Consider the following 55997-nt stretch of genomic DNA (forward strand, 5'->3'; position numbering starts at 1 on the left):
CGGACCATACCACGGCGGGCGGGTCACCGGCGACCGCCTGCGCATTGAAGATCGTGCCGTCGCCGACATCTTCCCAGCCGACGAGCTGGGGAACCGGGGTCCACGGCGCATGGCTGGAAATCAAGGCTATCTCGGCCATGACGGGTTTTCCTGCTGCGCGGCTTGGCGATCGCGCAACGCGCTCGAAGGTCGAGAGCGTGTACTGATCCGGCATGGTTATCCAATTGAAAGGCTGTCCGCGATAGCCAAGATCCGCGGCGGCAAAAACACGGTCATAGCCGTAATACGCCGCCTCTGGCCATGCCATGGTGATGGCCGGCATAATGGCGATACTTTCCCAGCCCGCCGCCGAGAACAGGCGATTGAGGCTCGGCCGCTTGCTTCGCATCAGGAGATCGTAGCGGGCCTGGTTTTCGATCCATAGGCCGGACAGGAAGGTGCCATGCGCCAGCCAACTCAACCCGCCCACGGTTGGAGCTCCCAGCCAGCCGCTTGCCGCATGCAGCCTGGTTTCCGACAAACGCTGCTCGATGGAGTGAAGACGCGGAAGGGTGGTCTTGGCATAGCGGGGGTCCTCGACCGCGCTTCTGCCATAAGATTCGATGAAGATCAGGACGACATCGCGGCCGGCGACTGCGCCGAACAAGCCCTGGCCGTTTGCCGGCCCCGTCTCTTTCACAAGCTCTTCCTCGAAAGCCCGGATGTCGGCTATGGATCGGGAAATGAGATCGAGCCGCGTCGACAAATAGTTCACCGACCGCGCGTTAACCCGATCTGCAAACGAAAAACCTGCAATAAGGATGACGCTACCAGCTGTAGCGACCAGTCCGAACAACACCCGCAGTTTTCGCCGTGCAGGTCGTGGTGTCAACGCGAGGCTGCGCAGCGACCAGAACAACCCCGCCGTCACCATCGCGACGAGGAACAGAGCTCCGCCGAATGCCAGTCCCGCCTGAACGGCGCCCATGCTGCCGGAGAGAACGTTCCACCCGTCAGATGCCATTTTGGCGTCGAGATAAGGATTGAATGGCCTTTGAAAAGCTGCCTGGGTGGCGATATCGGCGATCTTGAGGATGAGGGTCAGCAGAAAGGCAGCGGTCAGAACGGCCGCCGCCGCCGGGGCCAGCCGCTGCGGCATCAAAAGCAGGACGAAGATGATCAGTGGAAGCTCGAGCGGCAATCGGAGGAAGGCGCGGGGCGTTATGGCATCGGGATGATCCGGCAGGGCCAGTGCCAGAAGACCGAGCATCAGGAAGAGGATAAGTGCCAGCCATGTCTGCCGAGAGGCTGTTGGGGCGGTCTTATCAGGCATATGGTTTCACGGCACGGAATCGAACTCTGCTACGGCATGCCTTACGGCTTACGCACACTCTCAGTTGAAAGTTTCGATATTGCCTGGGCTTAGGATCGTCACCGCCGTTGCTTCCATCGCTGTGGTGATCGGCCTGGTGCTCTTCATCGAGCCGGCCGGGGTGTTCGAAGCCTTCCAAAGCGTGTCGGCCGGCCATGTCGTTCTTGGCCTCGGGTTGGTCCAAGCGCAGATCGTGCTGTCGGCGGTTCGCTGGCGTTTCACCGCAGCGCGGCTTGGCCAGACGATGTCGCTCTCCCTGGCGATCCGCGAATATTATATTGCGAGCCTGCTCAACCAGACGCTGCCCGGCGGCATGGCGGGCGATGCGCTGCGCGCCTATCGCGGCCGGACCGAAACGGAAGGGGGATGGAAGCGGCCTGCGCAAGCAGTCGTTTTCGAGCGACTGTCCGGCCAATTCGCTTTTTTCGCGCTGACCGCTCTCAGCCTGCTCGCCTGGCCCTTGCTGCTCTCTCCGCAAATGCCCGAAGGCTTCGGCGCCGCTATGGGCGTGGCTGCCATGGTCGTTGCAGCGCTTCTGCTGGCCTGGTTGTGGCGCGGCTCGCTGCCGGCTCGTTTCGCCGCGCTGAAACCCGATTTTGCTGTTGTCTTCTGGCAAGATGGCGCCGCCTTTGTGCAGATCGGCCTCAGTGCGGTGGTCGTTGCCAGCTATGTCACGACGTTTTTCATCGCTTCCGGTGCTGTCGGCGCGCCCTTGCCGTGGGTAGCCGCCGTAACGGTGGTGCCGCTGTGCCTGCTGGCAATGCTCGTGCCATCCGCGATCGGCGGCTGGGGCACGCGAGAAGCGGCGGCGGCGGCGCTGTGGCCCATCCTCGGTTTTACGGCCGGGCAGGGGCTCTCGGCGAGCCTGCTCTACGGCGTCATCTCGCTTGCCGGCGCATTGCCAGGACTTGGTGTGTTGGCATTCGCTGCCTGGCGAGGCGGTATCGGCAGAGCCTGAATGGTTCATCGCTTTTTGCCCGGGAGGTGCATCAGAAAACGCACGTCCATTGCAAAAGAATACGTCAACGCAGCCAGTGCGAAGCCCGCCAGCAAGCTCGAAAACGGCTGGTCTATCCATGGCGCGAGGATTAGGCAGAGAACCCCCATCTGGATGACGCAGACCAGCTTCCTTCTGAAAGAAGGCAACAACTCGCGGCGCAGCTTTGGAAAAAAATGCTGCGCGGCAACGAACATGTATCGCATCAACCCGATCAGCAGCACCCACCAGCCGGCCTTTTGCAGGATAAGCGCGGCCGCGGATAGGATCAGGATGAGGAGCGCGTCGATTTCCATATCGAAACGTGCGCCAAACCCGGTTTCCTCAGCAAATCTGCGCGCGAGATAGCCGTCTATGCCATCGAGAGCGACAGCGACGGAAGCTACGAGAACCAGCAACCATGCAAGCTGATCACTGCCGCCAAAGGCATCAGCGATAAAAACGACAGCTCCGACGAAGCAGACCATCGCGGTGCGCAAAGCCGTGATCGTATTGGCGTATCCGAAGCCCCCCTGCACATCGCCCGGTAGGGCCTTTAAAACCACTGCATAGATGAATGCCAACGATATTGCAGCAGCGCTGCCGACACCGAACTCCAGCGGAAAGGAAATTCCGGCGAGAAGGAACGCTGAGAGAGCAATGAGATAGAGAACCAACAACGTCCGTGCCGCAGTGCCGCGGAGCATCGACCTGGGTCGCATTCGCGACGTGCCCCATCTATCCGGTTCGACGACCATTCCGATTCCCCCTTGCAGCCACTGAACTTATTGCGCCGACTTGGCTTTTTCGAGTTCGTTCACGGAGTTGTGCGCAGGATTTCGTGGCAAAAGGTGACGCAGGCGCGGGGGGCGCCAGGCCCACGCAACGACCATATTTGAGCACTGGAAATCATCAGCCATTCCAATTCCTTGGCTTGCGCCTAGATTGATGGCAACGGGAGAAACGTGTTGGAAATACCTTTACCGACAGAGGCACGGAGCAGGGACGGGATATCCGCACTGGCGCTGTGGTTTCCCGCGGCAGGCTCGTGCCAGTTACGCACCGAACTTCTACCGAAGCCCTCGGCGAATGAGGTCGTCGTACGAACGCTGTTCAGCGGCATCAGCCGTGGCACCGAGAAGCTCGTTTTCGCCGGAAAAGTCCCCGACAGCGAGGCCGAACGGATGCGCGGCCCCAATATGGGCGGGAATTTCTCCTTTCCGGTCAAATACGGCTATTCCGCAGTCGGTATCGTTGAGGCAGGGCCTGCCGAGTTCACCGGCAAGACAGTCTTTTGCCTGCATCCGCATCAGGACGTCTTCGTGGTAGCGGCAGAGATGGTGACGCCGTTGCCACCTGACGTTCCACCGGCTCGCGCCGTTCTCGCCGCGAATATGGAAACGGCTCTGAACATCGTGTGGGACGCCGGCGTCCTGCCGGGCGACAGGGTCGCCGTTTTCGGCGCTGGCGTCGTCGGTGCTCTCGTTGCCTATATTGCCGCCCGCATCCCGGGAACCGATACAATCCTGGTGGATACGCAAAAAAAACGGCAGGACTTGGCGACCAGCCTGGACATTGCTTTCGCTCAACCAGACGCGCTCGAAGGCGAATTCGACGTCATGATCAACGCTACCGCTTCAGCCGACGCGCTCGCCGCGGCGCTGTCCCACGCTGGTCAGGAAGCACGCATCGTCGAGGCGAGTTGGTACGGCGACAGTTCGGTCCCCATTCCCCTGGGAGGGGCGTTCCACTCGCGCAGACTGTCGATCGTCGGTTCGCAGGTGGGCTCCATCCCGCCCGCACGGCGAGCCCGCTGGGACTTTGCTCGCCGGCTGGCCAAAGCGCTCGACCTGCTGGCCGATCCGGGCCTTGATGCACTGATCTCCGGCGAGACGCCTTTCGCCGATCTTGAGACCGATTATCCCGACATTCTCGCCCGCGCGGATACATTGTGCCACCGCATCCGTTATTGAAGGCACCAAAGGAGATTGCATGTTTGCCGTTGAAGTCCGTGATCACATTATGATCGCCCACAGTCTGCCGCGCCCTGTCTTCGGTCCCGCCCAAGGCATGCACGGTGCGACATTCGTCGTCGACGCTGCCTTTTTCACGAAAGATTTGGACGATGACGGTCTTGCCGTCGATATCGGTCTTGCCACGTCAGTGCTATCCAGCGTTTTAAAGCCGCTCAACTACAAGAACCTGGACGAGGTGGCTGTTTTTGCCGGCAAAGTCACGACGACCGAAGTTGTTGCAAAGCATATTTTCGACGAGCTCGCTCGCGCCGTTGAGGAAAAGAAGCTTGGCTCGGGAAGCGATCGTATCTGCAGGATCAAGGTGATGCTGCATGAATCCCACGCCGCGCGTGGCTGGTACGAGGCCGATCTTTGAAGCGCGGCCTCACCTTTGCCTATCCTGGGAAGCTTGAGCTGAACACAGGCGGTTATGCCTATGACCGCAAGGTGATCGACGGTCTCAGGAACCTGGGGTGGGCGGTAACGCCGCTTGGCCTCGGTGACGGCTTTCCGGCGCCTCCACAGACTATACGCGCCGAGGCGGAAGCGCGGCTTTCGGCACTCGATGACGGCAGTCTCGTCGTCATCGACGGGTTGGCCTTCGGTGTTCTGGATAACTGGGCAGTCGAAGAGGCTGACAGGCTGAAGATCGTTGCTCTTGTCCATCACCCGCTGGCTTTGGAAACAGGACTGTCTCAGGCGGAACAGGCCGATCTGAGGGAGCGGGAGAAGCGGGCCTTGCAGGCTGCGCGACTGGTGATCGTGACATCTCCGATGACGGCGCGCGAACTCTCCGCGCATTACGCCGTCCCATCCGAAGCCATAACGGTGGCAATCCCAGGCACCGAGCCAGCACCCCGCGCATCCCTTAATGGCAATCCGCCGCTGATTCTCTCTATCGGCACGCTGATTCCCCGCAAGGGCCACGACGTGTTGCTGGACGCGCTCAAGCTGATCCAGGATATCGAATGGAACGCCCGGATCATCGGCAGTCGCGATCTCGACCCGGCGACCGCGAAAGCGCTGGAAGCAAGGGTGAGGGCGCACGGCCTTCAGCATCGGATCACGCTGACGGGAGAATCCATCGACACGCGCGCGGCCCTGGCATCCGCGGATGTCTTTGCGCTGGCATCCCGTTACGAAGGGTTCGGCATGGTCTTTGCGGAAGCGCTGTCGCAAGGTGTTCCGATTGTCGCCTGCGCCGCAGGCGCGGTGCCGGAGGTAGTGCCTGCTGAAGCCGGTTTTTTGGTGCCTATCGATGATGTCGAAGCGTTCGCCGGCGCACTCAGACGCCTGCTGACCGACCCTGCCGAACACAGCCGCCGCGCCGCCGCGGCACTCGAGGCCGGTACACGTCTGCCGCGCTGGCACGACACGGCCCAGATTATAGCCTCAAGGCTGGCGGATATCGCATGAGCGGTTTCGACAAGGACTGGCTGGGGCTGCGCGAACCGATAGACCAGGCGGCACGCAGCCCAATGCTCATCTCGAAGCTTTCGCGTCATCTCACTGCCGTCAAAGGCCCGCCTGCGCTTCTCGATATCGGCTGCGGCACCGGGTCCACCTGGCGGAGTCTTCACGAAGCTTTGCCTGAGGATATCGACTGGCGACTTCTCGACTACGATCCCGAACTGCTTGCCGAGGCCGAGCGTCAGATCGGCGCCCAGCAGCGTGTGAAGTTTCATCGACACGATCTCAACGATATCGACGGCCTGCCGCTCCAAGGTGTTGCTGTCGTGACTGCCTCAGCCTTCTTCGATCTCTGCTCGGAGAGCTTCTGCAGACGGTTCGTCGCGCGGCTGCGGGATGTGCGGTGCGGGCTCTATGCCGCCCTTACCTATGACGGACACATGCAGTGGTCCGAGCCGCACCCGCTCGATCGGACTGTGGTGGAGGATTTCAATCTGCATCAGCGCTCGGACAAAGGGCTTGGCGCAGCCCTCGGACCTGATGCGACTGCAATGCTCCGCAGCCTGTTCGGAGAAACTGGCTTTCGTGTCGAAGTTGCTGAAAGCCCGTGGCTGATGGGGCAGGGGCATGCACCAATGCAGGAGGCCTTTCTGCGTGGCTTCGTGCGGCCTCTTACGGAGATAGGATGGTTGTCGACCGCAGAAATCGAAGAGTGGCTGAGCTATCGCATCGACGCTATCGCCAAGCCCGGAAGCTCATGCGTGGTCGGCCATCTCGACTTGATCGCTCTGCCTGATTGAGCGCTTTTGCGGATCGAACCGGCAATCGAACAAAACATCCCCGCCAAGCATGTAGACATCGGTTTTCGGCCGGTAGGCCGAGGACAGACTTTCAATGGGCGAAAGCGAGATGCCCTGTGGGCCGGAGCCGATGATAAGAGGCGCTATCGACACGTGAAGTCTGTCCAGTAAGCCGAAATCGACAAATCGGGCGATCGTGCGGGCACCGCCCTCCACCAGAATTCTGGATAGTCCACGCTCCTCAAGAGCGTCCAGCATATCTCTCGGATCGAGGCCGCAATCATGTCGGGGCAGGCGGATGACCTCGGATTCCGGATAATTTTTGCGCGGCGCTTCGCGGCTCTGCAAGAGAATGACCGGCGCACCCCCGTCTCGAAACAAGCCTTCATCGCCGGAAAGCTCGGCGTCGCAGTCGACCACGACCCTTACCGGGTCTGGTCCAACTGCCTTTCTGACGGAAAGCCTGGGATCGTCCGCCTTGACGGTGCCAACACCGACGATGACGGCCTCGACCAGCGCTCGGCATCGATGCAGATGAGCAAGGCCCTCGGGGCCTGAAATATCCCGAGCGTCGCCTTCCGGTGTCGCCACCCGTCCATCGAGAGATTGCCCGACCTGCGCAAGCACGAAGCGGCCTCGCGCAGATGCAATGGGGCCATAGAGAGACAAGGCGGCATCGTCGGTATCGGCATCGATAGAGCGGCCATTGCGCAGCCTCATCAGCCGGTCCCAGGTCGCATCGGTCATCTCGATTGTGCGCATCGCGGCCCTAAAGGATTCGATAAAGCGTATCGTCGCGCCGTACGACGTGGTGCATCACGGCCGCTCCGACATGCAACGCGACGAGGGCCAGAATGATCCATGCGCTCCACTCGTGAATCGCCGAAAGTGTCCAGGCGATGTCCGGGCTTTTGCCGATAGGGCTCCAAACCTCCGCCAGACCGAACCAGACGAGGGGAAAACCATGCGCGTTGGTGGCGAGGAAACCAGTGACCGGCATCACGATCAGAAAAACATAGAGCAAGCCATGGACGGTATGTGCCGCAATGCGCTCTATCGGCGGTCCATCGATGAGAGGCGCCTTGCTTGTCAGCCGAACGCCAACGCGCAAGAGCATCAGCCAAAGGACAAGAAAGCCGAGCGATTCATGGACGAGATAAAAATCAAGCTTCACATCGTCCTTGACGAAACCGATCATCAGGCCGAGCGGCCAGATCGCCAGAACCAAAGCGGCAATCAGCCAATGAAAAAGCTTGAGCAGCGGCGAATAACCCCGTTTTGCATCTCCGGCATCCATGCATCACCTCCAGGTCGACAGTTCAGGACAAACCGTGCCGACTGCGAATGGATTCTAGAGCACAAAAGGGCGGGCCATTCCATCCTTCCGAAACTGTGGCCAATCATGTCTCTGTTGCATTTGAAAATAGAATCCATCCGGCTACAACACATTGTGGCGTGGGAGTTGGAATGTCCGCCTGTTTGCAAAGTAGAAATGTCCGCCTGCCCCGATCTGAGCGGCTGATCCCGCTTGCAAGATCAGATCGGGGCGGGTGATTGACACCCTCTTCGGCTTTAGCTTTGAGACGCCTCACTCCGCAGCCTGCTGTCGCGACAGTGCTTGCTGCCGCCGCGCAATCACAACCGGATCGTTCGTGAAGTCTTTCCGACGACCGGGTCCACGAGCGCGTTTGATGTATCCATTCTTATCGCTGTTGGTCTTCACCTCAGGCGCCGGGCGCTCGTCCTGGCGCTCCCTGATATACGCCAGGACATCACCCAACCGCTTGTTCTCGGTGATCGCCGCATGCGTCACCCGCTGGTCCTTGTCGAATACCTGATAGGGCAGGGAATGTCCCTTCCATCGCACATCCAGCCGACCGTCCGCATAGGCATAGGTCTCGACATAGCGGCCAACCAGACCACGCGTCACCTCGGTCTCCTCCAGCATGATCCGCTTGCGTTCGAACGAAAACGTCAGCTGCGCTCCGACATAGCGCTGCTCGCGCTTGCACAGGATCTCAGTCAACCGATCCGGCGCCAAATTCAGCGGCCGGTGCAGATCGACGGGACGGGCAGGGACGATCGCAAAGCGCGCGTTGTAGTCCTCCACGAAGCCTGACAAGAACGCATTGCCCGCCTCCATGCTGTCGATGCCAGAAAGCCTGAGCTCCTTGACCAGGCGATCCTGCAACGTCCGGTTCATGCGCTCGACCCGACCCTTGGCCTGGCTCGAATTTGCACAGAGAATCTCGATGTTTAGCTCGCAAAGCGCACGCCCGAACTGGGTCACGCTCTGACCGCCTTTGGCATCCTTCTTCGCCACCCGAAACACCGAATGCCTGTCGGAATAAAAAGCGACGGGAGCACCATGCGCCTGCAGATAGAGCTTGAGCGCCTCAAAGTAGGTGAAGGCACTTTCCGAGCGCACAAAGCGCAACTGCATCAACCTGCCGGTCGCATCGTCGACAAACACCAGCAGCGAGCAAGACGGTCCGCGATCCTCGAACCAGCGATGCTCCGAGCCGTCGATCTGCACCAGTTCGCCATAGGCTTCTCGCCGCAACCGCGGCTGATGAAACGTCCGCCGCTGCTTGCGCGACAGCCAGAGGCCGGCATCAGCCATCCAACTGCGCACCGTCTCACGCGATACACGCAGTCCATCGCGCTCGGCCAGCTTCTCCGTCGCCAATGTCGGCCCGAAATCCGCATAGCGTTCGCGAACCAGAGTCATTGCATAATCGCGAACCCCGTCGCCGATCCGGTTGTTCGACGGCCGGCCAATCGACCTATGACGGATCGAGGCTGCGCCGCCGGTTTGTATCCTGTTCAACAACCGGCGGACTTGCCGTGTGCTGAGATCCAGCACATATGCCGCCGAGACTATTGTCATCCGACCGGCAATCACCCTCGACAAAACCTCGATCCGCTGAAGATCGCGTTCGCTCATCGCTATCAGTCCCATCTGCAATCTCCCAGGCATCGTTCAGGCCCGGGGAGTGTGACATTCCAACTTTGCAGAAACAGGACACTTTAACTTTGCGACTACACACATCAGTTGCATAAGATATGTTATGGAACTTTTAATATTTTAATCTATTCAATTAGATAGCGGCATAAGCAGAGAAACTACTGCTGCTTCGGTATGTGGCTAACGCGCCAAGAGTTCGGCGATGAATCGGCGTGCGGCCGCGACAGTCTCCAGCGTATGCTGCGCAGCGGTCGGGCCTTCCGGACGTACGCGGATCGAGACACCGCCAAGTTCGTTGACGAACTCGAAGCCGGTTTCATCCGCAGTATCGTCACCAAAGAAAACCGGCCGCCGGCCGGCAAATGTCGGCAACTCCATGAAGCGCCGAATGGCAGCGCTCTTGAGTGCATCGAGAGGAAGGAATTCGACGCCCGCGTGACCGGCCAGCAGCCGGTATTTTTCGCCGAGCTTCTTAAGCGCGCGTTCCGACGACGCCTTGACTTGCGGCAGCGAATGCGGCGCTGCACGCGTGTGGATGGCCAGAACCGCGCCCTTGCGTTCGAAATAGATGCCACGCGTGGTGTGGAATTCCTCCTGCAGTTGATCGGCGACCGCCGTCAGGTCTTCAGGCTCGCCTGCTGTCGTCACCGGGCCATGCTTCGCCAACCGGTGTTCCAGCCCGTAAAGACCGGCGGTTGGCAACTCCATGTCGCCGAACAACCGGTCGACCATGGCAATGGACCTCCCCGTGACCAGAGCGACGGCGCCATTGAGACGTTTGTCAGCCTTGAGCATCAAGGCGCGCAGTTCATCGTCCATGACCACGCCCTCGGGGTGTGGTTGGTGTTCGAGAAGCGTGCCGTCGATATCGAGGAAAAGAGCGATTTCGGCGGGTTTCAGATCAAGCAATTCCATGGGTCCTTCCAGATAGAGAGTGCGAGCGACACCGCCTTGTCGGCAGTGTCGCTCGATTTCATGACGCGGGTATGCTCAAGCCATAACGCTGAAGCGGTTGTTCTGCTTGTGCTTGTCGCTGGCCGACGTCAGAGCCGCCCGTTTGCGCAGGCGTGCTGCATCGACCAGCATCGAGCCGGCCCAGCGGAACACGTTGTTGCTGCGCACCACCTCGCGCATCCGCTGCATCCGCTCGCGCATCTCGCCTTCCGGCATGGTCAGCGCGTGGAAGAACGCCTCGCCCATCGACGATGGGTCAAACGGATTGACGATCAGTGCCTCAAGCAGTTCGCGCGAGGCACCAGCGAAGGTCGAGAGGATCAGAACGCCGCGCTCGTCGTCGCGCGATGCGACGAACTCCTTGGCGACCAGGTTCATGCCGTCATGCAGGCTGGACACGACACAGATATCGGCGGCGCGATAAAGCTCGGCCAGTTCTTCCTGCGTGTGGTGTTCGTCCAGCAGGATGATGGGCTGATAGCCATCGGTGCCATAGCGGTCGTTGATCTCTGCCACCAACGCCAGGCACTCCTCGTGCAACAGCTTGTAGGCTGGCAAATCCGACCGGCTGGGCGCAGCGATCTGCAGGAAGACCAGACGGCCGATCCAGTCGGAATGCTGCGTGAAGAACTCGTCCAACGCGTGGAACCGGTCGAGCACGCCCTTGGTGTAGTCGAGCCGCTCTACGCCAATGGCAATCTTGACGTCGTCGGGAATTCCATGCCGGTCACGTAATGTCCGACTTGGATCGGTCGTGATAAATTTCGGCTTCTTCGGCCACTCGATCGAGATCGGATAGGCGTGAACCAGCGTTGTTCCGCCCTTGTAGGAGATGGCGGCCCCTTCCCTGTCGATACGAGATTCTAAAAAGCGATCAACGCTTTCTGTGAAATTGTTGCAGTGAAGCTGGATGTGGAATCCAAGGATCGAACTTCCCAGCAAACCGTCCAGGATCTGCTCGCGCCACGGGCAGATGCTGAACACCTCGGCATTCGGCCACGGTATATGCCAGAAGGTGATGATGATCGCGTTCGGTAGCCGTTCGCGGATCAGCCGCGGCAAAAGCGCGAAGTGATAGTCCTGCACCAGCACGATGGGCCGGTCGCTCTTGGCTTCTGCAATGACGGCATCTGCAAATTTACGGTTCACAGCCTGATAGGCGTCCCAGTCGGCCGCACGGAAGATCGGCCGCGTAAACGCGATATGGCAAAGCGGCCACATGCCTTCATTGGCAAAGCCGAGATAATAGCCCTTCAGCTCCTCTTCGCTGAGCCAGACCCGGCGCAGCGTGTAGGTCGGATCTTCGGGTGGCACTGCCACATGGTCCTGCTGGTCGACGGTTTCGCGGTCAGCAGAACCGCCACCATGGGCAATCCAGGTGCCGCCGCAGGTGCGCGTGATCGGCTCGAGCGCTGACACAAGCCCGCTCGCCGGCTTGCGCAGCACGACCCCATCGGGCGTCTTTTCGTGGATGTAAGGTTCGCGATTGGACACGACGATGACTTCCGTGTCGGGCAGTTCGTCGGCAAGAATTTTCTGAAGTGTCTCCGGTCCCCAATCGACCAACGTATCGTTGACGTCGCGTCCGTTCTTTTCACTTTCACGCATCACGGGCTGATAGTCCATGACTTGCATGGGTTGCGGGCCGACGCGCTTTCGCCACATTAAGATGGTGCTGCCGACGGCTAAAGTTGAGAGAAGAATGCTGACGGTCAAGACCGTCCACACAAGCGTGTAGTCACTCAGTTGCGTATTCATACTCCGTCCGGTCCCTCGGTTGCGGCGCCGTAAAACGGCATGGCCACCGCCGCGAAATCCCGCGAGGGAATTGTGGCCATAAAGTGCAAACCCCTCAGGCCGGAAACAGTTCCGAATTTTTTTGCTGCACTGCGGAACTTTTCTCGCAGTCGCGTTGCGCCTACTCCGCCGCGCCTGCTCGCATCAGCGGAGCGCGCAGGATGGACGCGCCCCCCGCCGCCTGCACGGCGGCGCTGCCGAAGCTTATGCCGGCAGACAGACAGATATCGTCGCTCTCGCCGCGCATCCAGGCATCGATGAAGCCCGCATTGAAGGCGTCGCCCGCCCCGGTCGTGTCGACCACCGGGACTTCGGGCGCGGAGCGCTGAGATATCTTCCCCGACGCCGCCAGCCATGCGCCGTCCGGCCCTGCCTTGAGCGCCACCAATGGAAAGGCTTCGGCGAGTGCTGCAATCGCAGTGTCGGGGCCAGTCTTGCCGGTAATGGCAAGGGCCTCTTCAAGATTGGGCAGAAACAGATCGACGCCGTTGCAGCGATCGAGAAATGCTGGGTCGTAGATCAGCGTCTCGTCCCAGCTCGGGTCCAGCGACACGGTCAGGCCATGCGCCTTTGCCTGTCCCACGAGGTCAGGAATTTCGTTCAGCGTCGCATATTCGGCGATGTGCAGGTGGCCAGCTTCCGGCCACGTCAGAGCTGCATCCAGGGTGGCAGGCAACGCTGTACCGGCGCGGCGGGACAGGAAGGCGCGGTCGTGGCCGATCACCGAAGCGACGGTGACCTGCGGTCCAGCGTCTGCCGCATGTTCGAGAAAGCGCAGATCGACACCGCTGGCTTCTAGCTCGGATCGGAGACCGAGAGACAACGGGTCCGTGCCCAGGCGCGCAAGCAATGCTACGGGCCGTCCCGCATGCGCGATATGCGCTGCGGCGATGAAAGCCCCGCCGCCCGCCGCCATGTCCATATCGCGCGCAAACACCTCCCTGCCCGGCTGCGGCAAGGCGCCGAGGCCGGTGAAAATCAGGTCGCAGTAAATCCGGCCGATGCTGAGCACGGCCGGATGCTTGGCACTTCCGGAACTCATGAACGACCCAGTGACTGCTCGCTTTTGGCGTCGAAAAGATACAGGTTCCCGGCGGCCGCGCGGCAGGACAATGTGCTTCCCGCCGCCGGGATCAGTTTTGCCGGTGCGGTGGCAATAACAGCATTTCCGTCGATATCAAGGTGGACCAGTGTTTCCGGTCCCAGCGGCTCGACAGCGGTGACGGTTCCGCTCAGCTTAAGGCCGCTGCCGTCGCCGTCATCGCCCACGAGCAGGTCATGCGGGCGGACGCCGATCAGGATGTCGCCACTGGCGTCCGGCTGAACGCCGCCCTCCCCGCGCTTTCCCCTGATCAGGTTCATCGACGGGCTGCCGATGAAGCGCGCTGTGAACACATCGACCGGGTTTTCGTAGATGTCAGTCGGTGTGCCGGTCTGCAGGATGTGGCCATCCTTCATCACCACGATGCGGTCGGCCATGGTCATGGCCTCGACCTGATCGTGCGTGACATAGACGATGGTGGTCTTCAGCCGCTGGTGCAAGCGTTTGATCTCGATGCGCATCTGCGCGCGTAACTGGGCGTCGAGATTGGACAGCGGCTCGTCGAAAAGGAAGGCCGAGGGGTCGCGCACCATGGCCCTGCCAATGGCGACACGCTGACGTTGCCCGCCCGAAAGCGCTGCCGGCCGCCGGTCGAGATAGGGCGTGAGGCCAAGTACGTCTGCTGCATCCTCGATGCGCGCATCCTTGTCTGTCTTGCTCAGTTTGGAGGTGTAGAGCCCGAAGCCGATGTTCTGGCGCACGCTGAGATGCGGATAGATGGCATAGTTCTGGAACACCATGGCGATGTTGCGCTGCTTTGGCTCGCGTTCGTTGACCACCTCGCCGCCGATCTTGAGCGTGCCGCCGGAAATGTCCTCGAGGCCTGCGATCATGCGCAACGTCGTCGATTTTCCACAGCCGGAAGGTCCGACGAACACGACGAACTCACCGTCGGCAATCTCCAGGTCGATGCCGCGCACGGCCTCGACCTTGCCGTAGCGCTTAACCAGCTTCTCCAGTTCGATCGTCGCCATCAGAGTGTCTCCACCAGGGACTGGAATTTCTGCGCGAGTTCCGCCGCTGCTTTCGCCTCATGCGTGGCCTGCGCCTGTGCTGTCTCAGCGAAGGTCTTCGCCGTCTCGCGATAGGTCGCAAGCGCGTCCGCCATGGGTTCGGGCGCAGGCCCGCCATACCGGGCGCGAACCGCAACGAAGTGCTCGGGCGAAACGATCTCCGCGAATGTCTCGCGGTTTACAGAAGGGTCGCGTCCCGTCGAATGCCTGAACGCCACCAGAAATGGCTCGTAGCCGTCCGTTTCGAGCCCGCCCTTGGCAGCGACGACGGCTTTCGCCACCGTTGCCGCGATCTCATGCGCCTCGCGGAACGACAGACCCTCGATCCTGACCAGCGAATCCGCGAGTTCGGTGATGGTGATGCAGGAGCGGCGAATGTTGTCAGCCACGCGATCCGGATTGATGCTGATCTGTGCGATGAAGGCGGCGAGCAAGTCGAGCACGCGGCCTGCCGTGGCAAAAGCCTCATAGCCCATGCCTTGCGTCTCGCCCTCGCTGTCGTTCATGTCGGTAAAGGGCGTGTTGTGCATGATGGTCAGCACGCTCTGCGCGCGCCCCACCGTCTGGCTCGACAGATGCCGCATATGTTCCACCGGAACCGGATTGCGCTTCTGCGGCATGATCGAGGAAATCTGCACCAGCGAATTCGGCACGTAGATCTGGCCAACCTCGAAGCTGGTCCAGACCTGGAAATCCTGGATCAGCCGGCCGAGATGCAGGAACATCAGCGACACTGCCGAATAGGTTGCGGTGGTGTAGTCGACGGCGGCGATGCAGGAATAGGAATTGCGCAACGGTGCGGAGAAGCCGAGCAGTTCGGCGACACGCGCGCGACGGATCGGAAAGCCGGATGTGGTGATCGCGGCCGCGCCCATCGGCGACAGGTCGACGATCTTGCGGGCTTCCGCGAAGCGCTCGATGTCGCGGATCAGCACCTCGATAGCGGCTGCCAGATAATGCCCGAACGTCGTCGGCTGCGCCGGCTGGCCGTGGGTGTAGGCAACGATCAGCGTGCCTTTCTCGCGGTCGGCCGCTTCAATCATGGCATCGAGCAGCGCGCGCGCCTTGGCCGTCAGCGTGTCGATCTTCTCTTTCAGGCTCAGCTTGAACAGCGTGTGGTCGATGTCGTTGCGCGACCGAGCCGTATGAAGCCGGCCGGCGACGTCGACGCCGATGCGCGCCTTGAGCTCCTTCTCGATCAGGAAGAAGAAATCCTCGACCTCACCGGTGTAGACAAGTTTTTCAGGGTCGACCTCGCGGTCGATAGCCTCGAGTGCCCCAGCTATTGCCTTGGCCTGTTCGGGCTCGACGATACCGGCTTCCGCCAGCATCACCAGATGCGCCCTGTCGATGCGCCGAAATCCATCGACATGGTGGCTTTTGGCGCCGTCGAACAGCGGCCGCAGCACGGTCTCCTTGTATACCGGATCGGGGAACACCGATGTGTCCGATAGGGTGGGATTGGTCTGTGACATTTCTTAACCCTTGAGCCCGGCCAGCATGACGCCGCGGACGATGTAGCGCTGGAGCAGGAGGAAGACGAGAAGCGTGGGGATGGTGGCGAGTGCGGCACCCGTCATGATCATTTCCCACTGGATCGACTGTTCGACGGCGAAGCTGGAGAGGCCGACCGGCAGCGTGTAGAGCTCCTTGCTCGTTGTCACGATCAGCGGCCAGAAGAATGCAGTCCAATTGCCGAGGAAGGTGAAGATGGCGAGCGCCGACAGCGCGGGCGTGACCAACGGCATCGCCACCTTCCACCAGATCTGGAACTCGTTGAGACCGTCGACGCGCGCGGCTTCGAGGAAATCGTTGGGCACGCCCTCGAAAAACTGCTTCATCAGGAAGGTGCCGAAGGCAGTCATCATGCCGGGGAACATGATGCCCCAATAGCTGTCGATCCAGCCGAGCTTGCTCGACATCAGATACCACGGAATGACCAGCATCTCGGTCGGGATCATCAGCGTCGAGAGAATGGCGAGAAAGATGAAGTAGCGGCCGCGAAACTCGAACTTCGCCAGCGTGTAGCCGACCAGGCTGTCGAAGAACACGTTGGAGACGGTGACCGTGACCGCCACGATCATCGAGTTCAGGAACCAGCGCATGAAGCGTCCGTCAGCCAGGATCACCATGTAGTTATTGAGCGTGGGCGCTAGCGGGATCAGCCTGAGGTCATAGACTTGCCCCGCTGTTTTCAGCGACGTCGAGAACATGAAGGCCAGCGGCGTGACCATGATCAGCCCGCCGATGAACAGCAGCGTCCAGGCGACGATGCGGCCGGGGCGGATGCCGCCAAAAGGCAGCGCAGGCGTGGTGTGCGTTGCGGCGGTCATTTCTTTTCCCTCAGGATCCAGAGCTGCAGCAGCGACACGAACAGGAGGATGGTGAACAGCACCACCGTTTGGGCGGCGGCATATCCCATCGCATAGGAATTGAACGCGGTCTGATAGATCAGCAACACCAGCGGCTTGGTCGAGCCGAGCGGCCCACCGGGATCGTTGGTGGTCATGTTGTAGACCTGATCGAAGATGCGCAGGAACCCGATGGACGAGAACACCACCAGGAAAACCGTGGTTGGCTTGAGCAGCGGCAGCGTGATCTTGCGCAGGATCGCCCATTCGCCGAGCCCGTCAATGCGGGCGGCTTCGTAATAGGTGCTGGGGATCGCGCGCAGGCCGGCCATGAAGATGATGATCTGGAAGCCGAGACCGGCCCAGATGGCGGTGACCATAATGGAGGGAAGCGCCTGGTCGACCGAACGTATGAAGGGCTGCTGCGGAATGCCCAGCGTGCCGAGGAAGTTGTTGATCACCCCGATCGGTGCCGGCTGGTAGAACCAGCGCCAGACCCATGCCATGGCAGCCGCCGTCGTCAGGAACGGCAGGAAATAGAGCGCCCGGATCAGCCCGTGCATGACGCGGACCCGATCGAGATAATAGGCGATGACGAAAGACAACAGCAGGCTGACCGGCGTGCCGACGATCAGATAGGCGAAGGTGTTGCGGAACACCTTCCAGAACTGCGCGTCGGCGAACATCTTCTGGTAGTTCGCCAGTCCGATGAATTTCGGCGGCTTGAGCAAATCCCAGTTGGTGAGGGACAGCCAGAAGGCGTCCACCGTGGGATAGAAACGGATGACCGTGTAGAACACGATGGGAAGGGCGAGGAAGCTCCACACCCAGACCAGCCGCTTCGTCCGCATCGGCAGGCGGTGCCAGAGGGAGCGGCTTGGCGCCGCCCCTCCCAAGTCCACGGTCGTGGCCATCGGCTTACTGTGCCGCTTCGTCGATGATCGCCTGTTCGGCCTCGGCTGCCTGGGCGATCGAGTCGTCTACCGACTGGCCTTCCAGAAGAACGCGGTTCGCCATGTCGATGGCGTTCTGGCGCTGCGCCTGCTCGTCCACGAACAGCGTGGTATGGGCATATTCCAGGCCTTTGAGGAACGGCGCGTAGATCGGATCGGCCAGATTGGCTTCCGTCAGGGCTGCCGAACGGCGCGCCGGCAGTTCGCCCACTGTCTTCAGCCAGATGTCCATCGCTTCCGGCGAGGAGATGTAGGCGAGGAACTTCTTGGACGCCTCAAGCTTTTCGCCCTCGGTCTTGGCGCTGATGCCATTGGCGAAGTAGCTGGCATAGTTGGAGCGAACACCCTCGGCATTGGCCGGAAGCTCTGTCACGCCCCATTCGAAGCCTTCGATGGACTTGAACGCACCAAGGCGGAACGTGCCATCGATGGTCATCGCAGCCATCCCGGCGCGGAACGCCGCCTGGCCTTCATCCATGAAGCCGACCTGACCGACCTTCTTTTCAAGCTGCAGGTCTGTGTAGAATTTCAGCGCCTTCTTGCCGGCGTCGCTGTTGTAGGCGACCTTGCGGTCGTTGTCCCTATAAGGCTCACCGCCATTCTGGCGGATCAGAACCTCGCGCCACCACTGGTGGTCCTGGCCGCCCATGTCGAGCGTGGTGCCCGCCACCGTCATATTGCCGGCATTATCGCGCTTGACGGTCTTTTCAGCCGCGGCGACATATTCGTCCAGCGTCTTGGGCGGGTTGTTGGGGTCGAGGCCCGCATCGGTGAACAGCTTCTTGTTGTAGAACAGAGCCAGCGAGCGCACGGCCGTCGGCAAGCCGTAATAATCGTCGCCGCGCTTGACGGCGCTCACGATGGGGAAGAATTCGCTCTCGATCTTGTCGTTGGGGAAGGCATCCTTCGGCAAGGGCTGCAGGATTTCGCCGGCGGCAAACTTGTCGAGCCAACCATAAAAGAACTGCATCACGTCAGGCCCCTGCCCGCCCATCTTCGCCGCGATTACGCGCGTCTGGTAATCGGCATAGGGAAACGTGGTGTGCTTGACGGTGATGTCGGGATTGGCCTTCTCGAAATTCGCGATCAGCTCGTCCATCGCTTTGACGCGGGTTTCGAAGACATATTGCCAATATTCGATTTCGACCGCCTGGGCGGCATTGAGTGCCAGCGTGCTGAAGCCTGCAATCAGACCAGCCAACAAGGTTGCCTTGCGCATGTGAACCTCCATTTGCGCCCGCCGGACACGCCGGCCAGGGCGATTGATTTCCCCTTATGGTCCGCATCCGCACGAGGCGAATGTGGCCCCTTGTCTTCCGTGAAGAGATCTTATGAGCCATTCGCTCCAAGCCTCTGTCACGGCCTGCAGCAGAACCGCAGCCTGGCCTCTACGGTTCCTTGCCGGCTGCCTTTTGTCAATAAGATAATTTACTTGAATTAATCTATTGCCCGCTTCCGATTTTCCGCGTTATCAATTTCGCGAAGCAGGCAGGATCGGTGGAATGAATTCCCAGCCCGGCAGCAAGACACGCCATATCGCCATGGGCAAGAACCCGGAGCGCAGCCGTGATCACAACCGGCGCGTGGTGCTCGACGTGGTGCGGCGGCATGGGTCGCTCGGCCGCATGCATATCGCCCGCCTCACCCATTTGACCGCGCAGGCCATTGCCAACATCGTCGAGGAACTGGTTGGCGATAAGCTTTTGATGGAAACCGGGCGGCTGCGGTCCGGACGCGGCCAGCCGCCGATTCAGTTCGCCGTGAACCCCGATGGCGCCGTCACGCTCGGCGTCGAAATGGCATCTGACCATATGGTCTCCACGGTGCTAGATCTTTCAGGGCGCCAGCGATCACGGCGCATCATGCCGGTCAGCGACACCAGTCCCGAGCAGGTCGCGGGTCTTCTGCGCGCTGAACTCGATGCCGTCAGGGCAGGCTTTCCAGCAACGCTTCTGGGCGTCGGCGTCGTGATGCCCGGCCCGTTCGAGATCGAGGGCATGACGTCCGTCGGCCCTACCACCCTGCCCGGCTGGGCTGGCATTGATGCTTCCACTTTCCTCAGCGAGGCTTGCGGCGAGACGGTGATGGTCGAGAACGACGCGACCGCCGCAGCCGTCGGCGAACGCCTCTTCGGCGCGGGCCATGCCATCTCCAGCTTTTCGATGATCTATTTCGGTGCCGGTCTCGGCCTAGGGATGATCCAGAACGGCGCGCCATTTCGCGGCGCTTTCGGCAATGCAGGCGAAATCGGCCATGTCGTCGTCGTCCCGCGCGGAAAGGCCTGCCCCTGCGGCCAGCAGGGTTGCCTGGAGCGCTATGCTTCGCTGCATGCCTTGCGCGAGAGGCTCGCGGAAACTGGCATTGAGGACAGCGGTCTCGACGCCCTTTCTGCCCTGCATGGGGGAAGAAACCCGGTGCTGGTGGAGTGGATGAATGAGACCGCCAGCTATTTGTCGCCGATGATTGCGATGATCGAGAACATTCTCGATCCTGAGACCGTTATCCTCGGCGGGACCCTGCCCGATGCCATCATCGACGAGATCATCGCGCGCATGGGGCAGTTGCCGATCTCGGTGGCGAGCCGCCGCACCCGCGCCTTGCCCCGCGTCATTCGGGGGCAGACCGGCCAGTTCACCGCCGCCCTCGGCGCCGCGGCCCTGCCACTCTACGAGGCCCTGACCCCCAAACTCGAGACATCGGCTGGCGCGCTGGCCGAAGCACTTGCCTGAACATCGGAGGAGACTGCCATGCTGACCGCTCGCCAGCGCATCGAGAAACAAAGAGCTGCGCCCGCCCTCGTCCGGTTGCATCGGGCGCTCAGCCGTCTCAAATCCACCGTGACCATGATGAACACGGGCGCCCATCCCGACGACGAGCAGAGCGGGATGTTGGCCTGGTTTCGGCTCGGGCTCGGCATGCGTGTCATCGTCGCCTGCTCGACGCGCGGCGAAGGCGGCCAGAACGCGCTCGGGCCTGAGCGGTTCGGAGCGCTCGGCATGGTGCGCAGCCGCGAAATGGAGGAAGCCGCCCGCACCATGGACATCGACGTCACCTGGCTCGGCCATGGGCCGGAGGATCCGGTGCATGATTTCGGGTTTTCCAAGGATGGCGACGCCACCTTCCGCCGTTGGGGCGAGGTTCGCACCGTCGAGCGGCTGGTACGCGCCTATCGTACCGAACGGCCGGACATCGTCATCCCGACCTTTCTCGACGTGCCAGGCCAGCACGGCCACCACCGGGCCATGACGCGCGCTGCCGAAAAAGCCGTCGTTCTCGCCGCCGACCCAGATGCGTTTCCCGAGCATGCCAAGGAAGGCCTCAGGCCATGGCAGGTGGCGAAATATTATCTGCCGTCGTGGTCGGGTGGTGGCGGTACCTATGACGATGAGGTCCCCCCGCCTGAGGCGACCGTGACCGTCACGGTCAACGGGCGGGAGCCTGCTACCGGCGCGGAATACGACCGGATCGGCGAGTGGTCGCGCTATTACCACGCCTCGCAAGGCATGGGACACTGGCCGGCGGAAGCCGAGACGCAATGGCCGCTGCACTTGCTGTTGTCGCCGCGCGAAGCCCGCTATGAAAATTCCGTGCTTGATGCGTTGCCCGCGACGCTCGCCGCTTTGGCCGATGACGACGCGCTTCCCTATGGCCTCACCACGGCGCTAAGGGCGGCTGGCGAAGCCATCGATCAGGCTATCGCCGCCTTCCCGCATCGGCAGCAGATCGTTGCACATTTGTTGCGCGCCGCGCGCGAGGTCGGCGTCGCGCTTGCTGAAGCACCGGAAACCTTTCTGGCGCAGCACGGCCACCGGCTGGAGCGCAAGGTCAGGGAAATCGACGCCGCCCTGATCGAAACTGCCGACGTCTTCGATCGGGCAGTTCTTTCGCCCGCCGTCATCGCGCCGGGAGAAACAGCCGAACTGACCGTCGCGCTTGCGCCGGGTGCCGAAGACATCGTGGTTTCGGCCGAACCGGTGCTTCCCGAAGGTGTTTCGGCATCGGCGGAGAGCATTGGCTCCAGCAGTCGGATGTTTGAACTGCAGGCTGGGGATGACGCCGCCTTCTCGCCGCTTTATACCCCGTCCTGGTCCGCATTGGGCGGCAACGGTCCGGCCTTCATTCGCTTGGCGGCGGAGTTCGAAGGCCATACCGCGAAGGCCGATTTCGACCTCGAGGAGCCCTTCGCCGTCCTGCCCGCCAGTTCCGTCACGATGGAGCCGGAAGCCTTGATCGTTCCGCTCGACGGCTCGGTGCGGCAATGGCCGGTCCGCTCGATCGTCAGCGGACGTGCCGCTGATGTCTCGCTATCCGCCGGCGACGGCTGGTCGCTGGTGAAATACGGCGGTGGACTGGTGCTGAAGGCACCAAACGCTCTGTCACCCGGCTTGACCGTCGTCACACCGTCCATCGACGGACGCCCGGCGTTTCGTCTGACACCGATTGCCTACCCGCATGTCGGGCGCATCGTCCACACCCAGCCCGAAACGCTGCGTGTCCTAGCGCTGGATCTCAAGCTGCCGCACGGCGCCCGCATCGGCTATGTCGGCGGCGGCGCCGACCGTGTGGGTCTCTGGCTGTCCCGCATGGGTCTCGACGTGGTCGAGATGGATGCGCGCATGCTGGCCGGTGATCTGTCGCAATTCTCCACCGTTGTGGTCGGCATCTTCGCGTTCGGCCTCCGCCCGGATCTGGCGGCGGCGACGGAACGGCTGCATCGGTTCGTCGAGGATGGCGGGCACCTCGTGACGCTTTATCATCGGCCGTCCGACGGCTGGAACCCGAATGCAACGCCGCCGCGCCGGCTGGAGATCGGTTCGCCCTCGCTGCGCTGGCGCGTGACCGATCCGAACTCGGAAGTGACGGTGCTCGAACCCGACCATCCGCTGCTGACCGGACCGAATGTCATCGGCGAGCAGGACTGGAGCGGCTGGGACAAGGAACGCGGGCTTTATTTCGCGGCGCGCTGGGACGAGGCCTATCTGCCGTTGCTGTCGATGCATGACGCCAACGAGCAGCCTTTGACCGGAGCGCTGATCTCCGCCCGGATCGGCCAGGGTCGGCATACCCACACCAGCCTTGTGCTGCATCATCAATTGGACAAGCTTGTGCCTGGCGCCTTCCGGCTGATGGCCAATCTGGTCCAGCCGGCATAGGTTGCGAGAGCTATCATGCGGCACAACTCCCCCTCACCGCCTCGCTGCGCTCGGCATCTCTCCCCCACCTTGTGGGGGCGAGGAACCCACGTTCTGCGAAGAATGTGCCTTGCGAGGCAACGGTTCCTCTCCCCCGGGCAGGGGGAGAGGCGGTTTGCGAAGCAAATCGGTGAGGGAGTGCTTAGACCAAATGCGATAGCCCTGCCATCATGGGGTGTGTGCGGAGCATCATGACCGAGACCGCCTCGCCCGACCGCAAAAAAACCAACCGTGAAGGCGTGTTGTGGGTGCTGGCCGACATGGTGCTGGTGTCGGGTGGGATGACGGCGTTGGTAAAGGCGCAGGGCATCACCTATCCCGCCTTTCAACTCGTCTTCATCCGTTCGCTGATCGGGCTGATGTTCATCCTGCCGCTGATCTGGCGGCATCGCAGCGCCATGCTTGCGGTCAAGCATCCCTGGCAGAACATCTCGCGCATTTCCTGCAACGCCATCGCCTTGACCAGCCAGTTCCTCGCCTACACCATGCTGCCGCTTGTGGTCGTCAACGCCATCAGCTTTTCGCGGCCGCTGATCACCATGGCCATGGCGGTGCTGATGCTGGGCGAAACGGTCACGCGGCTGCGCTGGATCGGTGCCGGGCTTGCTTTCGCCGGGGTGCTTTTCATGCTCGCGCCCGGCGGTGTGGAGTGGAACCTTGGTCTGCTCGCAGTCTTTGCGACGGTCATCTTCGGCTCGCTCGCCATCATCCAGACGCGCATGCTGCGCGACGAAAACACCACCGTGATGATGGTGTTCTACACCGTCGGCCTTGCCGCCATCACAGCGGTTCCCGCGCTTTGGGTCTGGAAGCCGGTTGCCGCTATGGACTGGATCCCGCTGCTCGCCATCGGCTTTCTGGCGCAGGCGGGGCAATACTGCTTCCTGCGTGCATACCGCATGGCCGACGCCAGCGTGCTCGCTCCCATCGGTTATCTCTCGATTGTCGTGGTCACCGTCAGCGGCTATCTGTTCTTCGACGAGGTGCCCGAACCGCGAATCGTGGTGGGCGCCGTTGTGGTCCTGGCAGCGTTGCAGGCAACTGCATGGCTGGAACGGCGACGCGAACAACGAGCAGCGGCAGAACGTTAATAGCCTCCCTCTATTTCATTGCAGATCAACACCATCCAGTTGCTTCTAGGCCAACTTGCAAAAGTCCAGATTTGGACTATATTCTGTTTTTGGACGAATGGAGTTGGTGATGCCAACCAGACAAGCAGCAGCGTTGCGAGAGATTGAGAGCGGTCCCGCGACTCTCGACGCCTCGCGCTTTTCCGCCGTCAACCGGCGTCGGCTGAGCGCCCCTGCCCTGCGAACCTTTCTTGCCATCGCCGATCTATGGGGACTGGACGAACAGCAGCGGCTGCTCATTCTCGGCCTGCCGTCGCGCTCAACCTATTACAATTGGGTCAAGGCGGTGCGCGAACATCGTGACGTCACGCTCGACGTGGACGTTCTGCTGCGCATTTCGGCTGTCTTCGGCATTCATCAGGCGCTCGGCGTGTTGCATGCGACCGAAGCTGCCGGCGTGAACTGGCTGAAAACGCCACACGGCGCCACGATCTTTGGCGGACAGCAACCCTTGCGGCTGGTGACCTCGGGCACGCAGGATGGGCTGATGACGGTTCGCCGGTTCCTCGATGCCGCGCGCGGCGGTCTTTATATGCCGCCCAACGAAGCAGACGAGGGCTTTACGCCCTATACCGATGCGGATTTGATCGTCTCTTGAAACTGTCGCCTGCCCCGCAGCCGGCCTACCGGCTGATCCCGTCGCGCTTTCCGCCCATCGGCCTGTTCGATTCGGTCGCCACGGCAGCCGACCTGCAAGCCGTCATGGAACTCGCCGGCTGGACCAACGACCGGCTCGTTTCCGAACGGATCGACCGGCTGCCGGAAAGCGAATGGGTGTATGGCCGGCCCAATTCGAGCATCGTCATGGCGACCTTCCTGCATGTCGCCCCCGGCGGCAGCCGCTTCAACGGGCCTGACCTCGGCGCCTGGTACGCGGCTGCGACGGTGAAGACGGCGATGGTCGAGGTCGCCCACCATATGCGGCGCGAAGCGGTAGCTACCGGGAGTGCTCAACTGAGCCGGACCTTCCGCACCTACACCGCCACCCTGTCCGGGCGCTTTGTCGACATCCGCGGCGCTGATATGCCCAATGTCTACGATCCCAAGGATTACACAGCGTCGCAGCGCTTCGGCGAAGCCGTGCGCGCCGATGGCGACGACGGCATCCTGTTCGACAGCGTTCGCCTTGCCGATGGCATCAATGCGGTGGCCTACCGGCCGAGCAAGATCCTCAATGTGCTGCAGGCCGATCATTACGAGATCACCGTGCAGGCCGCGTCCAAACAGATCCACGCGCGACTGCTGACAAGCTAGACGCCAGTGGTCGGCCTGTGGCGGGTCCCGTCGATGAAACGCTCGTAGCGAAACGGTTTCGGATCGACCAGAGGCGTGTCGCCCGTCACCAGATCGGCAACAAGACGGCCCGCGGCCGGCCCGATGCCGAAGCCATGGCCGGAAAACCCCGTTGAAATGACAAGACCGGGGACCGATTCGACCGGCGCGATGACCGGAACGGCGTCGGGCGTGGCATCGATATAGCCCGCCCAGCGCTGCACGAGCGGAACGCCTTTCAGGAAAGGAAACACTGCCTCCATGTTCGACCGGGCGCGCTGCAGAAGCTTGGCATCGGGCGCGGGGTCGAGCGTCCGGTTGGCTTCATAGACGCTCTGCTCGCCGCCGGTCGCAGGCAGCAGTCCGGCATGGCCGTTCAGGAACGGCGTGCCAAAACGCAGGCCGACATCGCGCCAGTTGCCTTTCAGCAGCGGCAGGAAATCGCCGAGGAAACGGAAGCTCGCCGGAACGATGTCGTGATAATTGGTCCTGCCATCGGCGATGGTGTATCCGCCGTCCAGCCTCTTTCTGTAGGCGTAGCCGTTTGCCCAGGCCGCACCGTCCGGCCCGCCCTCGACAGGTGCTGTGCGCATCACCGAGGCGCGCACCGTCAGCTGCGGCATGCGTAAGCCGAGATCGGCGCACAACCGGCTTGACCAAGCACCGCCCGCGATGACCACGGCCGTCGCGCGGATGGTGCCCTGCTCCGTGACGACACCGCTGACCCGCCCGGCCTGCCGTTCGATGCTGCGAACCGCGCAGTTCTGCACGATTTTGGCGCCCGCGCGTTGCGCTGCCTTGGCGATGGCTGGTGCGGCCTTTTGCGGTTCCGCACGACCGTCGCTTTCCGTGTAGAGCGCTGCCTTGTAGCCGCGCTGCCCACCGGGCAGAAGCGCCGCCAGCTCCCTGCCTTCGATGATCCGGCTGTCGAGGGCAAAATCGCCGGCACGGCGCAGCCAATCCTGGTTGTGGGCTATGTCGGTGTCGGTTTCGCTGAGATACAGGATGCCCGAACGGCGGAAGCCGACATCCTCGCCGACCGTCTGCTCCATGCCGTCCCACAGCTTCAGCGCCTCAACGACGAGCGGCAGTTCGCGCGGGTCGCGGCCCATGCGCCGGCACCACCCCCAATTGCGGCTGGACTGTTCGCCCGCGACATGGCCCTTCTCGCACAGCACGACGGACACGCCTCGCCGGGCTAGAAACAAAGCCGTGCTGACGCCGATGATGCCACCGCCGATGATGACCACATCGGCCGATTGAGGAATGCCCCCCGCAGCCGGCACTGGATCGACGGGAGGTCCCATCCGCACATCTCCACACCCATAAAACGGGATTCGCGACCCCTTGAAAATACAATACAGTGCTGTATGGTTTTTAGAAAGAGCCTGGCTTTTCCCGCGAGCCGGCAAAACAGCGAACATGGGGACTGCGACAGACAATGCCGCCGCGCAAGATCATCATCGACACCGATCCCGGCCAGGACGACGCGTTTGCGATTCTGTTCGCGCTCGGCTCGCCGGAGCTTGAAGTGGTCGCGCTGACGGCGGTCGGCGGCAATGTCCCGCTGGCGCTGACGGCGCGCAATTGCCAGCAACTGGTTGAGCTCGCAGGCCGTACCGACATTCCCGTCTATGCCGGCTGCTCGCGGCCGATGGTCAAGCCGTTGAAGACGGCGGAATATGTGCACGGCCCCACCGGCATCGACGGCTGCGTGCTGCCCGAGCCGTCGAAACCGTTGCAGGACATGCATGCGGTGAATTTTCTGGTCGAGGCGCTGATGACGGCGCCCGAAGGCGAACTGACTGTTTGCACGCTTGGGCCGATGACCAATCTCGGCATGGCCATGGTGATGGAACCGCGCATCATCCCCCGCATCCGCGAGGTCGTGCTGATGGGCGGCGGTTTCTTCGAAGGCGGCAACGCCACGCCAGCGGCGGAATTCAACATCTGGGTCGATCCGCATGCCGCCCATGTCGTGTTCGATTCGGGCGCGCCGGTGACGATGGCCTCCATCGACTGCACCTACACCGCGCAGATGACTCCGGAATGGCTGCAGTCGTTGCGTGCTCTGGGTACGCGCTCGGCCGTCGAGGCCGCCAACATGGCCGATTTCTACCGCAAATACGGCTCACACAAGTTCCCCACAGAGGCGCGGCCGATCCACGACGCCTGCGTCACCGGATATCTGCTGGCGCCGCATCTTTATGAACGCAAGCAGTGCAACGTGACCATCGAACTGATGTCTCCCGAGACGATAGGCATGACGGTGGTTGACTGGTGGGACGTTACCGGTCGCCGCAAGAACTGCAACGTGTTGCGGCGGATCGATGCGGATGGGTTCTTCGCCCTGATGCTCGATCGTTTCGCCAACCTGCCCTGACGTCATGGCCGAAGCGCAACCCAAGAGCCAGCAGAAAGCCCGCTCCGGCGAAGCGCGCAAGACCTTGTCGCGCGAAGCCTGGATCGATGCGGCCATCTACGCTCTGGAACGCAAGGGCATTGCCAACGTCAAGATCGACCACCTGTCGCGCCAGCTGAAAGTTACCCGCGGCAGTTTCTACTTTCATTTCAAGAACCTGAAGGATTTGCTTAACAGCCTTCTCATCGAGTGGCGGCAACGCAATTGCGCGCCGTTCCGGGCTCTGGCGGTCGAGACGGTGACGGACGGGCAGGCTTATTTCGATGCCGTCACCGGCGTCTGGATCCGTGAAGACCCGTTCAGCCCGAAACTCGACCTCGCCATACGCGATTGGGCGCGCAGTTCGGCAGCCGTGGCGCGTGAGCTTCGCGACCAGGACGACTTCCGCATGGAACTGTTGGTCAAGGCGTTCGCAGCTTTAGGATACGACAGAGATGAAAGCCTGATCCGCGCCCGCGTCACCTACTTCCAGCAGATCGGCTACTACACCACCCATTTCAAGGAACCGCCCACCGAACGAAAGCGGTTCCGGACCCTCTACACCAAGATCCTGATCGGCCCTGCCTACCGCTGACGATTGCGAGGACCAAGATGTCATTGCCCGTGCCCTATCTCTCCGCAAAGACGCTGACGGTGGTCAAGTCGATCGACACGTCCGGTGCCGCGCGCGTGGTCAATCTCGGCCTCAACGAAAGCTGGCTCGGACCCGCCCCCGGTGTGGTCGACGCGCTGCAGCGCACTGCTGCCGACGTGCACCGCTATGCCGATCCGGCGTGCAGCACGATGCGCATGGCCATCGGCCGCCAGTTCGGGCTCGATCCTGCCCGCATCGTCTGCGGCAACGGCTCGGAGGAGTTGCTCGATGCCATCGGCCGCGTCTACGCACGCGCTGGCGACGAGATCCTGTTTCCGGCCTACTCCTTCCTGCAATTCGCCATCGTCGCTTACCGCATCGGCGCCAGGGCGGTGGAATCGCCGCTCGGGCCGGACTTTTCCGTCGACATCGACGCGCTGCTCGCCGCGGTGACGCCGGCAACGCGCGTCGTCTTCCTCGCCAATCCTAACAACCCGACCGGCGTTGCCGTTCCAATGGAAGAGGTTGCGCGGCTGGCGCGGGAGCTGCCGTCCAACATCGTTCTTGTGCTCGATTGCGCTTATGCAGAATATGTCGACCCCGCAGATGGCGCCGAAGCCTTCGCGATCGCCGACCGCCACCCCAATGTCGTGGTCACGCGCACCTTCTCCAAGGCCTATGGCATGGCGTCCGCCCGAGCCGGATGGGGCTACGGCCATTCGGCTGTCGTCACCGCCCTCAACAATGTGCGCGGCATTGGCAACGTCAACGGCATGGCGCAGGCCGCAGCAACCGTGGCGATAGCGCAGCAGGACTTCATCGCCACCGTGCGTGAGCGCACCGCCGAAGGCCGCCGCCATCTCGAACAGGGGCTGATTGCGCTCGGTTTCGAGGTCGCCCCAAGCGAGGCGAACTTCGCCTTTGCCAGATTGCCCGGCGCAGACGCCGGCTGGGCGGCGGCGACCGTGCTTCGGCTCGCCAAGCGCGGCTACGTCATTCGTTCGAACGAGGATTACGGCCTGCCTGAATGGCTGCGCATCTCCATCGGCGACACGGCCGATATCGATGCGTTGCTGGAACTAATGCGACAGGAACTGCCGATGCGCGCTTCGGCATGATGCCTAGATTCAATAGCCTAGAGCGTCCGTTCGGACGCACGGCGCGCTAGGAATGCGAGGCTGGATCGAACCAGACACGGGAACACGTATCGGCAGGATGGATATGCCGGTGCGGAAATTGAAAATGACTTCAAACAATGAGGAGGCTCTCTTGACCTATCTGACATCCAAACTGCGCCACGCGGCGTTCGCTCTCACCACAGCCGCCGTTCTCGGCGGCGCGGGCATCGCCAATGCGGCGGAATTGCCAAAATCGCCTGAAGTGGCGGAAACCGGCAAGCTGCTCATCGCCAACACGCTGGAATATGCGCCGTTTGAATTCATCGCCGAAGACGGCAAACCGGTCGGCATCAACATCGAACTGGCCCAGGAAACTGCCAAGCTGCTCGGCGCCGAGTTCGAAGTCACCCGCATCCCCTTTCCCTCGATGATCCCCGGCCTCGCCGCCGGCCGTTTCAAGGTCGCCTGGGAAACCTTCGCAGCGACCGAAGAGCGGCTGAAACAGGTCGATTTCGTCATGTTCATCAAGTCGGGCATCGTCGCTTCGACCACGCCGGACAAGGCTGAGTCCTTCAAGGGTGAGAACAATCTCTGCGGCAAGCGCCTGGGTGTCATCGGCGGCGCGGTGTCGGATTTCATTGCCGACCGCGTCAATGAGGAATGCAAGACCAAGGGCCTGCCGGAACTGACCAAGAGCGTGTTCCCCGAAGGCAAGGATATCATCCAGGCCGTGCTGTCCGACCGCATCGATGCGCGTCTCGACGATGCGACGGCCTCGGGCTATTTCGAGGTGACCAGCAAGGGTCAGCTCGTCGTCGTGCCTGGGCTCTATGACGTCGCGCCGCTCGGCATCGCGATCCCCAAGGGCGACAAGGAGACAGCCGAAATGCTGCGCGCCGCACTCGAGGAACTGATCAAGAACGGCACCTACAAGGCGATCATGGAAAAATACGGCATGACCAGCGCCATGATCGAAGAGGCCTATGTCGTCGACGCCGCCGACAAGATCCGCAAATAATGCGACTGGCCGGCAAGGTTCACGCCTTGCCGCCCAATTTTTCGAGGACGGCTCCATGAGCAGGGCAGAAACCCAAACGCCGGTCGAGGATCTCGTCGTCGTGCCGATCCGCCATTACGGGCTCTGGATCGGCACCGCGATCACGCTGGTCCTGTTTTACATCGTGGCCAAGGCGTTGGCGACGAACCCGGCCTTCGACTGGCCGACGGTGGGCAAATATCTATTCCACCCCTCCATCATGCGCGGCCTCGGGCAGACCTTGCTCCTGACGGTCATCATCATGACGCTGTCGGTGATCATCGGCGCAATCGTTGCCATCATGCGTCTGTCGCCGAGTAAGATTCTCAACGCATTTGCCGGCGCCTATGTGTGGTTCTTCCGTGGCGCTCCGGCGCTGATCCAGCTGATTTTCTGGTTCAACCTGTCGCTGGTGGTGCGCGAGATATCGCTGACCCTGCCCTTCCTCGGCACGCTGTTTTCGCTCCGGACCAACGACTTCATGACGCCTTTCGTGGCGGCGGTGATTGCGCTGTCATTGCATGAGGCGGGCTATATGGCCGAGATCGTGCGCGCCGGCATCAAGTCGGTTCCCGGCGGCCAGGCGGAGGCCGCGGGAAGCCTGGGCATGAACCGGCGGCTGGTGCTGCGCCGCATTACCTTGCCGCAGGCGATGCGCTTCATCGTGCCGCCCACCGGCAATGAGACCATCAATCTGCTCAAAACCACCTCGCTGGTCACCATCATCGCGGTGGACGACCTGCTCTATGCGGCGCAGAGCATCTATGCCCGCACCTTCGAGACCATCCCGCTGCTGATCGTGGTGGCCTTCTGGTATCTCTTCGTGGTGACGATCCTGTCGATCGGGCAGCATTACATCGAACAATATTATGGCCGCAGCGACCAGCAACAGGGCGTTTCAAAAAGGCGGTTGATGCAACGCGTGTTCGGCATCGGACGCATGGCGAGGCCGGCATGAATTCGAAAGCGATAAACCAGGTGCGCTTCGGCGTGCCCGACGATTCGATGGTGTTCGCGCGCGGCGTGCGCAAATCCTTCGGCACGCTGGAAGTTCTGAAAAGCATCGACATCGATGTGCCCAAAGCCTCCGTGGCCTGCATCATCGGACCGTCCGGTTCCGGCAAAAGCACCTTCCTGCGCTGCATCAACCATCTCGAAGAGGTCAATGGCGGGGTGCTCCTGGTCGACGGCGAGTTCGTCGGCTATGATCTGCGCGACGGTAAGCTCTACGAGGTCAAGGACAGCCTGCTCTGCAGGCGCCGCGCCGATATCGGCATGGTGTTCCAGTCGTTCAACCTGTTCTCGCATATGACGGCGCTGGAAAACCTGATCGAGGCGCCGATGATGGTCAAGGGCCTGTCGCGCCGCGAGGCGACGGAGAAGGCGCATGTCCTGCTCGAACGCGTCGGCCTCGGCGGCAAGGCAGACAACTACCCGCGCCAGCTTTCCGGCGGGCAGCAGCAGCGCGTTGCCATTGCGCGTGCGCTGGCGATGAACCCGAAGGTGCTTCTGTTCGACGAGCCCACCTCAGCGCTCGATCCCGAGCTTGTCGGGGAGGTGTTGCAGGTGATGCGCGACCTTGCCGAAAGCGGCATGACGATGGTCGTCGTCACGCACGAGATCGGTTTCGCGCGCGAGGTCGGCGACCAACTGATCTTCATGGACCAGGGCGTGGTGGTGGAGCGCGGTACGCCGCGCGAGATGATTGCCAACCCACAGTCGCCGCGCACGCAGGAGTTCTTGTCGCGGGTGCTGTAACCGGGGTTTTTGCCGCGAGAGGTCCGTTGCGGGTGGCCAAGCGTTTTTGCGATGTGATATCGCCACCCGCGACACCGGAGTGATATCGCCCATGCCAGACAGCAGCCCCAAAGCGCGCTTCATCGCGGACAGCCGGCTGGTGGAAGAAAGCCTGCCGGGCGGCGGGGTGGTCTGGCGCAATTCCATTGCCTTGCCGGACCAACGTCCCGACATTTTCGACCGGCTCGTCGGGTGGGCAGCCACGGTGCCAGATCGTCCGCTGCTGACAGAGCCATCGGCCAATGGGCGGCGTTCGCTCACCTATGGCGAGACGCTGGCAGGCGCGCGCAAGCTGAGACGGGTACTCGAACAGGCCCATGGCCTGTGCAAGGGCGATGCCGTTGCGAGCCTGGTACCGGCCGGCATCGATGCGCTGCTGCTCAAGCTGGCCTGCCTCGCCGGCGGCTTCGTGCATATCGCACTGCCGCCGTTTCCGTTTCGCGACGGCGGCGACAACGAGGCCGCGCAGTCACTGCTGGAAGCACTGCCGCCAAAACTGCTTGTTGCGCCGCAAGGCCATGTCGCGGTCGATACACTGTCTGCCATCAGCATTGCCGATCTTTTGGCAGCCAATGCCGAAGGGCTTGACGGGGACATCCCGCACGCCCCCCACGATTGGGCAGCGGTGTTCTTCACGTCGGGCAGCACCGGCGCTCCCAAAGGCGTGCCGATCACGCGCGGTATGATCTCATCCAACCAGGCCGCCATCGCCGCTCTGTGGCCGTTCCTGACGGAGGCGCCGCCGGTTCTGGTCGACTGGCTGCCTTGGCATCACGTTTTCGGCGGGCTGGACAACATCTTCAAGATCATCTGGAACGGCGGCACAATGCATGTCGATGCGGCACCCGGCCCCAAGACCATGGCGGCGAGCATCGCGCTGATGCAGGAGGTCGAGCCGACGCTGCATATCGGCGTGCCGCTTGGCCTGCGCCTGCTGCTCGACCGGCTGGAAACCGACGGGGAGGCCGCGCAGGCGTTCACCAAAAAGCTGAGGGCGATCTTCTTTGCCGGTGCCGGCATCGACGCGGAGCTGTGGCGAAGGCTGGCAGAATTCCGCGATGCGCAGGGCACGTTCGAAATCCTGTCCGGCTATGGCGCAACCGAGGCTGCCTCGACCATCTGCCTGTCGCCCGCGCCCTTGGAACGGCCCGGCGAACTCGGCCATCCCCTCCCCGGCCACCGCATCAGGCTCGCCGAAATGGACGGCCGCACGGAATTGCGCGTAGCCGGGCCAAACATCGCACCCTGCTATCTGATCGGTGGAAAACGGGTGGCGCTGCCCGTTGACGAGGACGGTTTCTACCGTACGGGCGACGCGGCAATCCTGCGTTCTCGCGCCGACGGCATACCGGTCTTCGCCTTTGACGGGCGGCTGGCGGAAGACTTTAAGCTGTCCAGTGGCGTGAAGGTCCGCACAGGGCCGCTGCGCGCGGGTCTTCTGGCTCAGTGCGCTCCGTTGGCCGACGACATCGTCGTGGCGGGCGAAAACTGCGAGCGGCTGGTCGCGCTGGTGTTTCCGTCACGACAGAGTGCCGATACAGTGGACCTTTTGGAGAAACTGGCCGAGCGCATCGGCGAATGGAACGCGGCAAACAGCTCGAGTTCGACGCGCATCGCCCGTTTCGATGTCGCATCCGAGCCTGCCGATCGCGCGCAGGGCGAATTGTCCGACAAGGGCCAGATCGTGCAGTCGCGCTATCTGCGCAACCACCAGCGGCGCTTCGAGGCTCTGCAAGCGGGCGAAGGCCACGCACCGACGAGATAAACCCACTCGTAAAAGTCTTCGATATCAGTTGTTTAGGCCTCGCGTGGGTGTATATCCGCGCTCCTTTCAGTTCGGTCGTCGAAGGAAATTATACCGAACGGTTTACAATAGCAGAATTCCAGTTATATTAAACCACATGGTTGAACAATCCGCACATCTCGACGCCGTCTTTCACGCTCTATCCGACCCCACGAGGCGGGCCATGCTCGGTCATCTGGCCGAGCGGGAGAGAACCATCGGAGAGTTGGCAACGCCGTTCCGCATGACGCTGGCGGGGGCATCGAAGCATGTTCGGGTGCTGGAGCGCGCGGGGTTGGTGACACGCATGATCAGGGGCCGAACCCATCTCTGCCGCCTACAGGCCGAACGTCTCGCCGAAGCCGATGCATGGCTCAGGCATTATGAGCGCTTCTGGAACAACAGCCTCGATATTCTCGAAGACCTCTTGCGCGAGGATGACCGCAAAGAAACTGAAACCAAGGAAGGATGAGTGCCATGGATACGATGATTGACACGAGCAGGCGGCGCGTTGGCGCCGAGCCTTACGGAACCATGCCGGCCCCGGCGACGGTCAGGATCGAGCGCCTTTTGCCCGGCACTGCCGATCGCGTCTGGGCTTATCTGACGGAGTCCGAAAAGCGAAGCAAATGGCTCGCGGCAGGGCCTTTCGACCTCATGGCAGGCGGAAAAATCGAGCTTACATTCCGCAACAACAACCTGTCGGAAGACGCGCCTCGGCCCGTCACGTCAGCCGATGGCATCGACCATTTGCTGCAAGGCAAGGTTCTGCACTGCGAGCCGACCAAGCTGTTGGTCTTCACCTGGGGTGTCGAGGAAAACGCCTCGGAGGTCACGTTCGAACTGTCGCCCGAGGACGGCAATACGCGCCTTGTCGTCACGCATCGGCGTCTGTCCGGTCGCGGTCAGCTGCTTGGCGTTTCCGCCGGCTGGCATGCGCATATCGGCATTCTCATTGATGTCCTGTCCAACGAGAAGCCGCGCAACTTTTGGTCGGAACATGCCAAGCTGGAACAGGCTTACAAAGAGCTTTTCCAGAGTAGCCAATATACGGCCCCGAAAACAAACGATGCGTCGGGGCCGTATCGACAAGGCTAGTCGAGATCCTTGAACGGCTTTTCGCGGATGTCGAGGAACTCCTTGAGGGAACGATCCTTGAGCAGGCCCATCCAGTGCTTGCCTTCTTCGGAAGCGTGCAGGATCGCGGTGGTTTCGCGGTTGTAGGTCCAGGAGCTGTTGAGCCCGGACGTTTCCTGCTGGTGGTTGAGGGCTGCCTTGGCGAACTTGATCGCCGCACCGGGCATGCGGGCGCATTTGCGGGCAAGCTTCTCGCTTTCCGCCTTGAGCTGGTCGCGCGGCACCGCCTTGTTGACGAGGTGGATGCGCTCGGCCTCGCGTCCGTCGATGAGGTCGCCGGTGTACATCAGCCGGCGCGCATGCACCATTGGCACCGTCCAGGGCAACATCAGCGTCGGCGGCGCGGAGACGTGCCGCACTTCAGGCTCGCCGAGCATCGCGTCTTCGGCTGCGATTACCATGTCGCAGCACATCATCAATTCCAGACCGCCGGCCAACGCATAGCCGTTGACGGCTGCGATGATCGGGATCGGCGCATCGTGCAGCAACTGCATGCGACGCATATTGGCGCCGATGTCCTCGCGCCACTGCTCGGCATTCATCTCGAAGTCCTCGCCGCCGAGGTCGAAGCCGGCGGTAAAGGCGCGGCCCGCGCCGGTGATGATCACAGCACGCACTTCAGGATCGGCGACGGCACGCTTGACGGCAGCCTCCAGCGCGTCGCCCAGCGCCTGGTTCATCGCGTTCATCTTGTCTGGACGGTTGAGCGTCAGGGTAACGAAAGCGTCCTGCTCATCCTTTTCCCACAATACCAATTCGCTGCTCATCGAGGTCTCCTTAGGCAAATTTCTGTCCACGACGCAGCGCGGATCTGTTTTTGATCGGCAGCAAGATCGACGGTCGACAGACGCCGTTGCTCCAGCCGTCTAATCACATATAAGTTTGACAAATATTGCAAGGGAAAGGCGCCGCTCTCCGTCATCAAACGGCTGGTCCAGCCTGGCTTGAGAATTTACCCCCGTCTAGGGCGGCCCAGCGCGGTCTCGATAGAGCGCGCGGCTTCGACGACATAGGGCGAAAAGTCCTTGAGCTGCTTGCGCTTGATGCGCGAGTCAGGCCCCGACATGCCGATGGCTCCGACGAGATCGCCGGATGGTCCGAGAATGGCGCAGGCTACGGCCGCTATGCCCTCGCGCCATTCGCCATGCAGAACGATCGCGTAGCCGTTGCTGCGCGCGGAAGCCACGTCTTCTCTCAGCTCTTCAAGCGAGGCTCTGGATGTCGCGGTGTAGGGTTTGAAATGCGGCACGAAGCGTTCCAGATGGCTGTCGGGCTTGTGTGCCAGCATGGCCTTGCCAGTGGCGACCGACCAGGCCGGTGCGCGCTGGCCGACGCGGGTGTGGGCGCGAATGTGATGCTCGCTTTCTATCTTGTCGAGATAGATGACGTCGGTATCGTCGAGGACGGACAGATGCACCGTCTCGCCGGTCTGCTCCGCCAGCCTGGTCATCGCGGGCCGGGCTACGGCCACCAGATCCATGCGGCGAATGACGTGGCTGCCCAGTTCCCACAGGCGTGTGGTCAACTCGTAGGTGCTGTGCGGCGGAATCTGGCGCACATAGCCCTGCTGCTGCAACGTCGTCAAAAGACGATGCACGTTGCTCTTGGTGTATTTGAGTTCGGTAGCGAGATCGGTCACGCCACGCGGTGTTTCGCTTACCGCGAGCGCCTCGATCAGCCGCAATCCCTTGATGAAGGCCTTGTCCATAAGCTGGCCTCTTAGAACAAAATCAGTCTCTGTTCCATCATTCGGAACAGAAAAACGGCCGCGCCGTATTCGACGCGGCCGCAGGCGATGCCGATTACTTGGCCAGAAGCGCGTTCAGTTTTTCCTGGCCGTATTCTTCGTTGGTCGAACGGCCGTCCTCCGACTGGGCACCCCAGTAGTCAGGGCTCCAAGCGATGGCCTTGGCGATGTTGTCGGGGTTGTTGGCCCAAAGACGGCTGACATCCTTCGGCGCAGCCTCGTAAACCAGCGGCGACGGCAACGCGACCGGATATTCCTGCGTCAGCGCAGCGGCGCGTTCCGCGTCGAGGCGATAGGAGAGCAGCTTCAGCGCGTTCTCGTAGTGCGGAGCGCCCTTGGGGATCGAGAAGAAGTCGTAATAGACGAAGCCATCGTTCCAGGTCATGTCGACGGGGGCGCCTTCGACGACGACGAGGTTGTTGATGCGGCCGGCATAGGCCATGCACATGTCGGCTTCACCGTCGAGCAGCAGTTGAGGAGCCTGAGCGGCTGTCGTCCACCACTTGGAGACGTGCGGCTTGATCTCTTCGATCTTCTTCAGAGCGCGCTCCATGTCGATCGGATAAATCTTTTCCTTTTCGACGCCATCGGCCATCAGCGCGGCTTCGAAGACAAAGCGCGGCCATGCCGGCAGGCAGCGCGTGCCAGGGAACTTTTCGACGTTCCAGAAGTCGGCCCAGTTCTGCGGAACCTCGCCGGTGTATTTCTCCGTGTTGTAGGCAAGCGCGACGCCGATAACCTGCAGGGCAACGCCCTTCGGCCTCTTGAGATTGTCCGGCATGGTGGCGAGCGTCTTCTGGGCGCTTTCCGATAGCTTGGTGTAGTCGATATCGGCCAGGCAGCAATCGCCGAGCAGCTTGGTTTCCTGATCGAAGATGAAGGTCAGGTCCCATTCGGTCTTGCCGGCGTCGACCTGCGCCTTGATGCGCGGACCGCTGCGGGCTTCCTGAACTGTCACCACCTTGATGCCGGTCTCTTTCTCGAACGGGTCGTACATGATCTTGCGCAGCGCTTCGCCATAGGCTCCGCCCGGATCCTGCATGATGACCTCGTTGCTTTGCGCGGCGGCACCGTGCGCGGCAGCGAAGTAGATGGCTGCGGCGGCCACGCCGCCTGCCAGTTTTCCGAAGAATTTACATTGCATTTCAGTCTCCTCCAAAGAACCGTTGTTGTTAAGCGAGAGCTTTCGAACGGCCCGCGAGCACGGGCCGGGCAAGGGCGATACCGCCGACGACGAGCAGAACCTCAAGCGTCGACACCACAGCCAGAACCGGATTGAGCTGGTAGTTGACATCGGCCCAAAGGCGCAGCGGAAGTGTCTTGAGCTGGGCGCTGGACAGAAACAGCGACAGCACAAGTTCGTCGAACGAATGCAGGAAGGCGAAGAATGCCGCCGCCGCCATGCCGGGAGCTATCGCCGGCAAGGTGACGGTGCGGAATACGGTGAGCGGCGATGCGCCATGGACGGCCGCTGCCTGTTCGAGGCGGCGATCCACGCCCTGCAGGCTCGCCGCCATGATGACGACCACCAGCGGCAGACCGCCAATGGCATGCGCCGCCGCCAGCCCGCCCATCGTGCCGGCGAGATCGGTGCGCAGGAAAAGGCTGTAGAGCGAAAGGCCCAGCACCACGGGTGGCACAATGACCGGGCTGACCAGCAGAAGCATAATGGCCGACTTGCCCTTGATCGAGCTCCGCACGATGCCGAGTGCCGCCATGACGCCAAGTGTGACCGCGAAGACCGCCGACATGGCTGCGATGATCAGCGAGTTGGTGAACGCGGTCATCCACTCCGTGTCGGAGAAGAATTTCTCATACCAGCGCAGCGAAAAGCCGGGCGGCGGGAAGGTCAGGAAGCTCGCCTTGCTGAAGGACAGGATCATAACGACTACGATCGGCACGGTCAGCATCATCAGCACGAAACCGCCCAGCGCGCGCACGGTCCAGGTGCCGGTATTCACAGGCATGCGGCTGAGCAGCCGCATCAGCGGCCAGCCGATCCCATCGGCGATTTTCGCCGAGAGCGCCCCGCCCGTCCAGCGGCCGGGATGCCGTTGTTTCGATGGCTTGGTGCTGTCGCTGAGCTTGTTTCCGCCCCAGATGAACTCGAAGCCGAGGAAGCGTCCGGCAATCGCCACGACGACCAGCGTGATGACCAGAAGCACCACGGCGAGCGCCTGCAGAAAGCCTTCGCTGGTTGCGAAATCGGCCTGCTGGGTGATGTGCATGGCAAACATCTGGTCGCCGGGCCCACCCAGAAGCGTCGGCGTGATGAAGAAGCCGAGGGCTGTGACGAAGACGAGAAGGAAGCCAGCGCCCATGCCGGGCAAGGTGAGTGGCAGCAGCACACGCCAGAACACGGCGAGCGGGCCGGCGCCGGAAGCTTGCCCCGCGCGAACGAGGCTCGGGTCCTGGCGGGCGATGCTTGAATAGATGCTGAGAACCATCAGCGGCAACAGAACCGCCGTCATGCCGAGCAGCACCGAGCCACGGTTGAACAGTAGCTGTGCGGGCTGGTCAAAGATGCCGAGCGCCACCGCGAGCTTGTTGATCGGCCCATTCTTGCCCAGAAGCACCATCCAGGAATAAGTGCGGATCAGGATGGCAATGAAGTAGGGAAGCACCACCGCCGTGGCGATGACTGCTTGCCGCCAGCCGCTCGTCTTGTGGATCAGAAGTGCGGTGGGATAGCCGAAGAACAGGCACAGCAGCGCGACCGTGAAGGAAATCTGCATGGTGCGGACGAGCGAGTCCCAATAGAGCGATACGGCAAAGACACGCTCGAAATGGACGCTCCAGCTCGATCCGCTCATGCTGATGCGGAACAGGTCGAACAGCGGCAGCAAATAGATGAAGGCGAGGAAGGCAGCCGCGGGCAGAAGCAGCCAGGCCGGGTCCTTGAGGCGCTCTGACAGGCTGACCGTCGGGCCTGCCGTGTGGACGGCGGTCGCGCTCATGGCAGCACCCAGCAGTCTTCGGCGCGCCAGCTTGCATAAAGCTTGTCGCCCGGCGCCGGCAAGGCACGGTCGGCGCTATCGGTGCAGCGGATCAACAGCCGCTCCCCGCTCGCCGTCTCGGCCTCGATGCGAAGGATTTCACCCAGGAAGATCGCCGACCGAACCACCACCGGCAAGGCGCTGGCATTGGGCGTTGTGCTGATCGAGATGCGCTCGGGACGAACCAGGACGGTAGCGCGGCCGACGTCGAGCGAACTGCGGCTCTCGGCGCTGAAGACATAGCCTTCCTGATTCTTGAGCGTCATCGTCGTGCCGCGCTTCTGGACGATCTCGGCATCGATGAGGTTGGATTCACCCACGAAGGACGCGACGAATTTGGTCGCCGGGTGGCGGTAGATTTCCACCGGCGTCGCCACCTGCACGATCTTGCCGGCGTCGAGAACGGCGATGCGGTCGCTCATCGTCAGCGCCTCGCCCTGGTCGTGGGTGACGAACAGAATGGTGCTGCCCAGGCGCTGATGCAGGTCGCGGATTTCGATCTGGATGGATTCACGCAGGCGCCGGTCGAGCGCGCTGAGCGGCTCGTCCATCAGCACCACTTTGGGGCGGCGCACGATGGCGCGGGCAATCGCCACGCGCTGCTGCTGGCCGCCGCTCATCTGCGAGGGCAGCTTCGCGGCGTGCTCGGATAAGCGCATGATATCCAGGGTCTCGGCGACGCGGCGCTCGGTCGTCTCTCGGTCAGCGCCTGCCATGCGCAAGGGAAAGGCAACGTTCTGCGTCACCGTCATGTTGGGAAACAGCGCATAGCTCTGGAACACCATGCCGAATCCGCGCCGGTGCGGGGGAACGTTGTGGACCGGCTTGCCGTCGACCAGGATCTCACCGCCGTCCAGCTTCTGGAAGCCTGCGACGAGGTTAAGGAGCGTGGTCTTGCCGCTGCCGCTGGGACCGAGCAGCGTGATGAACTCGCCGGGTTCGACATCGAGGCTGATGTGGTCGGCAGCCGTGAAGGCGCCGTAGGTCTTGACGACGTCGCGAATGGTAATGCTGCTGCCGATCGCGGATGCCGCGCGTGTATCGGAGCCGGACTCGGTTCGCGGACCGCCAACGGAACCGTCGCGCCGCGCCGAGCGCATCGCCAGAATATCAGCCATTTTTCTCCTCCCGATTGTTCTACATTATAGAACAACATTCCGTATTCATCTTCGTTGCCGGCTTGGCGCTTGTCAAGCGGCAGTAGAAGACATCTTCAAAGACATTAAATTTCAATGACTTCGTGGTAATTTCGGCGCGAGACGCTGTTCATGATTACCCTTGGAGATTGACACAAAACCAAAATCGACGCTATTCTGAATTCCAGAATTTTGTTCTATATTTTGGAACAAGCGGAGGACATCGTTCCTTTCAGGACGGTGCGGAAGAGGCTACTCTTCCGAGGGAGGTTTTAGTCGATGTCTGACCTGCGCAAGATGGCGCGGCTTGTCGAGTCGGGAATGCGCGTGGCGCTTCCGGTCGACTATGCCGGCGTTTCCATGGCGATGACGCGTCCGCTGATCGAGCGCGGAGCCGGCAATCTCGACCTCGTCTGCGTTCCCACCGGGGGCTTGCAGGTCGATATGCTGGTCGGCGCCGGACTGGTGCGTTCTGTCGAAACCAGTGCGATGTCGCTGGGCGAAGCAGGCGGAGCGCCGCGCTTCAACCAGGCCATCAAGGACGGAGCCATCGTCATCCGCGATGCCACCTGCCCTGCCATTCATGCGGGCCTGCTGGCGGCGCAGAAAGGTTCGCCCTTCGTGCCGATGCGCGGCCTGATCGGTACGGACGTGCTGAAGAACCGCTCCGACTGGAAGGTGATCGACAATCCGTTCGAGGAAACCGCCGATCCGATCGTCCTCATCCCCGCGATCAAGCCGGACGTCGCCATTTTCCATGTTCCGCTTGCCGACCGCCACGGCAATGTCTGGATCGGACGCCGGCGCGAGCTCGCCGCCATGGCATATGCCTCGGCAATGACGCTGGTCACCGCCGAACGCATCGTTGACGACAGCCTGCTGGCCGACGAGACCACAGCCGCCGGCACCTTGCCCGCGCTCTATGTAACCCAGGTTGCTGAAGCCAAGCATGGCGCCCGTCCCTACGGTCTGTGGGGCGAATATCCCGCCGACACACAGGAACTGCTGCGCTATGCGCGGGAAGCGCGTACGGCCGAGGGCTTTTCCGCTTATATGCAGACATCAGCGGAGGCCGCGTGATGTCGCCTGCCCTGCCGCGTGAAATTCTGATCTGCACCATCGCTCGACTGCTCGACGGCGTGCGCCACGTCGCGGTTGGCGCATCGTCGCCCATTCCGGCGGCCGGCGCGATGCTTCTGCGCGCCCTGAAGGAAAGTGCGGGTGCTGCTCCCGTCAAGATCTCTATCCTTGGCTCGGTAGAGCATAATTTCTTCACCAACGGCTCCGCCGAGCTGTTCGACTGCGCCGGCCAAGGCCGCATCGACGCGTTTTTCCTCGGTGGCGGCCAGATCGATGGGCACGGCAATGTCAATCTCGTCGGCGTCGGCGACTATCCGCGCTCCAGCGTTCGCTGGCCCGGCTCCTTCGGCGCCGCCTATCTTTATTTCGTCGTACCTCGCGTCATCCTGTTCCGCGAGGAGCACACGCCGCGCGTCTTCGTCGACAAGGTCGATTTCATCAGTGCTCCTGGCACCAGCGAGCCTGGCGTCTACCGCACTGGCGGCCCCAAAGCTCTGCTCACCAGCAAGGGGCTGTTCAGCTTCGACAAGGAGAAAGCCGGTTTCCGTCTCGAAAGCGTCCATCCCGGTCATGATCTGGCGGAAATCCAGGAGGCGACTGGCTTCGGCTTCGACCACGATGCCAAGCCCTCGCAAACGCCGACCCCCTCGCCCGAGGTTCTTTCCCTGCTGCGCGGGCGGGTTTTGGACGAATTGAGCGAAACCTATCCGGAGTTCGCCGCACAGATGCGCCAGACGCTCACCGAGCGCGAGCCGGTCGCATCCTAGGAAGAATGCAATCATGGAAGGACAGTCAATGACCATGCGGGGCTCTCTCGCCAACATCAAGGTGATCGACGCCAGCCGCGTGCTGGGCGGTCCCTATGCCGGTCAGGTTCTGGCCGACCATGGCGCTGATGTCATCAAGATCGAACCGCCTGCGGGCGACGAGACGCGCGGTTGGGGTCCGCCCTTCCTCGACGGTACCGCCAGCTATTTCCTCGGCCTGAACCGCAACAAGCGCGGCATGGCGCTGGACATGTCGAAACCGGCAGGACAGGAGCTGCTTCTGCGGCTGCTGGAAACCGCCGACGTCTTCATCGAGAACTTCAAGGCCGGCACGCTGGAGCGCTGGGGCCTGACGCGCGAGGAACTGCAGACACGCTTCCCGCGCCTGATTCATTGCCGGGTCTCGGGCTTTGGCAGCGACGGGCCAATGGGCGGCCTTCCCGGTTACGATGCGGCAATCCAAGCATCCTGCGGCATCATGAGCGTCAATGGAGAACTAGGCGGCGACCCGCTGCGCGTCGGCCTGCCGGTGGTGGACATGGTGACGGGCCTGAACGCTGTCATCGGCATCCTCATGGCGCTGAACGAACGCGTTGCGAGCGGCAAGGGCCAGTTCGTCGAGACTGCGCTCTACGATTGCGGCGTCTCGCTGCTGCATCCGCATCTGCCCAACTATTATCTGTCGGGCAAGGTCGCGAAGCCCTCGGGCAATGCCCACCCCAACATCTGCCCATACGATACCTTTGCCACCGCGACCGACCCGATCTTTCTGGCCGTGGGCAACAACCGTCAGTTCGAGATCCTCTGCCAGATCATCGGCCGGCCCGACCTGCCGCAGAACCCGCTCTTTGTCAGCAATGGCGAGCGCAACGTCAATCGCGACGCGCTGAAGGTCGAGCTGGAAAAGGGTCTGGCGAGCCATGAATGCAACGAACTCGTCGATACGCTGATCAAGGCAGGCGTGCCCTGCGGCGCCGTGCGCACGATCGACCAGGTGGTGGCCGACGAACACACCATCCATCGCGAGATGATCGTCGACATCGACAATTATCGGGGCACCGGCAGCCCCATCAAAATGTCGCGCACGCCTGCAAGCTACCGGCTGAAACCGCCGCAATTCGCAGAACATACGCAGGAAATTCTCGACGAATTCGCAGTCGACGGCAAGGCTCTCGAAGAGGTCCTGCCCGGGCTTGACCAACCGCCGCTCAAAACCCGCACGGCTTAAGGAGAGGACATCATGGACGACGCTACGCTCTCCAAGACGTTGACGATCGGCATCATTGGCGATGGCTTCATGCAGCCGGTCTTTTTCGAAAACGCGCTCTCGCGCCGGCTTGCCGGACATGCCGTCACCTACAAGCATATGATGCTCGACTGGCCGCTGAAACTGGTTTCCACCAAGCAGGATCCCGATCTGCCGATCATCGAATTCCTCGGCAGGCCCGAGGACTATTTCGACTTCATCGCGGGACTCGACGCGCTGGTCGTGCATCTGGCTCCCGTCACCGCAGCCAGCTTCGATCACGCGCCAGACCTTAAGATCGTGGCGGTCTCGCGCGGCGGTCCGGTCAATGTCGATACCGCCGAGGCGAAGCGGCGTGGGGTGACCGTCATCAACACACCGGGCCGCAATGCATCGGCCGTGGCCGAATTCACGGTAGCCTCCCTTCTCGCCGAAACCCGCAACCTGATCCGCGGGCATCTCTCTGTGGCCAGCGGCGAATTCCGCCGGGAGTTCTATCACTTCGACCACACCGGGCCGGAACTTTGCGAACTGACGGTCGGCATCATTGGTTATGGTGACATCGGCACGCGCGTCGCCCGCCTGCTGCGACCCTTCGGCTGCAAGATTCTGGTCGCCGATCCCTTCAAGGAACTGACGGAGGAAGATCGCGCCGCCGGGATCGAAAAGGTTTCGTTCGACGATCTTCTGGCGCAATCCGACGTGGTGACCTTGCACCCCAAGGTAACGCCTGAAACCAAGGGAATGATCGGCCGTGCCCAGATCGAGGCGATGAAGCCGGGCTCCTATCTGGTCAATACGACGCGCGGAAAGGTGCTCGACTATGCGGCGCTCTACGACGCCCTCGTTTCCGGCCACATAAGGGGCGCAGCGCTCGATACCTTCGATCCCGAGCCGCCTCCCGCCGATTGGCCGCTGCTGAAACTGCCCAACGTGACACTCTCGCCCCACATTGCCGGCGCATCGCGTTTCTCCGCCCTCAAGGCTGCCGATATGATTGCCGAGGACATCGGCCGCATCCTCGAAGGCCAAACACCACTCTATCCCGCAAGGTAAAGATTATGAGCGAAGAACTCGCCCTGAGAACCGAACTGATCGAAGCCTGCCGCAGCATGAACCGGCTCGGCATCAACAAGGGCACCTCCGGCAACATCAGCGTGCGCCATGGCGACGGTTTCCTGATCTCGCCGACCGGAATTCCCTATGACAAGCTGTTGCCCGAACATGTCGTGGCGATGCGCTGGGATGCGACCTTCGAAGGCGACGTATTGCCGTCGAGCGAATGGCGCTTCCACCGCGACATTCTGCAGGCCCGGCCCGATCTGAACGCGGTGGTCCACACCCACTCGACCTATGCGACGACGGTCTCCATCCTCGGCAAGCAGATTCCGGCGATCCATTACGCCATCGCATCCGCAGGCGGGCCGACCATCCGCTGCGCTCCCTATGCGATTTTCGGCTCGCAGGAACTGGCCGACAATGTGGTCACCGCGCTGGAAGGCCGCCGCGCCTGCCTGCTGGAGCATCACGGCGTCATCGCTGCCCACGTCTCCATCGCGCGTGCCCTTGCTCTGGCCGTCACGGTCGAGGAATTGGCGCATCAATATCTGCTGTGCCTGCCCTTTGGCGAGCCGCCGGTATTGTCGGACGCGCAGATGGCTGAAGTGGGCGAGAAATTCAAGACCTATGGCCAGCAGTCGCCCAAGGCGCTGACCGGCCTGCGCCAAGCCTCCTGATCGACGCAAACCCATGTCCGGTCTGGTCTTCTGTCTCGATTCCGGAACGACCGCCGTCAAGGCGGCGGCGTTCGATCGGCGCGGCAGGCTCGTTGCCACGGCGCAACGGCCGAACAGTGCCCTGCGCCGCTCGGGAGAAAAGGTCGAACAGGACATGGAGGTCAGCCGCGACGATGCACTGGCCGTTTTGGCGGAGTGCGTTGCCCAGGCCGAAGGTATGCCCGTAGGGCTCATCATAACCGGACAGGGCGACGGCACCTGGCCGCTCGATGCCGAAAAGCGGCCCGCCGGGCTTGCAATGACCTGGCTCGACGGCCGTGCGCGCGGGCTTGTGTCGGAACTCACGCAGGCCAACGCACTGGCCCCGATAGAGGACGTCACCTTCTCGCGCCCGACGGCGGCGAGCCAGTCCATGCATCTGCTTTGGCTTGCGCAGCACGAGCCCGATCGGCTGGAACGCATCGCACACACGCTGCGGCTCAAAGAGTGGTTGTTCTTCTGCCTGACGGGCGAACTGAAGGCGGAGCCCAGCGCGCTGTTGCCGACCTGGGGAGATTGGCGCACCGGCAAGCTCTCGCCCATCGTCGAACAGGCACTGGGCCTGCCCAAGGGCATCGACCTTCTGCCGGAGGTTTTGCCCGTTGGCGCCTGCCGAGCCGGCCTGACGCCAGAGGCCGCGAAAATGACCGGATTGCCGGAAAACCTGCCGGTCCTGATCGGCCCGGGCGACGTGCAGTCCACTCTGATCGGACTTGGCTTAGGCGTGGCCGAAGGCATAGAACGCTGTTCCATCTTCGGCACCAGCGCCATTCATGGATGCTTCATGCTCGATCCGGCCGGGATGGCGGAACGTCCTGCGGGCATGATGGTGCAGCCCTTTGCTCTCGGCGAAGGCTACATCTGCTTTCATCCGAGCTTCAACGGCGCGACATTGTTCGAGCATCTCAGCCATATGACAGGCCGCGCGCCAACCGGCAGCGCTGTCGAACCCGTCTATTCCGGCCTTGTCCTGCAGCCCTTCTTCGAGCCGGGCGGCGAACGCGCGCCCTACACCACGCCGCATGCGCGGGGTTCGATCCTTGGGCTCACGGCTGCGACAACCGCGGCTGAGATCGACTGGGCTGGCCGTGAAGCGCTCGCCTTCATTGCCCGCCGCAGCCATGAGATGATGCAATCCGGTCCAATTGGGTCGGTTTCCGGCGCGATAGCGCTGGGCGGCGGACTGGCTGGCGACCGGGCGTTCGCACAGTTTCTCGCCACCACGACGCAAAGCCCTGTGCTGCGCACCACCAACGGCCAGGCTGGGCTCAAGGGCGCTGGCGCCATCGCGGCGTTTCATCTTTTCGGTCTGTCGCGCAAGGACCTTACGGAAGGCTGGCTGGGCGCCTACGACGAACTGATCGAGCCCGAGACCGGGGCGGTTGCCGAATATGCCGAAGCGAAATATGCCTTGTTCACCCGTCTGGTCGAAGCAGTCTCCCCGCACTGGGATGCTCTGGCCAGGCTTGACGCCATGCAAAAGAGGATTGGACTCTCATGAACGGCGCCGACCTGCTTTGCGAAACCCTTCTGGCAAACGACATCGATGTCTGCTTTGCCAATCCGGGCACGTCCGAAATGCATTTCGTCGCGGCTCTCGACCGGCAGCCGACGATGCGCTGCGTACTCGGGCTGTTCGAGGGCGTCGTCACCGGTGCCGCCGATGGGTATGCCCGCATGGCCGACAAACCGGCGGCAACCTTGCTGCATCTCGGGCCGGGACTGGCGAACGGGCTCGCCAATCTGCACAACGCCAGACGTGCCCGCACGCCAATGGTCAACATCGTCGGCGACCACGCCACCTATCATCTCAAATACGATGCGCCGCTCACCTCCGACATCGAATCGCTGGCGCGACCGATGTCGCATTGGGTCGGCAGGGCCGGTTCCTCGCACGACATCGGCCAGGCCACCGAAACCGCGATCCTCGAGGCACGCGCCGCACCTGGACAGATCGCCACGCTCATTCTGCCGGCGGATGTCGCATGGAGCGATACCAACGCCACGATTGCCCCCAAGGCCGAACTGCGCCAGGCCGCCAAGCCCGATGAAAGGCGCATCGCCACGGCAGTGGAGGCGCTGCGCAAGGGCGTGAGCACGACCATCCTGGTCACCGGACTTGCTCTGCGCGAGCGGCAGCTCGAAAAACTGGACCGCATCGCACGCGCCAGCGGCGCGCGGCTGATGGCGCAGCAGTCGAACGGCCGCATGCAGCGCGGAGCGGGCCGTGTCGCGGTCGATCGCGCCCCCTATGACGTCGATAAGGCAGTCGCAAGTTTCGCCGAGACGGCCCAGGTGATCCTGATCGGCGCCAAGGCGCCGGTTGGCTTCTTCGCCTATCCCGGCAAGCCGAGCAGCATGCTGCCGGACGATTGCACCGTCATCGAGATGACCGAGGAAGGTGACGACCTGCCGCTCGCCATCGACATGCTGGCCGATGCCATCGGGGCGACTCCCAAAGCCGAGTTTTCGACACGCCACAACCCGGACCTGGCGCAGGGCAAACTGACGCCCGACGCCATCGCCATTGCGCTCGCCCACTACATGCCGGCCAACGCCATCATCTGCGATGAATCCGTCAGTTCGGGCCGCGACTTCTTCGGCAAGACCCATGGTGCTGAGCCGCACGACTTCCTGCAACTGACCGGCGGCTCCATCGGCATCGGTCTGCCGCTGGCTTTGGGTGCATCGATTGCCTGCCCAGACCGTAAGGTCATCTCGCTTCAGGCCGACGGCAGCGGCATGTACACCTTGCAGGCGCTGTGGACGCAGGCGCGCGAGCGCACCGACACGTTGACGATCATCTTCGCCAACCGCCGCTACGCCATCCTGCATGGCGAATTGAAGAATGTCGGCGCCGGCGAGCCGGGCGTCAATGCCCGGCAGATGCTGGATTTGGACAATCCCGCTCTGGATTGGGTAAGTCTCGCCAAGGGCATGGGTGTGGAAGCCGCCCGCGCCGATACCGCCGAGGGGTTTGCCGATCTGCTCAAGTCGGCTTGCAGCCGGCGCGGGCCGTTTCTCATAGAAGCCGTCATCTGACGGCGAGCAAAGGAAGACGCATGTCGACCATCAAGCGCGTAGCGCATTGCAGCCACTGGGGCGCCTATACTCTGCTGGTGGAGAACGGCGAGATCGTCGGCACCGAGCCGTTCGAACATGATCCCCACCCCTCGCCCATCATTCACTCCGTCCGAGAATGGGCCGATCCGAGCCGCCGCGTGCTGCGGCCGATGGTGCGTTCGGGCTGGCTGGAAAAGCGTGAGAAAAGCAACCGGCGGCAGCGTGGCAAGGAAAAATTCGTTGCTGTCAGCTGGGATGAGGCGACCGCGCTGGTGGCCGAGGAAATCGACCGCGTCCGCAACGATTTCGGCAACGCCTCCATCTTCGCCGGTTCCTATGGCTGGACCAGCAGCGGACGCTTCCACCATGCTTCCTCGCTGCTCAAGCGCACGCTCAACCTGGTCGGCGGCTACACCGGCCATGTCGACACCTATTCGATTGCCGCCGGCCCGGTGATCCTGCGACATACGCTGGGCAGCGAAGAGGCTTGCGGCGGCGGTGCCAACACGCTCGATTCCATTGCCGAAAACACCGAGACGCTCGTCGTCTTCGGCGCGCTTTCTCCGCGCACGGCTCAAACCGAAGCGGGCGGCATCGGGCCGCATACGCTCGAAACGCACCTCAAGCGCATCGCCGAACGCGGCATCCGCGTGATCCTGATTTCGCCGCTGCGCGACGACCTGCCGGAATGGCTGGACGCCGAATGGTGGCCGATCCGCCCCAACACCGATACGGCGCTGATGCTGGGCCTTGCCGGCGAGATCGTGAAAGCCAACCGCCACGACAGCGATTTCCTCAACCGCTGCTGCAGCGGCTCCGAGCGCTTCCTCGCCTATCTCGACGGTTCGGTCGATGGTGTACGCAAGGATGCGGCATGGGCGGCCGGCATCACCGGTCTCGATATCGCTGATATCTCAGCCCTTGCACCGGTTCTGGTCGATACCCGCAGCATGCTGACGGTCAGCTGGAGCCTGCAGCGCGCCCATCATGGCGAGCAGCCCTTCTGGGCCGGATTGGGACTTGCGGCAGTCGCGGGTCAGATCGGCCTGCCTGGGGGCGGCGTCGGTTTCGGCTATGGCTCGCTCGGCGGCGTCGGCGCGCCCTACGGGCTCGGCAAGCCGCCCGCCATTTCCCAGCTGCAGAAACCCATAGACAGCTTCATCCCGGTCGCTCGGATCACCGACCTGCTGCTCAATCCCGGTGCTGAATTCACCTATCAAGGCGAAACGCGCACCTATCCCGACACGCGGCTGGTCTATTGGGCCGGTGGCAACCCCTATCACCATCACCAGGACATCCACCGGCTGGAAGAAGGCTGGTCGCGGCCCGAAACCATCATCGTGCAGGATCCGATGTGGACGGCCACTGCTCAGCGCGCCGACATCGTCTTGCCGGCCACGACGTCCATCGAACGCAACGATCTCGCCGGCAACAGGCGCACCAACTACGTCATGGCGATGCAAAAGGCCATCGAACCGCTGGGCGATGCGCGTTCGGACTTCGATATCTTCAACGCCATTGCCACGCGCCTGGGTGTGGGCGATGCCTTCAATGAAGGTCGCGACGAGATGGGCTGGGTACGACATCTCTACGAACAGACACGCAGCGATGCCGCCGAGCGGCTGGGCTTCGAGATGGTCGATTTCGACACCTTCTGGTCGGTCGGTTCCGCCGAGATGCCGGTGCGCGAGAACTATACCTATCTCGCCGGCTTCCGGCAGGATCCAGAGGCCAATGCGCTGAAAACCGAAAGTGGGCGCATCGTGCTCGGCAGCGAAAAGCTCGCCAGCCTGGGCTATGCGGATTGTCTCGACCATCCCGCCTGGATCGAACCCGCTGAATGGCTCGGCAACGCCAAGGAAGACAACGAACTGCATCTCGTGTCGCACCAGCCCACGGGCCGTCTGCACAGCCAGTTGGAATCGGCAGAGGCCAGCCGCGCGCATAAGCGCAATGGTCGTGAACAGGCGCGCATCAACCGGCACGATGCCGAACGGCTCGGTATCCGCGACGGCAGCACGGTCCGGCTGTGGAACGCACGCGGCGCTTCTCTTGCCACCGCCACGGTCGACGAGGCGGTGCGTGCCGGTGTCGTCGTTCTGCCGACGGGCGCCTGGTTCACACCCACCGGCAACAGCGGACTGGATATTGCCGGCAATCCAAACGTGCTGACGCTCGACGTGCCGACCTCTCAATTCGGCCAGGGCTGCTCGGCGCATACCTGCCTGGTGCGCGTCGAGCCCTATGAAGGCTCGGCCCCCGACGCGTTCGATCACTATCAGGAAACCATTGCCGCGCTCGCGGACGCATAGGGCCGACGCCGGCCCTGTAAAACATTACCGGAGGATATCATGACTGCCGCCATCAGCCGCTTTCCCGTGCCCGAAATCAAGGACATGCCGAAGGACATCGCCGACCGCATCCTCGCGGTTCAGGAGAAGTCCGGCTTCGTACCCAACGTGTTTCTGACGCTGGCCTATCGCCCCGACGAGTTCCGCGCCTTCTTTGCCTATCACGACGCGCTGATGGACAAGCCGGGCAATCTGACCAAGGCGGAGCGCGAGATGATCGTGGTCGCCACCAGCAATGCCAACCAGTGCCAGTATTGCGTGGTCGCCCATGGTGCGATCCTGCGCATCCGCGCCAAGAACCCGCTGATCGCCGACCAGGTCGCGATCAATTATCGCAAGGCAGACATCTCCCCGAAGCAGATGGCGATGCTCGACTACGCGATGAAGGTGTCGGCGCGCGCCTATGAGGTCGGCGACGAGGATATCGAGACGCTCAAGGGGCATGGTTTCACCGACGACGACATCTGGGATATCTCCGCGATTTCAGCTTTCTTCGGCATGTCGAACCGGCTCGCCAACGTCACCAGCATGCGCCCCAACGACGAGTTCTACACGCTCGGACGTTGAACTCAGAAAGGCAGGAGAACATCATGGCCAAAGGCTACAAACAGATGATCGCCGAGGCGGATGCGGCAGTCCGCTCGCTTTCGCCCGAAGAGGTCTCGGCACTCAAGGACGATTCCAACACGGTTCTGGTCGACATCCGCGATATCCGCGAGTTGGAGCGAGATGGGACGATTGAAGGCGCCATGCATGCACCGCGCGGCATGCTGGAGTTCTGGATCGATCCGGAAAGCCCCTATCACAAGCCGGCTTTTGCCGAGGACAAGACTTACGTCTTTTACTGCGCGGGCGGCTGGCGTTCGCTGCTCGCCGCGCAGACCGCGCAGGAGATGGGCCTGAAGACCGCGAGCATGCTCGGCGGCTATGGCGACTGGAAGAAGAAGGGCCTGCCCACCATCGAGCGCAAGCCGAAAGAGGCCTGACTGTTACCGGTGGATCAGCGCTAAACCGGGAATTTTCCGGAGCAGTTCGGGGTCCTCGCTGAAGATATATTCGAGATTGTGCCGCGCGGTGCGGGCATGCTCGCGTGCCAGAAACTCTGCGCGGGCCCCCTCCCGCGCGGCAATCGCGTTGACTATGGCGTGATGCTGGTCCTGAGCCGCGCGTAGCGAGCGCCGAAAGGCGGTGATCTCGGTCTTGTTGGGCAAAAAGGCCGAGGGCGACGCGAAAGGCAGCGCGCTTGCGCGCTCGACCTCGCGGCGGATGATGTCGCTGCCCGAGAGCCCCGCCAGTTCGTGGTGAAAGGTTTCGTTCAGGTCGGAATAGCTGTCGAAATCAACGTCGTCCTCATTTTTTCCGAAACAGCCGTCCAGCTTCAGGACGATGTCGTTGATGCGGGCGAGAACATCCGGCAGGACGCCCCGCTCCGCAGCGAGCCGCGCTGCCGTACCCTCCATGACGCCGCGCAATTCAATGGAATCGACCACATCGGCGTAACCGAAGCGGCGCACGACAAATCCGCCATTCGGCAAGCGGTCGAGCAGACCTTCCTCAGCCAGCCGTGACAGTGCTTCGCGAACAGGCGTGCGTGAAATATCCAGGGTCTCGGCCAGGGAAACCTCGAACAGCCGCATGCCTCCCGGCAACTCGCCGTTTATGATCTTCTCTCGCAGATCGATGACGGCCCGGCGGCCATGCGTCGCGACTTCGCTGCTCTTCATGAATGCTTCCCCACTCTCCGCCCACCCTATACCATCACGTCGTTTCGGCGCGAAGACCCACTGCTGACGCGTGGTACGCAGTTTCCGCGTGTGTATTCATTGCCAACGAGAAGCTACGTTTGATCGCGTCATATCGGTAAAATCGACCGTACTATGTATACATAAAGATTGACAATAATGTATACATAAGATTGGTTGGCCGCAGGAGGACTGCAATTTGGCGACGCTTGTGCTTATCCCGGGACTGGCTTCCGACTCGATCGTCTGGCAACCGCTCGCGGACGCCATGGCCGAACGCATGCCGGTCTACCCGGCTGACATCAGCCGTGACGCGTCCATTCCCGAGATGGCAGCCCGCGTCTTGAGAGAAGTCGAAGGCGATATAATCGCCGTCGGCCATTCGCTCGGCGGACGTGTGGCAATGGATATGGCGCGGCGGGCCCCGGACCGCATTGTCGGCCTCGTCCTCGCCAATACCGGCCAGCACCCCAAGCGCGACGGCGAAGAGATCAAGCGCCAGCAGATGATCGATCTCGGCCATGAAGACATCGGCCGTCTCGCCGACGCCTGGCTGCCGCCGATGCTGGACCCCGCCCGCGTCAGCGACGCTGTGCTGGTGAACAAACTAAAAGCGATGGTCATGCGTGTGGGGGCGGATGTGCATGAACGGCAGATCCGTTCGCTCGTCGCGAGGCCCGACGCCTCCGCGTATCTTCCCCAGATCACCTGTCCTATCCTCTTTGTCGCAGCGAACCAGGACGGTTTCAGCCCAGTCGCCCAGCATCAGGAAATGGCCGATGCCGCTCCCGACAGCGAACTCGCGATCGTCGACCATGCCGGCCATTTCGCGCCGGTAGAGCAGCCGGAAGCCGTGGTTACCGCTATCACCGGCTGGCTTGGCCGCCGTTTTGGAGAGGCACATGCCTGAACAGCACACCATACCCGACACCCCGCTCTTCGACCGGGCGGGATCGATCCGGGGCTACAAGATCAACAAGATGGCGATGGCGCTCGGCCAGCCACAGAACCGCGAGGCCTTCAAGACGGACGAGGAAGCCTATCTCGACCGGTTCGGCCTGACGCCTGAAGAAAAAGCGGCAGTGATGAGCCGGGACTGGCATGAGATGGTGCGCCTGGGTGGCAACCTGTTCTTCATCCTGAAGATTGCTGCCGTGGACCCGACCCCGATCACCCAGATCGGTGCTGCCCAGGCAAGCATGTCGCATGATGACTTCCTCTATGAACGGCTGGGAAAGAAGCGCAATGGCTGAGATCATCGGCGGCATCGGAACGAGCCACGTTCCCTCGATCGGCGCGGCACTGGATAAGGGCCTGCGCGACAGCGCCGACTGGAAGCCGTTCTTCGACGGCTACGAAGCCGGCAAGCAATGGATGGTGGAGGCTAAGCCCGACATCGCGGTCGTCATCTTCAACGACCATGGCAACACCTTCTTCCTCGACAAGGTTCCTACCTTCGCAGTCGGCGTGGCCGAGACCTACAACCCTGTCGACGAAGGCTGGGGACCGCGCGCGATTGCGCCGTTCGAGGGCGCGGTCGATTTCTCCTGGCATTTCGTCGACAAGCTCGTCGAACGCCATTTCGATCCGCTGGTCTGCCGCGAGATCGAGGTAGATCACGGCCTGCAGGTGCCGATGGAACTGTTTTTCGGCCGCCCCGACCGATGGCCGGTGAAGGTGCTGCCGATCTGGGTCAACACCATTCAATACCCGATCCCGACGCCGCAGCGTTGCTGGGACATGGGCACGGTTCTGCGCGAGGCCATCGAGAGCTGGCCAGGCAACGAACGCGTCGTCATCCTCGGCACAGGCGGCCTGTCGCACCAATTGCAGGGCGCCCGCGCCGGCTTCATCAACCAGACCGCCGACCGGGCTTGGCTCGACGGCATCGCCGCCAATCCCGAACCCTATCGCACCATGAGCCGCGAAGACTATGTCGAGCAGTTCGGTTCGGAAGGCGCGGAACTCATCATGTGGCTGGTGATGCGCGCGGCGATGAACGCGGACGTCAACCTCATCCACAAGCACTACCACGCCCCTGCCTCGATGACGGGTGCTGGCATGGTGGTGCTGGAAAACGCCGGCTGAACCCTTAGCGCTTCGAGCCGCTTGCGGTTCTGCCCTGAAAAACGAACGAGCCCGTCATGTTCTTTCTCATGCGCTGCCTGCATCACCCGGAACAGGACGATGCGCGCGACACTCACCGTCCCGCGCACCGGGCCTGGGTGCAATCCGGCGGCAATGGCATTGCCGCCGTGCTTATCGGCTCGGCCTTGGTCGATCACGAAGGCGGCTCACTGGGCAATTTCGGCATCATCGAAGCCGAGAGCCTGGAAGCGGCCCGCGCATTCGCCGAAGGCGACCCGTTCCACCTGAACGGCGTCGTGGCCGAGATCGACCTGACGCCCCTGCCCGACACGTTCCAGGCGCATCGGATTTCCGAACCGATGACGGCTCGAAAGTAGTTCGAAGTTCAATCCCTCGAAACGATAGCGGCTTCGTCATTGAGTTCGCATTTTGAGCCGTTATAGTCGCCGGATCGGCAACAACGATGGACGGCTCAATGCGGGATTTTTTGATTGCGGCGGCAGCGATGTTTGTGGCCTCGGCAGCATCGGCTGCAGAACCGGTGAAAACATCGGCTGGCTGGACGGTGACCGCGGCCGCGGACGACAAGAAGTTCATCAGCCCGACCTGCACGCTGAGTTCTCCAGTTTCGGATGCGAAGACCCGCCTGCAACTCGTCAACGCCTTCGACAAATCAGCGCCGCTGCCCACACGCGGCAGCGCGTTGCTGATCGTCACCGTTCCGGACGTGTTGTCAAAGGAGCGCCGCGCCTCGCTGAAAGGCGCTGAAGTCGCTATTCCCGGCCAAACCGACTGGAAAGACCGCACCGTCGGCTGGCGGGCCGGCAAGGAGGGCGGCACAATTCGCCTCTCCAT

The 55997-nt window shown here is 62.2% G+C and carries 54 protein-coding genes (2 of these 54 running past the window's edge); 34 read left to right on the forward strand and 20 right to left on the reverse strand.

The features are described 5' to 3' along the window. A protein-coding gene (locus ICI42_RS11585) for an LTA synthase family protein (protein ID WP_188164729.1) crosses the window boundary here: on the reverse strand, positions 1 to 1312 show its 5' portion. It extends 311 nt beyond the left edge of the window; 1312 of the gene's 1623 nt are visible here — the first part of the coding sequence; its start codon is at positions 1310 to 1312; its stop codon lies beyond the left edge, outside the window. A 79-nt stretch (positions 1313 to 1391) separates the two neighbouring features. Between ICI42_RS11585 and ICI42_RS11590 the strand changes: the two genes are divergently transcribed. Continuing rightward, positions 1392 to 2309 carry a lysylphosphatidylglycerol synthase transmembrane domain-containing protein gene (locus tag ICI42_RS11590; RefSeq protein WP_188164730.1) on the forward strand — a complete coding sequence of 306 codons (918 nt, stop codon included), beginning with the start codon at positions 1392 to 1394 and terminating at the stop codon, positions 2307 to 2309. A 5-nt stretch (positions 2310 to 2314) separates the two neighbouring features. Here the strand turns inward: ICI42_RS11590 and ICI42_RS11595 are convergent, their stop codons facing one another. Further along, the gene (locus tag ICI42_RS11595) at positions 2315 to 3085 is read right to left on the reverse strand and encodes a CDP-alcohol phosphatidyltransferase family protein (protein WP_230980289.1); all 771 of its coding nucleotides are present in this window, start codon (positions 3083 to 3085) and stop codon (positions 2315 to 2317) included. A gap of 207 nt (positions 3086 to 3292) precedes the next feature. Between ICI42_RS11595 and ICI42_RS11600 the strand changes: the two genes are divergently transcribed. The 4 genes from ICI42_RS11600 to ICI42_RS11615 are packed head-to-tail and all read left to right on the forward strand — an operon-like array spanning position 3293 to position 6552. Further along, positions 3293 to 4300, forward strand: coding sequence for a zinc-dependent alcohol dehydrogenase (locus tag ICI42_RS11600; RefSeq protein WP_330999152.1), 1008 nt, complete (start codon positions 3293 to 3295; stop codon positions 4298 to 4300). Positions 4301 to 4319: 19 nt separating this feature from the next. After that, on the forward strand, positions 4320 to 4718 hold the full coding sequence (locus tag ICI42_RS11605; RefSeq protein ID WP_188164732.1) for a 6-pyruvoyl trahydropterin synthase family protein: 399 nt from the start codon (positions 4320 to 4322) through the stop codon (positions 4716 to 4718). Next, a complete protein-coding gene (locus ICI42_RS11610; protein WP_188164733.1) occupies positions 4715 to 5758 on the forward strand; it encodes a glycosyltransferase family 4 protein in 1044 nt (347 codons plus the stop codon). Before ICI42_RS11605 ends, ICI42_RS11610 begins: the two co-directional genes overlap by 4 nt. Then, positions 5755 to 6552, forward strand: coding sequence for a class I SAM-dependent methyltransferase (locus ICI42_RS11615; protein WP_188164734.1), 798 nt, complete (start codon positions 5755 to 5757; stop codon positions 6550 to 6552). Before ICI42_RS11610 ends, ICI42_RS11615 begins: the two co-directional genes overlap by 4 nt. Here ICI42_RS11615 and ICI42_RS11620 read toward each other — a convergent pair. The 11 genes from ICI42_RS11620 to ICI42_RS11670 all read right to left on the reverse strand — a co-directional run bounded on the left by ICI42_RS11620 (position 6508) and on the right by ICI42_RS11670 (position 18909). Next, the gene (locus tag ICI42_RS11620) at positions 6508 to 7314 is read right to left on the reverse strand and encodes a RibD family protein (RefSeq protein ID WP_188164735.1); all 807 of its coding nucleotides are present in this window, start codon (positions 7312 to 7314) and stop codon (positions 6508 to 6510) included. The genes ICI42_RS11615 and ICI42_RS11620 overlap by 45 nt on opposite strands. A 7-nt stretch (positions 7315 to 7321) precedes the next feature. Further along, positions 7322 to 7849, reverse strand: coding sequence for a cytochrome b (locus tag ICI42_RS11625; RefSeq protein ID WP_188164736.1), 528 nt, complete (start codon positions 7847 to 7849; stop codon positions 7322 to 7324). A gap of 291 nt (positions 7850 to 8140) precedes the next feature. Next, positions 8141 to 9514 carry an ISNCY family transposase gene (locus ICI42_RS11630; protein WP_188164737.1) on the reverse strand — a complete coding sequence of 458 codons (1374 nt, stop codon included), beginning with the start codon at positions 9512 to 9514 and terminating at the stop codon, positions 8141 to 8143. A 186-nt stretch (positions 9515 to 9700) separates the two neighbouring features. After that, the gene (gene otsB / locus ICI42_RS11635; RefSeq protein ID WP_188164738.1) at positions 9701 to 10435 is read right to left on the reverse strand and encodes a trehalose-phosphatase; all 735 of its coding nucleotides are present in this window, start codon (positions 10433 to 10435) and stop codon (positions 9701 to 9703) included. A 75-nt stretch (positions 10436 to 10510) separates the two neighbouring features. Further along, a complete protein-coding gene (locus ICI42_RS11640) occupies positions 10511 to 12232 on the reverse strand; it encodes an alpha,alpha-trehalose-phosphate synthase (UDP-forming) (RefSeq protein ID WP_188164739.1) in 1722 nt (573 codons plus the stop codon). Positions 12233 to 12392: 160 nt separating this feature from the next. Continuing rightward, complete coding sequence (locus ICI42_RS11645; protein WP_188164740.1) at positions 12393 to 13313, reverse strand: carbohydrate kinase family protein; 921 nt, start codon at positions 13311 to 13313, stop codon at positions 12393 to 12395. Beyond that, positions 13310 to 14347, reverse strand: a complete 1038-nt coding sequence (locus tag ICI42_RS11650; protein WP_188164741.1) for an ABC transporter ATP-binding protein — start codon at positions 14345 to 14347, stop codon at positions 13310 to 13312. Before ICI42_RS11650 ends, ICI42_RS11645 begins: the two co-directional genes overlap by 4 nt. After that, on the reverse strand, positions 14347 to 15861 hold the full coding sequence (argH, locus tag ICI42_RS11655) for an argininosuccinate lyase (RefSeq protein ID WP_188164742.1): 1515 nt from the start codon (positions 15859 to 15861) through the stop codon (positions 14347 to 14349). Before argH ends, ICI42_RS11650 begins: the two co-directional genes overlap by 1 nt. Before the next feature lie 3 nt (positions 15862 to 15864). After that, positions 15865 to 16719, reverse strand: coding sequence for a carbohydrate ABC transporter permease (locus ICI42_RS11660; RefSeq protein ID WP_188164743.1), 855 nt, complete (start codon positions 16717 to 16719; stop codon positions 15865 to 15867). Beyond that, positions 16716 to 17651 carry a carbohydrate ABC transporter permease gene (locus ICI42_RS11665; protein WP_230980290.1) on the reverse strand — a complete coding sequence of 312 codons (936 nt, stop codon included), beginning with the start codon at positions 17649 to 17651 and terminating at the stop codon, positions 16716 to 16718. Before ICI42_RS11665 ends, ICI42_RS11660 begins: the two co-directional genes overlap by 4 nt. Positions 17652 to 17655: 4 nt before the next feature. Continuing rightward, entirely contained in the window at positions 17656 to 18909 is a 1254-nt protein-coding gene (locus ICI42_RS11670) for an extracellular solute-binding protein (protein ID WP_230980291.1), read from the reverse strand. Between the two features lie 283 nt (positions 18910 to 19192). Here ICI42_RS11670 and ICI42_RS11675 point away from each other — a divergent pair, with 283 nt between their 5' ends. The 5 genes from ICI42_RS11675 to ICI42_RS11695 all read left to right on the forward strand — a co-directional run bounded on the left by ICI42_RS11675 (position 19193) and on the right by ICI42_RS11695 (position 25266). Continuing rightward, positions 19193 to 20419, forward strand: a complete 1227-nt coding sequence (locus tag ICI42_RS11675; RefSeq protein ID WP_188164745.1) for an ROK family protein — start codon at positions 19193 to 19195, stop codon at positions 20417 to 20419. 18 nt (positions 20420 to 20437) lie between these two features. Then, on the forward strand, positions 20438 to 22843 hold the full coding sequence (locus ICI42_RS11680) for a PIG-L family deacetylase (protein WP_188164746.1): 2406 nt from the start codon (positions 20438 to 20440) through the stop codon (positions 22841 to 22843). A gap of 230 nt (positions 22844 to 23073) precedes the next feature. Then, positions 23074 to 23973, forward strand: a complete 900-nt coding sequence (locus ICI42_RS11685) for a DMT family transporter (RefSeq protein WP_188164747.1) — start codon at positions 23074 to 23076, stop codon at positions 23971 to 23973. 109 nt (positions 23974 to 24082) lie between these two features. Further along, the gene (locus ICI42_RS11690) at positions 24083 to 24610 is read left to right on the forward strand and encodes an MbcA/ParS/Xre antitoxin family protein (protein ID WP_230980292.1); all 528 of its coding nucleotides are present in this window, start codon (positions 24083 to 24085) and stop codon (positions 24608 to 24610) included. Next, complete coding sequence (locus ICI42_RS11695; protein ID WP_188164749.1) at positions 24607 to 25266, forward strand: RES family NAD+ phosphorylase; 660 nt, start codon at positions 24607 to 24609, stop codon at positions 25264 to 25266. The genes ICI42_RS11690 and ICI42_RS11695 overlap by 4 nt, the downstream gene beginning before the upstream one ends. On the opposite strand, the gene ICI42_RS11700 is transcribed toward ICI42_RS11695, so the two are convergent. Next, the gene (locus ICI42_RS11700) at positions 25263 to 26591 is read right to left on the reverse strand and encodes an NAD(P)/FAD-dependent oxidoreductase (RefSeq protein WP_188164750.1); all 1329 of its coding nucleotides are present in this window, start codon (positions 26589 to 26591) and stop codon (positions 25263 to 25265) included. The two genes, ICI42_RS11695 and ICI42_RS11700, sit on opposite strands and share 4 nt — an antisense overlap. 134 nt (positions 26592 to 26725) lie before the next feature. Here ICI42_RS11700 and ICI42_RS11705 point away from each other — a divergent pair, with 134 nt between their 5' ends. The 9 genes from ICI42_RS11705 to ICI42_RS11745 all read left to right on the forward strand — a co-directional run bounded on the left by ICI42_RS11705 (position 26726) and on the right by ICI42_RS11745 (position 35112). Further along, complete coding sequence (locus ICI42_RS11705; RefSeq protein ID WP_188164751.1) at positions 26726 to 27667, forward strand: nucleoside hydrolase; 942 nt, start codon at positions 26726 to 26728, stop codon at positions 27665 to 27667. Between the two features lie 4 nt (positions 27668 to 27671). Next, positions 27672 to 28280: a TetR/AcrR family transcriptional regulator gene (locus tag ICI42_RS11710; protein WP_188164752.1), complete on the forward strand. Its 609-nt coding sequence runs from the start codon at positions 27672 to 27674 to the stop codon at positions 28278 to 28280. A gap of 17 nt (positions 28281 to 28297) precedes the next feature. After that, positions 28298 to 29398: a pyridoxal phosphate-dependent aminotransferase gene (locus ICI42_RS11715; RefSeq protein ID WP_188164753.1), complete on the forward strand. Its 1101-nt coding sequence runs from the start codon at positions 28298 to 28300 to the stop codon at positions 29396 to 29398. Between the two features lie 124 nt (positions 29399 to 29522). Further along, the gene (locus tag ICI42_RS11720; protein WP_188164754.1) at positions 29523 to 30416 is read left to right on the forward strand and encodes an ABC transporter substrate-binding protein; all 894 of its coding nucleotides are present in this window, start codon (positions 29523 to 29525) and stop codon (positions 30414 to 30416) included. A 55-nt stretch (positions 30417 to 30471) separates the two neighbouring features. Next, complete coding sequence (locus tag ICI42_RS11725; RefSeq protein WP_188164755.1) at positions 30472 to 31392, forward strand: amino acid ABC transporter permease; 921 nt, start codon at positions 30472 to 30474, stop codon at positions 31390 to 31392. Next, positions 31389 to 32192, forward strand: a complete 804-nt coding sequence (locus ICI42_RS11730) for an amino acid ABC transporter ATP-binding protein (protein WP_407945151.1) — start codon at positions 31389 to 31391, stop codon at positions 32190 to 32192. The genes ICI42_RS11725 and ICI42_RS11730 overlap by 4 nt, the downstream gene beginning before the upstream one ends. Before the next feature lie 91 nt (positions 32193 to 32283). After that, a complete protein-coding gene (locus ICI42_RS11735; protein WP_188164756.1) occupies positions 32284 to 33996 on the forward strand; it encodes an AMP-binding protein in 1713 nt (570 codons plus the stop codon). A gap of 136 nt (positions 33997 to 34132) precedes the next feature. Then, on the forward strand, positions 34133 to 34486 hold the full coding sequence (locus ICI42_RS11740) for an ArsR/SmtB family transcription factor (RefSeq protein ID WP_188164757.1): 354 nt from the start codon (positions 34133 to 34135) through the stop codon (positions 34484 to 34486). A gap of 5 nt (positions 34487 to 34491) precedes the next feature. Next, on the forward strand, positions 34492 to 35112 hold the full coding sequence (locus ICI42_RS11745; protein WP_230980293.1) for an SRPBCC family protein: 621 nt from the start codon (positions 34492 to 34494) through the stop codon (positions 35110 to 35112). Here ICI42_RS11745 and ICI42_RS11750 read toward each other — a convergent pair. The 5 genes from ICI42_RS11750 to ICI42_RS11770 form a co-directional block, all read right to left on the reverse strand. Continuing rightward, a complete protein-coding gene (locus tag ICI42_RS11750) occupies positions 35109 to 35918 on the reverse strand; it encodes an enoyl-CoA hydratase/isomerase family protein (protein ID WP_188164758.1) in 810 nt (269 codons plus the stop codon). The two genes, ICI42_RS11745 and ICI42_RS11750, sit on opposite strands and share 4 nt — an antisense overlap. Positions 35919 to 36103: 185 nt before the next feature. Further along, positions 36104 to 36859 carry an IclR family transcriptional regulator gene (locus ICI42_RS11755; RefSeq protein ID WP_188164759.1) on the reverse strand — a complete coding sequence of 252 codons (756 nt, stop codon included), beginning with the start codon at positions 36857 to 36859 and terminating at the stop codon, positions 36104 to 36106. Positions 36860 to 36953: 94 nt separating this feature from the next. Further along, complete coding sequence (locus tag ICI42_RS11760) at positions 36954 to 38042, reverse strand: extracellular solute-binding protein (RefSeq protein ID WP_188164760.1); 1089 nt, start codon at positions 38040 to 38042, stop codon at positions 36954 to 36956. A gap of 28 nt (positions 38043 to 38070) precedes the next feature. Then, positions 38071 to 39855, reverse strand: a complete 1785-nt coding sequence (locus ICI42_RS11765; protein ID WP_188164761.1) for an ABC transporter permease subunit — start codon at positions 39853 to 39855, stop codon at positions 38071 to 38073. Next, a complete protein-coding gene (locus ICI42_RS11770; RefSeq protein WP_188164762.1) occupies positions 39852 to 41012 on the reverse strand; it encodes an ABC transporter ATP-binding protein in 1161 nt (386 codons plus the stop codon). The genes ICI42_RS11765 and ICI42_RS11770 overlap by 4 nt, the downstream gene beginning before the upstream one ends. A 297-nt stretch (positions 41013 to 41309) precedes the next feature. Here ICI42_RS11770 and ICI42_RS11775 point away from each other — a divergent pair, with 297 nt between their 5' ends. From ICI42_RS11775 to ICI42_RS11820, 10 genes are read left to right on the forward strand one after another with little or no spacing between them, the layout of a single operon-like run. Then, on the forward strand, positions 41310 to 42110 hold the full coding sequence (locus tag ICI42_RS11775) for a CoA transferase subunit A (protein WP_188164763.1): 801 nt from the start codon (positions 41310 to 41312) through the stop codon (positions 42108 to 42110). Then, a complete protein-coding gene (locus ICI42_RS11780; RefSeq protein ID WP_188164764.1) occupies positions 42110 to 42877 on the forward strand; it encodes a CoA transferase in 768 nt (255 codons plus the stop codon). The genes ICI42_RS11775 and ICI42_RS11780 overlap by 1 nt, the downstream gene beginning before the upstream one ends. A gap of 13 nt (positions 42878 to 42890) precedes the next feature. After that, complete coding sequence (locus ICI42_RS11785; protein WP_210317157.1) at positions 42891 to 44105, forward strand: CaiB/BaiF CoA transferase family protein; 1215 nt, start codon at positions 42891 to 42893, stop codon at positions 44103 to 44105. 12 nt (positions 44106 to 44117) lie between these two features. Continuing rightward, on the forward strand, positions 44118 to 45179 hold the full coding sequence (locus tag ICI42_RS11790; RefSeq protein WP_188164765.1) for a 2-hydroxyacid dehydrogenase: 1062 nt from the start codon (positions 44118 to 44120) through the stop codon (positions 45177 to 45179). Positions 45180 to 45184: 5 nt separating this feature from the next. Further along, positions 45185 to 45859, forward strand: coding sequence for a class II aldolase/adducin family protein (locus tag ICI42_RS11795; RefSeq protein WP_188164766.1), 675 nt, complete (start codon positions 45185 to 45187; stop codon positions 45857 to 45859). Positions 45860 to 45872: 13 nt separating this feature from the next. Continuing rightward, positions 45873 to 47399 (forward strand): FGGY family carbohydrate kinase, encoded by a 1527-nt coding sequence (locus ICI42_RS11800; RefSeq protein WP_188164767.1) that lies wholly within the window; start codon positions 45873 to 45875, stop codon positions 47397 to 47399. Then, positions 47396 to 48940 (forward strand): acetolactate synthase large subunit, encoded by a 1545-nt coding sequence (locus tag ICI42_RS11805; RefSeq protein WP_188164768.1) that lies wholly within the window; start codon positions 47396 to 47398, stop codon positions 48938 to 48940. Before ICI42_RS11800 ends, ICI42_RS11805 begins: the two co-directional genes overlap by 4 nt. Before the next feature lie 20 nt (positions 48941 to 48960). Further along, a complete protein-coding gene (locus tag ICI42_RS11810; protein ID WP_188164769.1) occupies positions 48961 to 51273 on the forward strand; it encodes a molybdopterin-dependent oxidoreductase in 2313 nt (770 codons plus the stop codon). 36 nt (positions 51274 to 51309) lie between these two features. Continuing rightward, positions 51310 to 51879 (forward strand): peroxidase-related enzyme, encoded by a 570-nt coding sequence (locus tag ICI42_RS11815; RefSeq protein WP_330999165.1) that lies wholly within the window; start codon positions 51310 to 51312, stop codon positions 51877 to 51879. Between the two features lie 23 nt (positions 51880 to 51902). Beyond that, complete coding sequence (locus tag ICI42_RS11820) at positions 51903 to 52298, forward strand: rhodanese-like domain-containing protein (RefSeq protein ID WP_188164771.1); 396 nt, start codon at positions 51903 to 51905, stop codon at positions 52296 to 52298. 3 nt (positions 52299 to 52301) lie between these two features. Here the strand turns inward: ICI42_RS11820 and ICI42_RS11825 are convergent, their stop codons facing one another. Next, positions 52302 to 53036, reverse strand: coding sequence for a GntR family transcriptional regulator (locus tag ICI42_RS11825; protein WP_188164772.1), 735 nt, complete (start codon positions 53034 to 53036; stop codon positions 52302 to 52304). Between the two features lie 217 nt (positions 53037 to 53253). Here ICI42_RS11825 and ICI42_RS11830 point away from each other — a divergent pair, with 217 nt between their 5' ends. The 5 genes from ICI42_RS11830 to ICI42_RS11850 all read left to right on the forward strand — a co-directional run. After that, a complete protein-coding gene (locus ICI42_RS11830; RefSeq protein ID WP_188164773.1) occupies positions 53254 to 53964 on the forward strand; it encodes an alpha/beta fold hydrolase in 711 nt (236 codons plus the stop codon). Next, positions 53957 to 54307: an extradiol ring-cleavage dioxygenase gene (locus ICI42_RS11835; RefSeq protein ID WP_188164774.1), complete on the forward strand. Its 351-nt coding sequence runs from the start codon at positions 53957 to 53959 to the stop codon at positions 54305 to 54307. Before ICI42_RS11830 ends, ICI42_RS11835 begins: the two co-directional genes overlap by 8 nt. Continuing rightward, positions 54300 to 55142, forward strand: a complete 843-nt coding sequence (locus ICI42_RS11840) for a class III extradiol dioxygenase family protein (protein ID WP_188164775.1) — start codon at positions 54300 to 54302, stop codon at positions 55140 to 55142. The genes ICI42_RS11835 and ICI42_RS11840 overlap by 8 nt, the downstream gene beginning before the upstream one ends. Positions 55143 to 55198: 56 nt before the next feature. Further along, positions 55199 to 55519, forward strand: a complete 321-nt coding sequence (locus ICI42_RS11845; protein WP_188164776.1) for a YciI family protein — start codon at positions 55199 to 55201, stop codon at positions 55517 to 55519. Positions 55520 to 55617: 98 nt separating this feature from the next. Next, positions 55618 to 55997, forward strand: the 5' portion of a protein-coding gene (locus ICI42_RS11850) for a hypothetical protein (RefSeq protein ID WP_188164777.1). The gene runs 214 nt beyond the window's last position; 380 of the gene's 594 nt are visible here — the first part of the coding sequence; the start codon lies at positions 55618 to 55620; the stop codon falls past the right edge of the window.

The sequence above is a fragment of the Oryzicola mucosus genome (assembly GCF_014534685.1).
Lineage (GTDB): Bacteria > Pseudomonadota > Alphaproteobacteria > Rhizobiales > Rhizobiaceae > Oryzicola > Oryzicola mucosus.

Excerpts from the sequence above, each read along its gene's own strand:
- ICI42_RS11595 (WP_230980289.1), bottom strand. The coding sequence starts at position 3,085 with ATGGTCGTCGAACCGGATAGATGGGGCACGTCGCGAATGCGACCCAGG.
- ICI42_RS11605 (WP_188164732.1), top strand. The coding sequence starts at position 4,320 with ATGTTTGCCGTTGAAGTCCGTGATCACATTATGATCGCCCACAGTCTG.
- ICI42_RS11615 (WP_188164734.1), top strand. The coding sequence starts at position 5,755 with ATGAGCGGTTTCGACAAGGACTGGCTGGGGCTGCGCGAACCGATAGAC.
- ICI42_RS11620 (WP_188164735.1), bottom strand. The coding sequence starts at position 7,314 with ATGCGCACAATCGAGATGACCGATGCGACCTGGGACCGGCTGATGAGG.
- ICI42_RS11625 (WP_188164736.1), bottom strand. The coding sequence starts at position 7,849 with ATGGATGCCGGAGATGCAAAACGGGGTTATTCGCCGCTGCTCAAGCTT.
- ICI42_RS11630 (WP_188164737.1), bottom strand. The coding sequence starts at position 9,514 with ATGGGACTGATAGCGATGAGCGAACGCGATCTTCAGCGGATCGAGGTT.
- otsB (WP_188164738.1), bottom strand. The coding sequence starts at position 10,435 with ATGGAATTGCTTGATCTGAAACCCGCCGAAATCGCTCTTTTCCTCGAT.
- ICI42_RS11640 (WP_188164739.1), bottom strand. The coding sequence starts at position 12,232 with ATGAATACGCAACTGAGTGACTACACGCTTGTGTGGACGGTCTTGACC.
- ICI42_RS11645 (WP_188164740.1), bottom strand. The coding sequence starts at position 13,313 with ATGAGTTCCGGAAGTGCCAAGCATCCGGCCGTGCTCAGCATCGGCCGG.
- ICI42_RS11650 (WP_188164741.1), bottom strand. The coding sequence starts at position 14,347 with ATGGCGACGATCGAACTGGAGAAGCTGGTTAAGCGCTACGGCAAGGTC.
- argH (WP_188164742.1), bottom strand. The coding sequence starts at position 15,861 with ATGTCACAGACCAATCCCACCCTATCGGACACATCGGTGTTCCCCGAT.
- ICI42_RS11660 (WP_188164743.1), bottom strand. The coding sequence starts at position 16,719 with ATGACCGCCGCAACGCACACCACGCCTGCGCTGCCTTTTGGCGGCATC.
- ICI42_RS11665 (WP_230980290.1), bottom strand. The coding sequence starts at position 17,651 with ATGGCCACGACCGTGGACTTGGGAGGGGCGGCGCCAAGCCGCTCCCTC.
- ICI42_RS11670 (WP_230980291.1), bottom strand. The coding sequence starts at position 18,909 with ATGCGCAAGGCAACCTTGTTGGCTGGTCTGATTGCAGGCTTCAGCACG.
- ICI42_RS11675 (WP_188164745.1), top strand. The coding sequence starts at position 19,193 with ATGAATTCCCAGCCCGGCAGCAAGACACGCCATATCGCCATGGGCAAG.
- ICI42_RS11680 (WP_188164746.1), top strand. The coding sequence starts at position 20,438 with ATGCTGACCGCTCGCCAGCGCATCGAGAAACAAAGAGCTGCGCCCGCC.
- ICI42_RS11685 (WP_188164747.1), top strand. The coding sequence starts at position 23,074 with ATGACCGAGACCGCCTCGCCCGACCGCAAAAAAACCAACCGTGAAGGC.
- ICI42_RS11690 (WP_230980292.1), top strand. The coding sequence starts at position 24,083 with ATGCCAACCAGACAAGCAGCAGCGTTGCGAGAGATTGAGAGCGGTCCC.
- ICI42_RS11700 (WP_188164750.1), bottom strand. The coding sequence starts at position 26,591 with ATGGGACCTCCCGTCGATCCAGTGCCGGCTGCGGGGGGCATTCCTCAA.
- ICI42_RS11705 (WP_188164751.1), top strand. The coding sequence starts at position 26,726 with ATGCCGCCGCGCAAGATCATCATCGACACCGATCCCGGCCAGGACGAC.
- ICI42_RS11710 (WP_188164752.1), top strand. The coding sequence starts at position 27,672 with ATGGCCGAAGCGCAACCCAAGAGCCAGCAGAAAGCCCGCTCCGGCGAA.
- ICI42_RS11715 (WP_188164753.1), top strand. The coding sequence starts at position 28,298 with ATGTCATTGCCCGTGCCCTATCTCTCCGCAAAGACGCTGACGGTGGTC.
- ICI42_RS11720 (WP_188164754.1), top strand. The coding sequence starts at position 29,523 with ATGACTTCAAACAATGAGGAGGCTCTCTTGACCTATCTGACATCCAAA.
- ICI42_RS11725 (WP_188164755.1), top strand. The coding sequence starts at position 30,472 with ATGAGCAGGGCAGAAACCCAAACGCCGGTCGAGGATCTCGTCGTCGTG.
- ICI42_RS11730 (WP_407945151.1), top strand. The coding sequence starts at position 31,389 with ATGAATTCGAAAGCGATAAACCAGGTGCGCTTCGGCGTGCCCGACGAT.
- ICI42_RS11735 (WP_188164756.1), top strand. The coding sequence starts at position 32,284 with ATGCCAGACAGCAGCCCCAAAGCGCGCTTCATCGCGGACAGCCGGCTG.
- ICI42_RS11740 (WP_188164757.1), top strand. The coding sequence starts at position 34,133 with ATGGTTGAACAATCCGCACATCTCGACGCCGTCTTTCACGCTCTATCC.
- ICI42_RS11745 (WP_230980293.1), top strand. The coding sequence starts at position 34,492 with ATGGATACGATGATTGACACGAGCAGGCGGCGCGTTGGCGCCGAGCCT.
- ICI42_RS11750 (WP_188164758.1), bottom strand. The coding sequence starts at position 35,918 with ATGAGCAGCGAATTGGTATTGTGGGAAAAGGATGAGCAGGACGCTTTC.
- ICI42_RS11755 (WP_188164759.1), bottom strand. The coding sequence starts at position 36,859 with ATGGACAAGGCCTTCATCAAGGGATTGCGGCTGATCGAGGCGCTCGCG.
- ICI42_RS11760 (WP_188164760.1), bottom strand. The coding sequence starts at position 38,042 with ATGCAATGTAAATTCTTCGGAAAACTGGCAGGCGGCGTGGCCGCCGCA.
- ICI42_RS11765 (WP_188164761.1), bottom strand. The coding sequence starts at position 39,855 with ATGAGCGCGACCGCCGTCCACACGGCAGGCCCGACGGTCAGCCTGTCA.
- ICI42_RS11770 (WP_188164762.1), bottom strand. The coding sequence starts at position 41,012 with ATGGCTGATATTCTGGCGATGCGCTCGGCGCGGCGCGACGGTTCCGTT.
- ICI42_RS11775 (WP_188164763.1), top strand. The coding sequence starts at position 41,310 with ATGTCTGACCTGCGCAAGATGGCGCGGCTTGTCGAGTCGGGAATGCGC.
- ICI42_RS11780 (WP_188164764.1), top strand. The coding sequence starts at position 42,110 with ATGTCGCCTGCCCTGCCGCGTGAAATTCTGATCTGCACCATCGCTCGA.
- ICI42_RS11785 (WP_210317157.1), top strand. The coding sequence starts at position 42,891 with ATGGAAGGACAGTCAATGACCATGCGGGGCTCTCTCGCCAACATCAAG.
- ICI42_RS11790 (WP_188164765.1), top strand. The coding sequence starts at position 44,118 with ATGGACGACGCTACGCTCTCCAAGACGTTGACGATCGGCATCATTGGC.
- ICI42_RS11795 (WP_188164766.1), top strand. The coding sequence starts at position 45,185 with ATGAGCGAAGAACTCGCCCTGAGAACCGAACTGATCGAAGCCTGCCGC.
- ICI42_RS11800 (WP_188164767.1), top strand. The coding sequence starts at position 45,873 with ATGTCCGGTCTGGTCTTCTGTCTCGATTCCGGAACGACCGCCGTCAAG.
- ICI42_RS11805 (WP_188164768.1), top strand. The coding sequence starts at position 47,396 with ATGAACGGCGCCGACCTGCTTTGCGAAACCCTTCTGGCAAACGACATC.
- ICI42_RS11810 (WP_188164769.1), top strand. The coding sequence starts at position 48,961 with ATGTCGACCATCAAGCGCGTAGCGCATTGCAGCCACTGGGGCGCCTAT.
- ICI42_RS11820 (WP_188164771.1), top strand. The coding sequence starts at position 51,903 with ATGGCCAAAGGCTACAAACAGATGATCGCCGAGGCGGATGCGGCAGTC.
- ICI42_RS11825 (WP_188164772.1), bottom strand. The coding sequence starts at position 53,036 with ATGAAGAGCAGCGAAGTCGCGACGCATGGCCGCCGGGCCGTCATCGAT.
- ICI42_RS11835 (WP_188164774.1), top strand. The coding sequence starts at position 53,957 with ATGCCTGAACAGCACACCATACCCGACACCCCGCTCTTCGACCGGGCG.
- ICI42_RS11840 (WP_188164775.1), top strand. The coding sequence starts at position 54,300 with ATGGCTGAGATCATCGGCGGCATCGGAACGAGCCACGTTCCCTCGATC.
- ICI42_RS11845 (WP_188164776.1), top strand. The coding sequence starts at position 55,199 with ATGTTCTTTCTCATGCGCTGCCTGCATCACCCGGAACAGGACGATGCG.